The organism is Rossellomorea sp. NPDC077527 (assembly GCF_044542955.1).
GTDB lineage: Bacteria > Bacillota > Bacilli > Bacillales > Bacillaceae_B > Rossellomorea > Rossellomorea aquimaris_E.
In genome coordinates this window covers 654563-708925 of the sequence record NZ_JBITVL010000001.1, presented here as the reverse complement: position 1 = coordinate 708925, position 54363 = coordinate 654563, and the positions used below count along the sequence as shown (strand labels likewise).

The 54363-nt window shown below is 44.4% G+C and carries 72 protein-coding genes and 1 pseudogene (2 of these 73 only partly in view); 16 read left to right on the top strand and 57 right to left on the bottom strand.

Features of this window, described 5'->3' with window-relative positions; translation table 11 throughout:
• The 3 genes from ACIGG7_RS03640 to ACIGG7_RS03630 all read right to left on the bottom strand — a co-directional run.
• Positions 1–285 carry the 5' portion of an iron chaperone gene (locus tag ACIGG7_RS03640; RefSeq protein ID WP_397548853.1) on the bottom strand. 87 nt of this gene lie to the left of the window's left edge, so 285 of the gene's 372 nt are visible here — the first part of the coding sequence; its start codon is at positions 283–285; its stop codon lies beyond the left edge, outside the window.
• Between the two features lie 16 nt (positions 286–301).
• Positions 302–841, bottom strand: a complete 540-nt coding sequence (locus ACIGG7_RS03635; protein WP_224942694.1) for a GNAT family N-acetyltransferase — start codon at positions 839–841, stop codon at positions 302–304.
• Between the two features lie 103 nt (positions 842–944).
• Positions 945–2204, bottom strand: a complete 1260-nt coding sequence (locus ACIGG7_RS03630) for a neutral/alkaline non-lysosomal ceramidase N-terminal domain-containing protein (protein WP_224942692.1) — start codon at positions 2202–2204, stop codon at positions 945–947.
• A 531-nt stretch (positions 2205–2735) separates the two neighbouring features.
• Between ACIGG7_RS03630 and ACIGG7_RS03625 the strand changes: the two genes are divergently transcribed.
• The 3 genes from ACIGG7_RS03625 (at position 2736) to ACIGG7_RS03615 (ending at position 4167) form a co-directional block, all read left to right on the top strand.
• Positions 2736–3059: an ArsR/SmtB family transcription factor gene (locus ACIGG7_RS03625; RefSeq protein WP_224942690.1), complete on the top strand. Its 324-nt coding sequence runs from the start codon at positions 2736–2738 to the stop codon at positions 3057–3059.
• 70 nt (positions 3060–3129) lie between these two features.
• A complete protein-coding gene (locus ACIGG7_RS03620; protein WP_397548852.1) occupies positions 3130–3279 on the top strand; it encodes a hypothetical protein in 150 nt (49 codons plus the stop codon).
• 21 nt (positions 3280–3300) lie between these two features.
• On the top strand, positions 3301–4167 hold the full coding sequence (locus ACIGG7_RS03615) for a permease (protein ID WP_397548851.1): 867 nt from the start codon (positions 3301–3303) through the stop codon (positions 4165–4167).
• Between the two features lie 47 nt (positions 4168–4214).
• Here ACIGG7_RS03615 and ACIGG7_RS03610 read toward each other — a convergent pair whose 3' ends face one another.
• The 7 genes from ACIGG7_RS03610 to ACIGG7_RS03580 all read right to left on the bottom strand — a co-directional run bounded on the left by ACIGG7_RS03610 (position 4215) and on the right by ACIGG7_RS03580 (position 9255).
• Positions 4215–4490, bottom strand: coding sequence for an iron-sulfur cluster assembly accessory protein (locus ACIGG7_RS03610; RefSeq protein WP_224942684.1), 276 nt, complete (start codon positions 4488–4490; stop codon positions 4215–4217).
• 12 nt (positions 4491–4502) lie between these two features.
• On the bottom strand, positions 4503–4928 hold the full coding sequence (locus ACIGG7_RS03605; RefSeq protein ID WP_397548850.1) for a protein-tyrosine phosphatase family protein: 426 nt from the start codon (positions 4926–4928) through the stop codon (positions 4503–4505).
• Positions 4929–4941: 13 nt separating this feature from the next.
• On the bottom strand, positions 4942–6714 hold the full coding sequence (arsA, locus tag ACIGG7_RS03600; RefSeq protein WP_397548849.1) for an arsenical pump-driving ATPase: 1773 nt from the start codon (positions 6712–6714) through the stop codon (positions 4942–4944).
• Between the two features lie 15 nt (positions 6715–6729).
• On the bottom strand, positions 6730–7095 hold the full coding sequence (gene arsD, locus ACIGG7_RS03595; RefSeq protein WP_224942680.1) for an arsenite efflux transporter metallochaperone ArsD: 366 nt from the start codon (positions 7093–7095) through the stop codon (positions 6730–6732).
• 73 nt (positions 7096–7168) lie between these two features.
• Entirely contained in the window at positions 7169–7588 is a 420-nt protein-coding gene (gene arsC, locus ACIGG7_RS03590) for an arsenate reductase (thioredoxin) (protein ID WP_263628201.1), read from the bottom strand.
• Positions 7589–7612: 24 nt separating this feature from the next.
• Entirely contained in the window at positions 7613–8902 is a 1290-nt protein-coding gene (locus ACIGG7_RS03585; RefSeq protein WP_397548848.1) for an arsenic transporter, read from the bottom strand.
• A gap of 20 nt (positions 8903–8922) precedes the next feature.
• Positions 8923–9255 (bottom strand): ArsR/SmtB family transcription factor, encoded by a 333-nt coding sequence (locus ACIGG7_RS03580; RefSeq protein ID WP_224942665.1) that lies wholly within the window; start codon positions 9253–9255, stop codon positions 8923–8925.
• A 98-nt stretch (positions 9256–9353) separates the two neighbouring features.
• On the opposite strand from ACIGG7_RS03580, the gene ACIGG7_RS03575 reads away from it, so the two are divergent.
• Positions 9354–9854, top strand: coding sequence for a GNAT family N-acetyltransferase (locus ACIGG7_RS03575; protein ID WP_397548847.1), 501 nt, complete (start codon positions 9354–9356; stop codon positions 9852–9854).
• Between the two features lie 74 nt (positions 9855–9928).
• On the opposite strand, the gene ACIGG7_RS03570 is transcribed toward ACIGG7_RS03575, so the two are convergent.
• The 11 genes from ACIGG7_RS03570 to ACIGG7_RS03520 all read right to left on the bottom strand — a co-directional run bounded on the left by ACIGG7_RS03570 (position 9929) and on the right by ACIGG7_RS03520 (position 15824).
• Positions 9929–10402 (bottom strand): DinB family protein, encoded by a 474-nt coding sequence (locus ACIGG7_RS03570; protein WP_397548846.1) that lies wholly within the window; start codon positions 10400–10402, stop codon positions 9929–9931.
• Between the two features lie 51 nt (positions 10403–10453).
• Entirely contained in the window at positions 10454–10918 is a 465-nt protein-coding gene (locus ACIGG7_RS03565) for an NUDIX hydrolase (protein WP_397548845.1), read from the bottom strand.
• A gap of 13 nt (positions 10919–10931) precedes the next feature.
• Positions 10932–11498 (bottom strand): histidine phosphatase family protein, encoded by a 567-nt coding sequence (locus ACIGG7_RS03560; RefSeq protein ID WP_397548844.1) that lies wholly within the window; start codon positions 11496–11498, stop codon positions 10932–10934.
• A gap of 284 nt (positions 11499–11782) precedes the next feature.
• Entirely contained in the window at positions 11783–12208 is a 426-nt protein-coding gene (locus ACIGG7_RS03555; RefSeq protein ID WP_397548843.1) for a YhfM domain-containing protein, read from the bottom strand.
• Complete coding sequence (locus ACIGG7_RS03550) at positions 12202–12453, bottom strand: hypothetical protein (protein WP_397548842.1); 252 nt, start codon at positions 12451–12453, stop codon at positions 12202–12204. The genes ACIGG7_RS03555 and ACIGG7_RS03550 overlap by 7 nt, the downstream gene beginning before the upstream one ends.
• Entirely contained in the window at positions 12450–12935 is a 486-nt protein-coding gene (locus ACIGG7_RS03545; RefSeq protein ID WP_397548841.1) for a GyrI-like domain-containing protein, read from the bottom strand. The genes ACIGG7_RS03550 and ACIGG7_RS03545 overlap by 4 nt, the downstream gene beginning before the upstream one ends.
• Before the next feature lie 12 nt (positions 12936–12947).
• Positions 12948–13730 (bottom strand): phosphotransferase, encoded by a 783-nt coding sequence (locus ACIGG7_RS03540; protein WP_397548840.1) that lies wholly within the window; start codon positions 13728–13730, stop codon positions 12948–12950.
• 280 nt (positions 13731–14010) lie between these two features.
• Positions 14011–14286 carry a YesK family protein gene (locus tag ACIGG7_RS03535; RefSeq protein ID WP_397548839.1) on the bottom strand — a complete coding sequence of 92 codons (276 nt, stop codon included), beginning with the start codon at positions 14284–14286 and terminating at the stop codon, positions 14011–14013.
• A 206-nt stretch (positions 14287–14492) separates the two neighbouring features.
• On the bottom strand, positions 14493–14753 hold the full coding sequence (locus ACIGG7_RS03530) for a SunI/YnzG family protein (protein WP_397548838.1): 261 nt from the start codon (positions 14751–14753) through the stop codon (positions 14493–14495).
• Between the two features lie 323 nt (positions 14754–15076).
• A complete protein-coding gene (locus ACIGG7_RS03525) occupies positions 15077–15481 on the bottom strand; it encodes an HIT family protein (RefSeq protein ID WP_397548837.1) in 405 nt (134 codons plus the stop codon).
• Positions 15482–15494: 13 nt separating this feature from the next.
• On the bottom strand, positions 15495–15824 hold the full coding sequence (locus ACIGG7_RS03520) for an HIT domain-containing protein (RefSeq protein ID WP_397548836.1): 330 nt from the start codon (positions 15822–15824) through the stop codon (positions 15495–15497).
• Positions 15825–16064: 240 nt separating this feature from the next.
• On the opposite strand from ACIGG7_RS03520, the gene ACIGG7_RS03515 reads away from it, so the two are divergent.
• The 3 genes from ACIGG7_RS03515 to ACIGG7_RS03505 are packed head-to-tail and all read left to right on the top strand — an operon-like array spanning position 16065 to position 19848.
• Positions 16065–18164 (top strand): BglG family transcription antiterminator, encoded by a 2100-nt coding sequence (locus tag ACIGG7_RS03515; protein WP_397548835.1) that lies wholly within the window; start codon positions 16065–16067, stop codon positions 18162–18164.
• A gap of 19 nt (positions 18165–18183) precedes the next feature.
• Positions 18184–18450 carry a PTS sugar transporter subunit IIB gene (locus ACIGG7_RS03510; protein ID WP_224942648.1) on the top strand — a complete coding sequence of 89 codons (267 nt, stop codon included), beginning with the start codon at positions 18184–18186 and terminating at the stop codon, positions 18448–18450.
• A gap of 30 nt (positions 18451–18480) precedes the next feature.
• Positions 18481–19848, top strand: a complete 1368-nt coding sequence (locus ACIGG7_RS03505) for a PTS ascorbate transporter subunit IIC (protein WP_397548834.1) — start codon at positions 18481–18483, stop codon at positions 19846–19848.
• Between the two features lie 83 nt (positions 19849–19931).
• Here the strand turns inward: ACIGG7_RS03505 and ACIGG7_RS03500 are convergent, their stop codons facing one another.
• The 7 genes from ACIGG7_RS03500 to ACIGG7_RS03470 all read right to left on the bottom strand — a co-directional run bounded on the left by ACIGG7_RS03500 (position 19932) and on the right by ACIGG7_RS03470 (position 25181).
• Positions 19932–20672 (bottom strand): phosphotransferase family protein, encoded by a 741-nt coding sequence (locus ACIGG7_RS03500; RefSeq protein ID WP_397548833.1) that lies wholly within the window; start codon positions 20670–20672, stop codon positions 19932–19934.
• A complete protein-coding gene (spoIIP, locus tag ACIGG7_RS03495) occupies positions 20669–21583 on the bottom strand; it encodes a stage II sporulation protein P (protein WP_397548832.1) in 915 nt (304 codons plus the stop codon). The genes ACIGG7_RS03500 and spoIIP overlap by 4 nt, the downstream gene beginning before the upstream one ends.
• The gene (locus tag ACIGG7_RS03490) at positions 21573–22112 is read right to left on the bottom strand and encodes an RNA polymerase sigma factor (RefSeq protein WP_397548831.1); all 540 of its coding nucleotides are present in this window, start codon (positions 22110–22112) and stop codon (positions 21573–21575) included. The genes spoIIP and ACIGG7_RS03490 overlap by 11 nt, the downstream gene beginning before the upstream one ends.
• 121 nt (positions 22113–22233) lie before the next feature.
• Positions 22234–22485: a hypothetical protein gene (locus ACIGG7_RS03485; protein ID WP_397548830.1), complete on the bottom strand. Its 252-nt coding sequence runs from the start codon at positions 22483–22485 to the stop codon at positions 22234–22236.
• A 51-nt stretch (positions 22486–22536) separates the two neighbouring features.
• Entirely contained in the window at positions 22537–22806 is a 270-nt protein-coding gene (locus ACIGG7_RS03480) for a hypothetical protein (protein WP_397548829.1), read from the bottom strand.
• 394 nt (positions 22807–23200) lie between these two features.
• Complete coding sequence (locus ACIGG7_RS03475; RefSeq protein ID WP_397548828.1) at positions 23201–23812, bottom strand: HD domain-containing protein; 612 nt, start codon at positions 23810–23812, stop codon at positions 23201–23203.
• Between the two features lie 166 nt (positions 23813–23978).
• Positions 23979–25181, bottom strand: a complete 1203-nt coding sequence (locus ACIGG7_RS03470) for an MFS transporter (protein ID WP_397548827.1) — start codon at positions 25179–25181, stop codon at positions 23979–23981.
• Between the two features lie 382 nt (positions 25182–25563).
• On the opposite strand from ACIGG7_RS03470, the gene ACIGG7_RS03465 reads away from it, so the two are divergent.
• Positions 25564–25704 carry a hypothetical protein gene (locus tag ACIGG7_RS03465; RefSeq protein WP_224942619.1) on the top strand — a complete coding sequence of 47 codons (141 nt, stop codon included), beginning with the start codon at positions 25564–25566 and terminating at the stop codon, positions 25702–25704.
• 108 nt (positions 25705–25812) lie between these two features.
• A complete protein-coding gene (locus tag ACIGG7_RS03460) occupies positions 25813–26346 on the top strand; it encodes a hypothetical protein (RefSeq protein ID WP_397548826.1) in 534 nt (177 codons plus the stop codon).
• Between the two features lie 223 nt (positions 26347–26569).
• On the opposite strand, the gene ACIGG7_RS03455 is transcribed toward ACIGG7_RS03460, so the two are convergent.
• Positions 26570–28099, bottom strand: a complete 1530-nt coding sequence (locus tag ACIGG7_RS03455; protein WP_397548825.1) for a glycosyltransferase — start codon at positions 28097–28099, stop codon at positions 26570–26572.
• A gap of 219 nt (positions 28100–28318) precedes the next feature.
• Here ACIGG7_RS03455 and ACIGG7_RS03450 point away from each other — a divergent pair, with 219 nt between their 5' ends.
• The 3 genes from ACIGG7_RS03450 to ACIGG7_RS03440 are packed head-to-tail and all read left to right on the top strand — an operon-like array spanning position 28319 to position 30952.
• A complete protein-coding gene (locus tag ACIGG7_RS03450; protein WP_397548824.1) occupies positions 28319–29434 on the top strand; it encodes an aminotransferase class I/II-fold pyridoxal phosphate-dependent enzyme in 1116 nt (371 codons plus the stop codon).
• Positions 29425–30066, top strand: coding sequence for an acetyltransferase (locus tag ACIGG7_RS03445; RefSeq protein ID WP_397548823.1), 642 nt, complete (start codon positions 29425–29427; stop codon positions 30064–30066). Before ACIGG7_RS03450 ends, ACIGG7_RS03445 begins: the two co-directional genes overlap by 10 nt.
• Before the next feature lie 19 nt (positions 30067–30085).
• Complete coding sequence (locus tag ACIGG7_RS03440; protein ID WP_397548822.1) at positions 30086–30952, top strand: glycosyltransferase family 2 protein; 867 nt, start codon at positions 30086–30088, stop codon at positions 30950–30952.
• Here ACIGG7_RS03440 and rfbD read toward each other — a convergent pair.
• From rfbD to ACIGG7_RS03405, 7 genes are all read right to left on the bottom strand, one after another.
• Positions 30947–31795 carry a dTDP-4-dehydrorhamnose reductase gene (gene rfbD, locus ACIGG7_RS03435; protein WP_397548821.1) on the bottom strand — a complete coding sequence of 283 codons (849 nt, stop codon included), beginning with the start codon at positions 31793–31795 and terminating at the stop codon, positions 30947–30949. The genes ACIGG7_RS03440 and rfbD overlap by 6 nt on opposite strands.
• 16 nt (positions 31796–31811) lie before the next feature.
• Positions 31812–32777: a dTDP-glucose 4,6-dehydratase gene (gene rfbB / locus ACIGG7_RS03430; protein ID WP_397548820.1), complete on the bottom strand. Its 966-nt coding sequence runs from the start codon at positions 32775–32777 to the stop codon at positions 31812–31814.
• Positions 32778–32782: 5 nt separating this feature from the next.
• Entirely contained in the window at positions 32783–33340 is a 558-nt protein-coding gene (gene rfbC, locus ACIGG7_RS03425; RefSeq protein WP_397548819.1) for a dTDP-4-dehydrorhamnose 3,5-epimerase, read from the bottom strand.
• A complete protein-coding gene (gene rfbA / locus ACIGG7_RS03420; protein WP_397548818.1) occupies positions 33327–34223 on the bottom strand; it encodes a glucose-1-phosphate thymidylyltransferase RfbA in 897 nt (298 codons plus the stop codon). The genes rfbC and rfbA overlap by 14 nt, the downstream gene beginning before the upstream one ends.
• Before the next feature lie 145 nt (positions 34224–34368).
• Positions 34369–34734 carry a hypothetical protein gene (locus tag ACIGG7_RS03415; RefSeq protein WP_397549100.1) on the bottom strand — a complete coding sequence of 122 codons (366 nt, stop codon included), beginning with the start codon at positions 34732–34734 and terminating at the stop codon, positions 34369–34371.
• Entirely contained in the window at positions 34674–36857 is a 2184-nt protein-coding gene (locus ACIGG7_RS03410; RefSeq protein WP_483880678.1) for a hypothetical protein, read from the bottom strand. The genes ACIGG7_RS03415 and ACIGG7_RS03410 overlap by 61 nt, the downstream gene beginning before the upstream one ends.
• A 625-nt stretch (positions 36858–37482) precedes the next feature.
• Entirely contained in the window at positions 37483–37662 is a 180-nt protein-coding gene (locus ACIGG7_RS03405) for a hypothetical protein (RefSeq protein ID WP_397548817.1), read from the bottom strand.
• Positions 37663–37767: 105 nt separating this feature from the next.
• On the opposite strand from ACIGG7_RS03405, the gene ACIGG7_RS03400 reads away from it, so the two are divergent.
• A complete protein-coding gene (locus ACIGG7_RS03400) occupies positions 37768–38301 on the top strand; it encodes a GNAT family N-acetyltransferase (protein ID WP_397548816.1) in 534 nt (177 codons plus the stop codon).
• Positions 38302–38315: 14 nt separating this feature from the next.
• Here the strand turns inward: ACIGG7_RS03400 and ACIGG7_RS03395 are convergent, their stop codons facing one another.
• From ACIGG7_RS03395 to ACIGG7_RS03375, 5 genes are all read right to left on the bottom strand, one after another.
• A complete protein-coding gene (locus ACIGG7_RS03395; protein ID WP_397548815.1) occupies positions 38316–38531 on the bottom strand; it encodes a hypothetical protein in 216 nt (71 codons plus the stop codon).
• Between the two features lie 5 nt (positions 38532–38536).
• Positions 38537–39091 carry a TVP38/TMEM64 family protein gene (locus tag ACIGG7_RS03390; protein WP_397548814.1) on the bottom strand — a complete coding sequence of 185 codons (555 nt, stop codon included), beginning with the start codon at positions 39089–39091 and terminating at the stop codon, positions 38537–38539.
• A gap of 153 nt (positions 39092–39244) precedes the next feature.
• On the bottom strand, positions 39245–39757 hold the full coding sequence (locus ACIGG7_RS03385) for a hypothetical protein (protein WP_397548813.1): 513 nt from the start codon (positions 39755–39757) through the stop codon (positions 39245–39247).
• Between the two features lie 115 nt (positions 39758–39872).
• The gene (locus ACIGG7_RS03380; protein ID WP_397548812.1) at positions 39873–40526 is read right to left on the bottom strand and encodes a hypothetical protein; all 654 of its coding nucleotides are present in this window, start codon (positions 40524–40526) and stop codon (positions 39873–39875) included.
• 81 nt (positions 40527–40607) lie between these two features.
• Positions 40608–40808 carry a hypothetical protein gene (locus ACIGG7_RS03375; protein WP_397549088.1) on the bottom strand — a complete coding sequence of 67 codons (201 nt, stop codon included), beginning with the start codon at positions 40806–40808 and terminating at the stop codon, positions 40608–40610.
• Between the two features lie 398 nt (positions 40809–41206).
• On the opposite strand from ACIGG7_RS03375, the gene ACIGG7_RS03370 reads away from it, so the two are divergent.
• A complete protein-coding gene (locus ACIGG7_RS03370; protein ID WP_397548811.1) occupies positions 41207–41401 on the top strand; it encodes a hypothetical protein in 195 nt (64 codons plus the stop codon).
• 42 nt (positions 41402–41443) lie between these two features.
• Here the strand turns inward: ACIGG7_RS03370 and ACIGG7_RS03365 are convergent, their stop codons facing one another.
• The 7 genes and pseudogenes from ACIGG7_RS03365 to ACIGG7_RS03335 form a co-directional block, all read right to left on the bottom strand.
• Positions 41444–42082 carry a hypothetical protein gene (locus ACIGG7_RS03365; RefSeq protein WP_397548810.1) on the bottom strand — a complete coding sequence of 213 codons (639 nt, stop codon included), beginning with the start codon at positions 42080–42082 and terminating at the stop codon, positions 41444–41446.
• Positions 42075–42614: a sigma-70 family RNA polymerase sigma factor gene (locus ACIGG7_RS03360; RefSeq protein WP_397548809.1), complete on the bottom strand. Its 540-nt coding sequence runs from the start codon at positions 42612–42614 to the stop codon at positions 42075–42077. The genes ACIGG7_RS03365 and ACIGG7_RS03360 overlap by 8 nt, the downstream gene beginning before the upstream one ends.
• A 149-nt stretch (positions 42615–42763) precedes the next feature.
• Entirely contained in the window at positions 42764–43417 is a 654-nt protein-coding gene (locus ACIGG7_RS03355; RefSeq protein ID WP_397548808.1) for a lysoplasmalogenase, read from the bottom strand.
• Between the two features lie 278 nt (positions 43418–43695).
• Complete coding sequence (locus tag ACIGG7_RS03350) at positions 43696–44466, bottom strand: DUF1129 family protein (protein ID WP_397548807.1); 771 nt, start codon at positions 44464–44466, stop codon at positions 43696–43698.
• Positions 44467–44468: 2 nt separating this feature from the next.
• Positions 44469–44792 carry a PadR family transcriptional regulator gene (locus tag ACIGG7_RS03345; protein WP_397548806.1) on the bottom strand — a complete coding sequence of 108 codons (324 nt, stop codon included), beginning with the start codon at positions 44790–44792 and terminating at the stop codon, positions 44469–44471.
• A gap of 181 nt (positions 44793–44973) precedes the next feature.
• Positions 44974–45393, bottom strand: coding sequence for a hypothetical protein (locus ACIGG7_RS03340; RefSeq protein WP_397548805.1), 420 nt, complete (start codon positions 45391–45393; stop codon positions 44974–44976).
• Between the two features lies 1 nt (position 45394).
• A pseudogene (locus ACIGG7_RS03335) lies at positions 45395–45578 on the bottom strand (helix-turn-helix transcriptional regulator).
• A 156-nt stretch (positions 45579–45734) separates the two neighbouring features.
• On the opposite strand from ACIGG7_RS03335, the gene ACIGG7_RS03330 reads away from it, so the two are divergent.
• Positions 45735–46487, top strand: a complete 753-nt coding sequence (locus tag ACIGG7_RS03330; RefSeq protein WP_397548804.1) for an NUDIX hydrolase — start codon at positions 45735–45737, stop codon at positions 46485–46487.
• A gap of 31 nt (positions 46488–46518) precedes the next feature.
• On the opposite strand, the gene ACIGG7_RS03325 is transcribed toward ACIGG7_RS03330, so the two are convergent.
• The 3 genes from ACIGG7_RS03325 to ACIGG7_RS03315 form a co-directional block, all read right to left on the bottom strand.
• The gene (locus tag ACIGG7_RS03325; protein WP_224942597.1) at positions 46519–47067 is read right to left on the bottom strand and encodes a DUF6143 family protein; all 549 of its coding nucleotides are present in this window, start codon (positions 47065–47067) and stop codon (positions 46519–46521) included.
• Positions 47068–47189: 122 nt separating this feature from the next.
• Entirely contained in the window at positions 47190–47486 is a 297-nt protein-coding gene (locus ACIGG7_RS03320; protein ID WP_397548803.1) for a hypothetical protein, read from the bottom strand.
• 29 nt (positions 47487–47515) lie between these two features.
• Entirely contained in the window at positions 47516–48154 is a 639-nt protein-coding gene (locus ACIGG7_RS03315; RefSeq protein WP_397548802.1) for a C40 family peptidase, read from the bottom strand.
• Between the two features lie 83 nt (positions 48155–48237).
• Between ACIGG7_RS03315 and ACIGG7_RS03310 the strand changes: the two genes are divergently transcribed.
• Positions 48238–50352, top strand: a complete 2115-nt coding sequence (locus ACIGG7_RS03310) for a diguanylate cyclase (protein WP_397548801.1) — start codon at positions 48238–48240, stop codon at positions 50350–50352.
• A gap of 45 nt (positions 50353–50397) precedes the next feature.
• On the opposite strand, the gene pepT is transcribed toward ACIGG7_RS03310, so the two are convergent.
• From pepT to ACIGG7_RS03280, 6 genes are all read right to left on the bottom strand, one after another.
• Positions 50398–51633 carry a peptidase T gene (pepT, locus tag ACIGG7_RS03305; RefSeq protein ID WP_397548800.1) on the bottom strand — a complete coding sequence of 412 codons (1236 nt, stop codon included), beginning with the start codon at positions 51631–51633 and terminating at the stop codon, positions 50398–50400.
• 340 nt (positions 51634–51973) lie between these two features.
• Positions 51974–52645 (bottom strand): 5'-methylthioadenosine/S-adenosylhomocysteine nucleosidase family protein, encoded by a 672-nt coding sequence (locus ACIGG7_RS03300; RefSeq protein ID WP_397548799.1) that lies wholly within the window; start codon positions 52643–52645, stop codon positions 51974–51976.
• 269 nt (positions 52646–52914) lie between these two features.
• Complete coding sequence (locus ACIGG7_RS03295) at positions 52915–53322, bottom strand: YbaN family protein (RefSeq protein WP_224942589.1); 408 nt, start codon at positions 53320–53322, stop codon at positions 52915–52917.
• A 109-nt stretch (positions 53323–53431) separates the two neighbouring features.
• The gene (locus ACIGG7_RS03290; protein WP_397548798.1) at positions 53432–53689 is read right to left on the bottom strand and encodes a hypothetical protein; all 258 of its coding nucleotides are present in this window, start codon (positions 53687–53689) and stop codon (positions 53432–53434) included.
• A 61-nt stretch (positions 53690–53750) separates the two neighbouring features.
• On the bottom strand, positions 53751–54053 hold the full coding sequence (locus ACIGG7_RS03285) for a hypothetical protein (RefSeq protein ID WP_397548797.1): 303 nt from the start codon (positions 54051–54053) through the stop codon (positions 53751–53753).
• A gap of 16 nt (positions 54054–54069) precedes the next feature.
• On the bottom strand, positions 54070–54363 hold the 3' end of the coding sequence (locus ACIGG7_RS03280; RefSeq protein ID WP_397548796.1) for an efflux RND transporter permease subunit. Its footprint extends 2727 nt past the window's final position; 294 of the gene's 3021 nt are visible here — the last part of the coding sequence; its start codon lies beyond the right edge, outside the window; it ends in the stop codon at positions 54070–54072.

The following is a 54363-nucleotide window of genomic DNA, read 5'->3' as shown; positions in this document are numbered from 1 at the left end:
TTTCCACGGCATGCGGAACAATCCTTTCGTGGCACTGTACCCGGCTACTTTAATGCGATCGGCAAAATGCACCATCGTGACTTCTTCAGGCGCGACACTCACATGTTGCTTCGCAGTCGAGACCCCAATGATAAAGGTGCCGTGATCTGTAAACATCGGCGTATTCCACTTGATCGCGGGTTCCAATTGTGGGAAAGTCGATGCCACCCATGTCAGGATTTCCTCCATTCTGTTGCGGTGATCTGGGTGATCGATTCCGTTTAAATAACTTGAGAAGACGTCCATGTTGTTTCCTCCTTCATTATGCTTTTCTTCGTAATACGGTTATAAAACCGTCCAATATGTCATGGGAAATGGTAAATCCTTTTCGCTGGTAAAAAGCCAATGCCTCCTCATTCCCATTCGAGGTGAAGACAAAATAATCCTCGACATCCTCAAACGTGTTCAACCACTCCATAGACATAGTGTATAATTTCGATCCGATGCCGAATTGCCGATAGCCTTCTTTTATGTAAAATTGCGAAAGACAACCTACGTTCTCTTTCTGGACAGATGACAGGTCGAAGAACGTGGCAAAATCATTCGAATAGGCTTCCTTCGGTGAGATATTGGTATACACATAGGCAATAATTTCGTTATTTCTTTCCGGATCTTTCACGACCACAAGATAATTATGTATGGCACTTTTAATCGACGGCAGCATCCTCGTATCGAAGTTCATGCTGTCAAATCGTTCAGGTGCAATGGATGCCTTCGATTTCTGAAAAGCCATCAGCTCATTGCAAAGATCCCGGCAAAGTTCTGCCTGTGCTTCCGGGATCACTTCGTATTGTAATTCCACTGTTTAATCGCTCCTTTTCACGACTCTATTATCTCACTATATAAGAATTCTTTGTAAGCAATGGAATTCCTTTATTCGATGGACGATTTCAATAGGACTATCATCATTTTAACCGTTCCACTACCGTATCAATCACTCTTTGATTCGTTTCCTCTGCCGGCGGCATCCAAAGTTGAGTGATCGGTCCGTAGACCACGGGATTTAGTTCGACTTCGTATCCCCCAAATGGATAGGCCTCCTTTGTAGGTAAATATCCCAGATAGCCATTGGTATAGCCTCCAAAGAAGGCTATAGGGTTATCCAGTTTCTCCTGGATGATCAGGGCTGATTCTGAAAAGGGCTCCATAGGGATACCGGAAAAGGATCCTTCGTTTATCTGGAATGATTGAATTTCTAACTCGATCGTGATTTGTCTGTCGTGCTGTTCATATTTTTCCAGCACCCGTTCAAGCCATCTGCTTGTGTTAACACCCCATTGCTCCTGAGCGTTGGAAGCCATTTTATAAATTCCGTCTGGTTTTGGTATCTCGATTAAACGCATCGGCAGCAAGGTTGAAGTCGTTTTCAACCTGGAAATTCCCTTATATGTGAGGGATGGGATCATGGTTAATACACTTCCGCTTAATGCATATGCCATTTGCTTTAATGCTGCTTGTGATCCCCGGTATGTTGCATTGATATTCCCTGCCGCTCCCTGGACGATGATGACGGGGCAAGCAAGGATTCCTTCAAGAATCCCCCTTGTCACTCCCGGGTAATCCCCTGATAGACAATCACTATCCGATTTTAGAACATTGGGGTGTGCTGTACAGAAAACGATGGCCCCTAATAGCGTATGGTCATTCTGATGCCGGATGGCCAGAATCCCGATTCGCTTGTCCACTGGCCCCTGTTCATTCGTCCCCATCATCACTTTTCCTTCTGATGTTTCTTCTCTTCGGTTCACTCCGATTTCTCCGAGCGTGACGTTCCATCCGACTTCTGCCAGGCGTCTATTTTCATGAGCCTTGACGGCAGACATCACGGTATTTTCCATGAGAAGCCGTTTATATGACTGTACGATTTCATCTGAGCTCGCAGTGGCTGGACCCGAATGGGTATGAGTAAAGACGACGGTTATGTTTTCAAAGGGGATATCCAGTTCAGCGGCAATCCGCTCGCGAATCTTTGTAGTATCTTCTATCAGCATACCGATGTTATCGATACTGATAAAGACCGTTTTGTCCGTATCGGTTTCAAACACAAAGGCGGTGGAATAGATGCGTTCTTCGATCGACTTTATGCCACCTGGTCTGTGATATCCGATAAAGTCGATTCCTAAAGGGGGCGTTATGTCTGTCTTGTAAACTCCTGCTTTGCTCAAATGGTCCATCTCCTGTAAACAAGTATTCTAATAATAACATCCTAAATTACTATCAATTATTTCAAAATATTTTATCTTCCTCAAACATTTTCCACATATCAAATAATATTTCCCATTTCAACATAAAAAAAGATAAGGGTACCTTTCCCTTATCCATATCTATTGTATACTAGCAGCATGGTGTTTCAGTGATTTCATCAGCACTACAACAGCTCTCATCTTCCACTTCTTTTATTTCAATCTGGCAACAATCTTGAGAATTGTTTTTCTTGTTCCCTACTAATATCTTTATGAAATTCATCTCATCCAACCCCTTTTAATTAATCAAATTATTTTGATTTATACCGTAAGTATATGTTCCATTTTCTAGAAATGCAACTATTAAATCAAAAAAAATTGATTTTATGAACACCGGCTTCCTCCACCGCATAGTATACATCAAAATTATTTGATTTAATGCTTGACACATAAAAATAATGGATATAAGATGACTACATCAAGAAAAATTGATTGAGAAACGAGGATCCAGTGATGACAAACGATATTCCATTACAAGACGTATCGGGCACAAAGATATTTGAAACCTACGAACAGAAATTCAAAGCCATTGCCGATCAAAAAAGGCTTCAGATCATGAACATTTTGACTATGAAAGGCGAAATGTGCGTATGCGACCTGGCTCCATTAATGGAAATGAAGCAGTCCAAATTATCCTACCACTTAAAGATCCTTCTAGACGCAAACATTGTAAAAAAAGAAACAAAAGGAACTTGGAGTTATTACAGCTTGAATCAGGATGAGATCAACCACCTGCTTTCAGCCGAATTATGCTGCCTGTTCAGGCCTTCCTGTTAAAATTTTCGATTATAAATCAATTTTTTTTGATTAATTAATCAAATTATATTGATTAAAAGGAGAGAAACATATGCTGAATTTTCACAAAGAAGAAATGACCTTAAAATTAAAAAGAACGGAGATGCAGGAATTCGTCGCCCTATACCAAACGAAACCACCAGCTCCGATCATCAACCAAAAAGAACCAATATGCTGCAGCCCTTGCTGCCCGGCCGTTTAATTCTGAAAGGGGACGATCAATGTGTGGGGAGAAACATTTAGAAGTTTTCTAGAAATTGCACTGGAATTAACGGTTTTGTTTGTGGTCATTTCATTTGCCATCAGTTTATTACAAGGATTCATCCCTTATGAAAAAATTGAGAAGATGATTTCAGGGAAGAACAAAGCATGGGGTGTTTCTGCTGCCATTGTGTTTGCGTTTATCACGCCCTTTTGTTCCTGTTCGACGATTCCTGTTGTCGTGAACATGCTGAAAAAGAAAATGCCATTCGGGATTGTCATGATTTTCTTATTCGCTTCTCCTGTCTTGGATCCGACGATCCTCACGATCATGGGAGTGGTTCTTGGGTGGAAAGTGGCGCTCATTTATACCGTGGTGACAACCATCTTCTCCATAAGCATCGGTTTCCTATTGGAAGCATTCGGTTTTGAGAAATACGTCAAGAACGTCATGATGACTGGATTCAAAGAGGAAGTGAAGAGTTTCTCTTTAAAAGGAGCCTGGATGGAAACTGCTGATCTAATGAGAAGTGTCTATCCTTATCTCATCATCGGTGCTGCAATTGGTGCTGTCATCCATGGACTCGTACCAACGGAGTGGATTTCTGGATTCTTCGGAAGGGAGCATTGGTGGCTCATCCCGATTGCCGCCATCATCGGGGTTCCTTTGTATATCCGACTTTCGAGCATGATACCCATTTCACAGATATTGATTATGAAAGGAATGGCACTTGGTCCTGTCATGGCGATGATGATCAGTTCAGCCGGGGCCAGTCTTCCTGAAGTGATCCTCCTTAAATCCATCTTTAGAAAACAACTGGTCATTACCTTTGTACTATCGGTTATCACCATGTCTACCGTGTCCGGTTTTATCTTCTATTGGGTTTAATGGGTTTAAAAAAGGCAGCTGCATAAAAGCAGCTGCCTTTCCATTCATTAGCAACACTGATTGGCCCCGATCAGGACTAAGCCTTCTCCTTGAGGAGTGGTTTCGACATCAATCGTTAACGCTTCGGTTCCCTGCATGGATGAATCGATGGCAACTCGGATCCCGTTAATGCTTTCGATATGATCAGTTGGTTCTGGATCGTCCATTGATACTGAAATTTGGGGACCGCAGCACCCTGCTACAGAAGATAAACGGATCCCTTCTGCTCCTTGTTCTCTTAACACTTCAGATAACACTTGTTTTGCTTGATCCGTAATGTTCATATACGTTCCCTCCTATTTTTGCGGGTAAAGCTTTCGTAAAGATTCCATCATTTCAGGTTTGACATTGATCTTTGGTCGTGCCTGTTTAGCTATGGTTTCCGCTTCCTCCAACGTCTTTGCTTGATCAAGTTCGAGGAGCGTACCGACAGCGACTGTACCCGTACGGTTGCTGCCTCCCTGACAGTGGAAGTAGATGTTCTTGCCTTCGTTATACGCAGCTACTACCTGGTCAATGGATGCTTTAATCGATTGATCTTGATCTCCTTCGTTGTCCACGATTGGGCTATGGATCCGTGTATATGCTGCATCAGGATTTGAAGCTTCTGCACGCAAATCGAAGACAAGATCAATCTGTTCCTTTTTCGTTGCTTCTTCTGCATCATCCGCTCCACCCATAAAGATGCGGTCCTTGATTAATTCATGATAGTTTTTCGTCATGTTGGTACCTCCACTAGTTTATGATAAAATCCTTCAACTTGTTATATCCTATCTTTTCTTCTTCCATCCATGGGATCGTAGCTGTTCTTTCTGCAAACTGTTCTTGTACTTTCACGATCCACTCTTTCTCAGCATGGGCTTTCCCCTTTAATATAGGATCATTCGATTGTGCGTATAACAGGCTCTGGTTAATGACCCACCATGTAGGAGTAATGCTTGCGCGCTTAAGATCATCCTGCAGGCGAGAGGCTTCCAGTACTGGCGTGGCTTCTGGCAGTGTCACAATAACGACAGCCGTTTCCTTTTCATTTCGTAAGGTTGGCAACAGCTCTTTCACGCTTGATGGGACATCGCCTGTCGATTTCTCAATTTCCTTACTGTATGATTCTGCCGCATCCAATAACAGGAGCGTGTGTCCAGTCGGGGCTGTGTCGATGACCACAATCTCATTCTCTGAACGTGACACCACTTCACTAAATGCACGGAAGACGGCAATTTCTTCGGTACAAGGAGAATTCAAATCTTCTTCCAGATAAGCAAGCCCATCCTCATCCAAACCCTCTTTCGCCTTATTTAAAACCTCACTCTTATACGTTTCCACTTCTGCTTTGGGATCAATGCTGCTGATCGTCAATCGTTCATTTACTTGCTCCTGTTGAAATTGATAGTGGATATGAGCAGCGGGATCCGTCGTCGTTAAGTGGACGCGATGCCCCTTTTCAACGAGACCTACAGCAATCGCAGAAGCTACGGTCGTTTTCCCGACTCCTCCCTTCCCCATTGTGAAAATCAAAGAAGTTTCATTACGGGAAAAGTCCTCAATCAGATCGTTCAGCTTTTCTGTTTCAATCGGAACATCTTGATCTTGAACGACACTTGCAGGCATGGTGTTTGACTGGAATAAATAGCGCAGACTTTCAATCCCTGTCAATGAATACGAAACAAACGGCAGTGAATAACTCGTCAGTTGCTTCAAGGTTTGAGGCATCTCTTTCAATGCTTGTTGCTGCTTGTGATAGAATGCAAGTGAGATCGAATCATCATCCACTTTACTGGTTAAAAGCCCGTTTACGAGAAGAATCTGATTGTCTAACCCGATTTCCCTTAATTCCACGGATGCCCTGCTCGCTTCCAAAAGAGAGGGTCCATCCGCTCTTGCAACAAGCAATAAAGTCGTTTGGTTCTCATCGGATAATACCGCCACTGTTTTGGCATAAAGGGCTTTTTTCTCAGCTAATCCGGCAAGTGGACCTAAGCAGGATGCTCCGTGAGTACTTTCTTCCAGAAACCCATTCCAAGCCGTCGGAAGCTGCAATAATCGGAGCGTATGCCCGGTCGGAGCTGTATCAAACAGAATGTGATCGTATTCTTCTATGATCTCCGGATTGGAAAGATGGCCAGAGAACTCATCAAACGCAGCAATCTCTACTGTGCAGGCTCCAGACAATTGTTCCTCCATGGTCGAAACAACAGACTCCGGGAAGACTCCCCTGTAAGGACCGACCACTTTTTCCCGGTACGCACGTGCAGATTCTTCAGGGTCAATGTTGCTAATAAATAAACGGTCGATTCCTGGAACAGGAGTGGGCGTGTTGGAACATTCTATTTGAAACACATCCTGAAGATTTGACGCTGGATCGGTGCTAATAAGCAAGACCTTTTTACCTAGATCGGCAAGGGCGATGGCCGTTGCACTCGCTGTGGACGTCTTTCCGACGCCGCCCTTTCCTGTGATAAAAAGAAAGGGAGTATGCACCACTTGCTGAGGGACATAAGTTCGAAACATATGGCTCATCCTTTCTTATTTCCCTGATTTTAAATCAAGGGAAAGTCGGACTTTCGGCTTCTTCGTTAACTCTTCCGGTGAGAGGTTGAACCATTCTGCTAATTCTTCGTTGGTAGGATAAATCCCTGTCTTCACGACTTCTCCATCCACAAATACAAGTGGTAAAGAATCCGGACCCTTCTCCTTTAGGATTTTGCTGATAACTGGATTCTCCGCAAACTTTTCAGGTTCGTTGGTCAACTGATAACGGGATACATCATATCCTTTTTGCTCAAGGGAATACACAGCAGATGCAATCCTTGTCAATTCGGGATCGACACTTGGTCCGCATACCCCTGTTGAACAACACATCGCTGGATCGAAAATCTCCATTTTACTCATCGTATCACTCCTCTTTTTATAAAAACTCCAGAAAAAGAAAGCCAAGAGAACAGGTCTCTTGGCTATATGTTTTTTATTCACCGGTCTCGGCAAAACGGTGGATTCTCTCGCCCACCTCATCACGAACGCGTTGGAAGAAGGCCCATTTCTCTTCTTCTGTTCCTTCCGCCTTCGCAGGGTCATCGAATCCCCAATGTACGCGTTTCACATGAGGAGGTGTCACCGGACATTTATCTGCTGCATCTCCGCAAAGTGTGACGACTAAATCAGCATTATTCAAAATGTCAGGATCGATGATATCGGACGTTTGATTCGTGATGTCGATATCGACTTCTTTCATTGCTTTTACCGCATTGGGATTTAATCCGTGTGCCTCGATTCCTGCACTGTATACGTTCCACTCGTCACCTAAATGTTGTTTCGCCCAGCCTTCTGCCATTTGGCTACGGCATGAATTACCTGTACATAGGAAGTAGATGGTTTTCTTTGACATGTTGAATCTCTCCTTTAATCGTTGTTAGATGATTAATAACCATATATATAGCCCGACCAGTGTGATAAAAAGCGTTGGAATGGTCAGGGTGATCCCTGTTTTAAAATACGTCCCCCAGGAGATTTTCACTCCTTTTAATGAAAGAACGTGTAGCCATAATAATGTGGCCAATGATCCAATCGGGGTGATCTTCGGTCCTAGATCGGAACCGATCACGTTGGCATAGATCAACGCTTCGCGCGTGACACCTGTCGTATCCGTACCGGCAATCGCCAAGGCATCGATCATCACCGTCGGCATATTGTTCATAATGGACGAAAGAATCGCCGCGATGAATCCCATTCCGACCGTTGCTGCGAATAATCCTTGATCCGCTGTCATCTGGATGACATCCGCCAGTACATTCGTCAGCCCTACGTTACGAAGGCCATACACGACCACGTACATGCCGATGGAGAAGAACACGATGGCCCATGGAGCCCCTTTGATAACGGTTTTCGTATTAACGGCTGGACTTCTTCTGGCCATGAACAAGAAGAAGATAGCAATGATCCCTGCAATGATCGATACCGGAATGCCAATGAATTCACTGGCAAAGTAGCCGACAAGCAGGACTCCGAGCACCAACCAGGAAAGGCGGAACATCTTGATATCCTGTATGGCATCCACCGGTTTCTTCAACTGGGAGACATCATAATTCTTCGGGATGCTCTTCCGGAAGAAGAGATAAAGAACCAAAATGCTGGCGATTAATGAAAACAGATTAGGAACGATCATCCGGGAAGCAAACTCCACAAAGCCGATTCCGAAGAAGTCAGCGGATACAATGTTCACCAGGTTACTGACCACTAAAGGAAGGGAAGTTGTATCGGCGATGAATCCGCTAGCGATGATGAATGGGAACACAAGCTTCTCACTGAAATTCAGGTTCCGGACCATCGCCAGGACGATCGGGGTCAGGATAAGTGCCGCCCCGTCGTTAGCGAAAAGAGCCGCCACCACTGCTCCTAAGAGTGACACGTACACGAACATCCTCACACCGTTTCCTTTTGCCGCTCTTGCCATATGCAAGGCAGCCCATTCAAAAAATCCGATCTCATCCAGGATGAGAGAAATAATAATAACGGCAATGAATGCTAATGTCGCATTCCAGACGATGCCCGTTACATCCACCACATCGCTGAAATCGACAACCCCTACGATCAGGGCAAGTACCGCCCCGCCGATGGCTGACCATCCGATGGAAAGTCCCTTTGGCTGCCAAATGACGAACACAAGGGTGATGAGAAAAATCACAGATGCTAAAATAGTCATAATTCCGTTTTTACCTCCTATTAATCACATGAAATGCGTAAGCCCTGCTCCTCCAATTCCTTCAACTTGAAGTCCTGATTCGGCAGGTGGTCCAGGAGGCTTTGGATCATTGGATAGTATTCACTCTCACGATTAAGGGAGTAAATGATCCATTGACCACGACGCTTCTCCCTCACGATCCCCACATCCTTTAATTTACGGACGTGTTGACTGATGGCAGGCTGACTTGCTTTGAAGATTTCCACAAATTCACACACACAACAGTCATTCGTATCTAATATTTTGATCATCGTTAAGCGGGTCTTATCCCCCAGTAGCTTTAAAATCGTTGCAGTTTTGTCTATATCAGCCATCCTCTCACCTCCATATATTAATGTATGCTTATATAATAGTTCACTTATATATAGATGACAAGACATTTTTGTATTATTCTAAGAAAAAGGGGGCTTACATGCAAATGGGATATGTAGATAAGATGAAAAAGGATGACTGGCATCAAGTAGCCGACATCTATCAAGAAGGAATCGCGACGGGAAATGCAACTTTTCAAAAGGACGTCCCTTCCTGGGAAGAGTGGGATGGCAGCCATATAAAAGTAAGTCGCATCGTTGCCCGTGAAAATAATTCCCTATTAGGCTGGGCTGCCCTGAGTCCTGTCTCTAGCAGATGTGTATACAGTGGGGTAGCTGAGGTGAGTGTGTACGTTTCAAATCAGTATAACGGTAAGGGAATCGGCAGTCTTCTTCTCGATGCATTAATTGAGATTAGTGAGCAAAACGGGTACTGGACCCTTCAATCGGGGATATTCCCTGAGAATGTTGCAAGCATCAAACTGCATGAGAAACACGGCTTTCGCATCGTCGGCCGCAGGGAAAAAATCGGGAAGATGGATGGGGTGTGGAGGGATACGGTTTTGATGGAGAGGAGGAGTAAAAGAGTTGGAATCGAATGAGAAAACGGGGCCTGAGCCCCGGTATCCTTTCGGAAGAATACACAAAAAAATTAAGAGGTCTACCGCTGGAACAATCAAGATCCAATCAAATCCGTATCTGGAGGGGTGTACCCCAGCTGCCTGCCTATTTTCACGATCTGCCCTTTATGATGAAATTCGTGCGTCACTGTATGTGTAAACAGCCACAAAGCGGATATCTCTGTACTGTCACCTTCCCCAAAGGATACTTGAATGGTCTTGTCCCAATTCCCTTGAAACTTATTTAGGAATTCATGTACAACATCATCTGTTTTTTGGAAAATTTCACGCATCTCCTTTACGTTGATGGCAGTTTCCGCCGTAATCTTTGGAAGTGTTTGACCAAGTCCTCTACTCCCAAGCCATACTCGGTAGCAATCCGCCACATGGACATGGAGGCTGCGAATGGAATCCCCGCCAAACGATTCCAGTTCTCTTACATAATCGGATTGTGACATTGATTCACAGTATCGGAATAACACCTCTCTAGTACTTCTGATCCACGCGTATTGATTTACGAAAACATCCATTTTCTTAATCTCCTAACATGGTTTTTTGCTGACTTCCCTATTCTTTTCAACTCAGTCCCCCACCTTCAAATAACGGGGAGCTTCCTGCTTAACAAAATGTTTTTCAATAAACGATAGAACTTCATCATTCCCCGGAAGCGACACAGTATCGACGGCTTCTTGAAATGACAACCATCTATACTCACTATGTTCTTCATTTAGTGTCACATCCTGATCAGATGCTACGAACCCAACGAACACTGGTGCTATGTATATGTAATTCCCTTCAATGGAATAGATCTTATCGAAGGTATTGGCAGAGTATAAAGAAATATCCGAGATTCCTGTCTCTTCCTTCACCTCTCTATACGCGGCTTCTGTGGCTGTTTCCCCTTCTTCTATAGCACCACCGATATAGCACCACACATCTTTCAAAACCGCCTTCGCTCTCTTCACTAGTAATACTCTGTATTGATTTTCAACTTCTTTTAATAAAACGACGGCTGTACCGGTACATCTGATTGGAACTTCCATCATTGATTCCCTCCATTTAAGACCATAACCGCTGAACCCCCACACATTCCAGACCATTGAATTCCATCCTGTAAATATCAGGCTTCGACGTACTATATAGAAAATCCAAATCAAATCGTGTGTCGTAAAAGCCCATCATCAACGTCATAACGGCTCCGTGTGTACCAATCACGACGTTCTTTCCTTCGTATGTATCCAAGAGCGTATTCAATACAGCGACTGCTCTATTTTGACATTCAGCATTGGATTCTGCGCCTTTTAGTGCGTAATTCGGATCCTGGAACGATTTCTCAAGAAGCGGACCAAGCTCCTGATCGGATATCCGGGTATTTCCTGCTGAAAACACCCGTTCCTTCAGGTCTTCCTCGATAACCACCGGTTTCCCGATATGACGACTTACGCCTTCAACCGTTTGAACGGAACGCAGGTATGGACTTGACACCACCGCGTCGATCTCTATTGTTTTCAATAAGTCGGTTATTCTCCGGGCGTCTGCCATTCCTTTTTCCGTTAGAGCACGCGTTCGTTCATCGCCTGCTTTCGGTGAATCACCGTGTCTTACCATGTACATGTGTGTGCTCATTATGTGGTTCCCTCCAAATTCCAAAGCACCCTTCTTTTCAGTTCCTAGTATTAATTGTAGTCAAATCGTTTTGTTTTTCATGTTGATTCCTTTCTTTTTGACAAATCGTAATGATACGACATGTGTGTTATTGAAAGTATCTACACACATGATAATCGTACCGGTTTCCTCCACTTTCATGCCGGATAGAGACTAATCATGCCGATTCCAGATTAATCGTGCGCAAATAAAGAAATTCATGCCGGATCACACATTAGCATTCCGGTTTGTCGAATAAGAACCTCTCATTCTCCTAAACGTTCCCCTGTCAAAATCTCAAACAAACGGGCAGACTCTTTCTTAGGAAGCTGCGCATATTCATGATCTCCCTGCATGACTTCAAGCTCATCTTTCTTCGGGCTGACCCACACGCTGTGAAGCACTGCCTTCGCATCGATTTCAGGGTTTTTATATTCATAGATAAATCGATAATCCGCGGGACGGATGAAGTCCACTTGTGCTTCTTTCCAATGGGTATTCGAAAGAATCTCTCTTACCTCTTCGACTTGATTTGTGTCTGTGACCTTTTTAAACTCTTCATACATATTTTCATCGCCCACCTGCTTCTCGACGACAATATTCTGCTGTTCACTGTCCACTTGTTTTGAACATGCCGTTACGATAAAGACAGCGAGAATGCATAATACAGCTACGAATCGACGCCTCAACATATGGCGCTCCCCAAATTTTTAATTTCACCATTTTTATTCACACTATCTATCCCCCGCTCACATTTGTCTTCGGTTTCCCATGCCACAATGTATTTATTCCATTCCTTTGTGACGGAGACAATTTCAACAGTGCCTCCATGGTGCTCTATTATGATGTTACTCGCCTGTTCTTCTGTCAGGTGATTTTCACTGCTTTGACAGCCGGTCAATAAAAGGGAAGCGAATATGAAGCTACTTTTATTCATTCCCCTTTCTCCCCGGACAAAATGGCGTCGCATAATTCCACCTGGACATAGGAAGGCTTATAAGGCTGGTTTTCCTTTTGGTAGATTTCGAGATTCCAGCTTTGAGTGGAACGGGTATAGCCATGGTCGCTGATCCATTGATGCAGCCTCTCGTAGCTGTTTCTGATCTGATCATTCGGCCCCTGATGAAGGATGGTGGCATATCGGTGCGGAGGAATCGTCAAGTTCGTCATACCTGCAGGGATGTCACCGAATTCACTTACCTGAAGTCCAATCCAGTACCCGTCTTCTTCAGGTGAAGATTCTTCGACGACAAATACGCCAATCTGCTGAAGGGGATCTAGTAAGTTCTGGATTTCTTCTGCTCTTTCTTTTAACCTCAAAGCAGCTTTCGGAATTTCTGTCACATATTCTTCTCCAGAACAGAGAATCCTGAATCCGACGAGTTTCACTTCTCCTACGTCTTTCACGACATTACTCATGGTTTTCGCCTCCTATACCCAATCTTTAAGATGATCCTGAATAAATCCGATATCCTTCTGATAATGCTCTACATGCCCCTCTTTCACCATCTTTTGAAAAGCAGCGTCGCCTTCTCCCGCTTTACGATGGATGGTCGTACATATCGCCTTCAGTCGGAGCAGAACCATCTGGATATCATCCATTCCAACATCAATACCGTACGATTCAAAGAACAGCTTCACTCTCTGCTTGACTCGTTCGGCATCCCTTGCCGGGTCGTAATAAACGGCCTCCCCCGATTCAGAATAATGCACCCGGCTCAGGGGAACGCAGGTATAGAGGGTATAGGCGATGTCCCACCGCCTTGGACCTGGACCCGCTACGTCAAAGTCGATGATCCCGACCGGACGTTTTTCGTTAAAAATGATGTTGTATATAGCAAAGTCATTATGACAGAGTACCTCAAACGGCTGCGGTGTGAGATCAATCGGCTCCCAGTCTTCGCTCACTGGAAAATCACTCACGGCATCATGATACAGGCGGAGCATCTTCGCGATCCCAGAAAGCGATTCATCTGACCACATGTATTCCTTTAACGGATAATTCCCTGCTTCTCCTTCGATAAAGGAAAGAATCTCCCTGTTTTTATCATCGATTCCGAGAAACGCTGGTGCATGGGGAAATCCTTTCACTTCTAAATGCTTTAAGAGCATGTGGATTTTGGCGCTTTCGGGTTTTATCTCCCGACGGACCGTATCTCCAGAACGATAGACGGTTGAGACGTTCCCTCCGGTTAATTTTTCTTCGTGTGACATGTGGACTTCCACCTTTCATCTAAACAACTACCTGTTTTCATTTCCAATGACATTATTTCGTTACGAGCAAAAATAAACCTTAATAATTCCAATTATTTCAAACACCCAACCATTTAACAATCCCCGACTCAAAAAAATGACCCCTCTCATTTTCCTAGGGTCACATTTCATTGGCAAGATCAGCCACAATCATTATTTTTCCTATTAAAAAATTAAGTTCTAGAATCAGTCATTGTAGCCACTTGAGTTACAAATGAAGGTGATTTTTTTCAAAACCATTTCATCCATTCAGGCTTTTCTTCTTGATGAACGGACTTATTGCCGTACCAATTGAAAGGCCAAGAAACGCAGAAATAGAATAAAATCCAATTGCCATTCCATCCCAGCCGCCGACAATGAATATACTATAGAGGATCAGTCCGAGACTCATTACTCCTAACAGAGCGGCTAAACTAAATACGATGCGATTCCTAGTATACCTGGCCATTACTACAATCAGACATATTGACATAATAAAAAGCAATATGATGGGCAGCCAACCACCTAAATAGAGCACTTTGCCACCTCCAGTAACAATCGTGATTTCAATTTAATCAAGAACTACTGGTGGTTAAACCACCAAAGTAAAAAGATGATTACTGCAACGATAAAAACAAGTAGAGCACCTATATATTTTCTTTCCGTTTTTTTATGTCTGGAGTTAGCGGCGAATATCCCGCCAGCCAATGCGATAAAAATAGCGGTCCACATCCAGAAACTCATCTAACTCGCTTTCATGAATGAGAGAATCTTCTCTTTCATGCCGCCATTACTTGTATAGATTATATACGTCTCTGAGCGTGTCTTGATTACCACTCTGTCAGTGTGCCCATATGGAAATCCAATCCTCATGGCCGTCTTTTCCTCACCACTATATGTATCATCTTTTGTCACGTCTTTGATTTCAGAAAAAGGGATATCGATTTGACTGAACTGCCATTTGATCCGTAAGTTCTCGCCAATCCTTGATACTTTCACTTCCATCTTCATCACTCCCGTCTGTATATCCATATGTACGTTTGTTGGGATGGAAAGTTTCAATTATTTCCAATTATGTTTATCTATAGTGTTCTGAAGATTTTTTGACAAACGGCTTATAAACCCTGGTTTAGGGATCATAAATCAACATTCAGGCTCATAAATGTTCGGGAGGGATCATATATTTCAGACCCGGCTCATAAGTTGCGAAAACCGGATCATATCCGCGCTTGAATGAAAGCAGGAACGCTCAAAATTTCCGGTATTGCTCGTCTCCCTGTCAATACGGAACGGTTTTGAAAGAAAACCTTCAAAAACAGACTCTTCTTTCACCGTTTGTCTCTTCTATTTTCGGGTTGCTTCAGCCAATACCTCACCCCTTTTCCTGCCAGCGGTTCGTCATTGTACCTCGGGATGACGTGCAGGTGGCTGTGGAAAATAAACTGATTGGACACCTCACCGACATTCCATCCAAGCGTATAGCCATCTGGAGAATATTCCTTATCCAGGTAAGCCTTTGCTTTCTGCAGCAGATCATATGTATCGTTCCATTCTTCCTCCGTCAACTCGAATGCGTTTGCGTGATGATTCTTCGGGACGATCACGCCGGATCCTTCCAGTACTCCCTGGTGCTTGTTATGCTGCAGGAAATAGCAGGATTCGTTTTCAAATACAATGTTTTGATCCTGGTCCTGTTCTGGATGGCAGAATGGACAGGTCTTCATATAGTTCATGTGTATTCTCCTTTCACCTCAGCGCCTTACCAGAAACAATATGCCAGTGCAGATGCTTCGAGTCCTGATACTCCCCCATATTCGTGATGACTTTACAGGCCCCATGCTCTTTCGTGACATCACGCGCCACCTTTTTGATGACTCCCATCAGCTCAAGCAATAATTCATCATCCTCTTCATCCAACGTAAGGAGTGAAGGAATATGCTCCTTCGGAATCGCCACGATATGGACGGGATAAAACGGCCGGGTATGATGGTAGGCGAGGACATTGTCTGTCTCCATCACTTCTTCTACTTCCGTCCTTCCACTTAACACCTCATCACAATAAAAATCACTCGTCATAAGAGTACCTCCCTTATTTTCCTCTTCCAATTATTTCAAACCTCTGTTTCTATGACAATCCCAACTTCCCTATCTGATGCTCTTTTATCCATGTGTTCATTTTTGCAAAAATACCCCTTACAAACTCTACACACTGAAACCCCTTTCATTACTAGTTAAATGCCCATATACTAGACTCATAAGATGATCATCTACGAAACAAGAATATAAATATGCAAAATTAACTAGAGGAGGATCCTCATGGTATTGGATAAAAGACGTGCACACTTATTATCCATCATTCAACATTCGCCTGACCCGATCCCGACAAAGAATCTGGTTGCGAAAATGAATTTGTCTCAACGGACTATTTACTACGACCTTGATCAGATCAACAACTGGCTGAGGACGGAAGGACTGGAACCGATCGAGAGTCAGCATGGGAAAGGGTTGTTTTTGCCCCCTGACTCGAAGTCGAAGCTGATGGTTTCGAAGGATCAGAGTTTTGAAGATTGGCAGTATCAACTGTCCAAGGAGGAACGAGAAGTCCTGATCAAAGCGTCCATTCTATTGGAAGAACAAGAGGCTTCGATGGAGCGGTTCATGGATTTGACCAGTATGAGCCGGGGGACGATCGCGAAGGTGATTAAAGATATCAAGAAGGAATTTCGCGAAGCTGGTCTGGACCTCTTTTACAAGAAGGGATCGGGTTACCGGCTGAGTGGTCCTGAGGAAGCAAAGCGAACGATGCTTTCTACTATCCTTGCGACCATCTTCTCACATCAGGAATGGCAGAATGTCCGGAATGAGGTTCATCGGATGATTCAGCCGGAAGCTGATACATGGTCACACGAAACGGAGCAAAGGCGTCTGGTGAGGGAAATTCTTTATGAAGCGGAACAGGAATTGGGATTGACGCTGACGGATGAGATGGTGGAGATCCTGTCTCTTCAGATCCTGATGATCATGAAGCGGATTGAACTGCGCAAGTATATCTCGGTTCCGAAAGCGGAAAAAGAGGTTTTGAAGCAGACAGAAGCTTACAGGGCCGCCCTCCATATCACCAATAAGCTTGACGTCGCTTTTCCAGATGACGAGGTTTGCTTCATCACGATGAACCTGCTCGGGTCCAAGGTCCAGCAGGATAATTTCAACCGCTATACGGAGCAGGAAATGTCCGGGCTGAAAGAAGTCGTTCAACGGATGATCCATGATTTCCAGCTTTACTCCTGTGTCGTTTTCGATGACAAAAAAGGGCTTGAGGAAAACCTGATCTCCCATATTAAACCGACGTTTTACAGGCTCAAGTACGGGCTCACAATTGCGAATGATTTGTCTGACAGCATTCAAACAACGTACCCGGACATCTTTCATCTCACGAAACGTGTAATGAGGCATCTGGAACTGTATGTGGGAAAATCCGTACCGGATGAAGAAGCTGCTTATATTACCCTCCACTTCGGGGGATGGTTGACGAAAGAGAAGAAAAAGGTCGAGACGAAGTTCAAAGCCCTCATCGTGTGTGAAAACGGGATCGGGACTTCGAATATGCTCCGGACCCAGCTCGAGAACCTGATCGCGGGGCTGAATGTGATCACGACCCTCTCCATGAGGGAATATCGAACGAACGAGTACGAAGCGGATATTATTTTTTCCACCAATTATATAAAAGAAAAAGACATCCCCGTCATCCACGTTCCTGCCATCCTGACGAATCTTGAAAAGGAACGGGTCATGCAGCGGATGAACGAGCTTTTCGACTCGAAGCCGACCGAAAAGAACCGGACTGATCTTCTGATGGACGTGATCAAACGTCACGCGACCATTCATGAAGAAAACGCACTGAAGAAAGAACTGGTCCAGCTTTTAGAACAAACTACTCCCACGATAAAGGAGCTTAGAAAGCCTATGCTTAATGAATTACTGACTGAACAGACGATACAGCTGAAAGATCGTGTCACAAGCTGGGAGGAAGCCATCAGGGTGGCGAGCGAGCCCCTTGTCGATCAGCAATCGATCCGACCGGACTATGTGGAGGCCATGATTACGAACGTGAAGGAATTGGGTCCTTACATCGTCATCGCACCAAATATCGCCATCCCCCATGCCCGTCCGGAGACTGGTGTCGAACAGCTGGGAATGAGCTTCCTGAGACTAGAGGAACCTGTTTATTTTTCCGAAAAAGAAAAGCATCGCGCCCAACTCATCATTGTGCTGGCAGCGATTGATAATCAAACGCACTTGAAGGCACTTGCACAGCTTACGGAATTATTATCAACTGAAAGCAACGTGGAACGGTTGATCGCAGCAAAGGATCAAGAAACCGTCATCGAATTAATCAATCAAACAGTAGAAGTATAAATCTGAGGAGGAAATTAAAATGAAAAAAGTATTAGTCGTATGTGGAAATGGATTAGGAAGCAGCATGATCGTAGAGATGAACGTAAAAGCAGCACTGAAGGATATGGGGAAAGAAGCGGAAGTATCCCACACGGATCTGACTACAGCGAAGACAGAACAAGCGGATCTATTCCTAGGTTCAGAAGATATCGTCGAAAGCCTGGAAGACGGTAAGAAGAATGTCGTGAAATTAAAGAATCTGATGGATAAGAACGAGCTTCGTACAGCACTGGAACAAAATATCTAGACCACTATGAGTTAGAAAGGAGCGATACACATGATTGATATCATTATGAAGGATATACTCGGTACGCCTGCGATCCTTGTCGGTCTATTCGCCTTAATCGGGCTCCTCATCCAGCGTAAGAACTCGGGGGATGTCGTGTCCGGAACCCTGAAAACGGTCATGGGCTTCGTCATCCTCGGGGCGGGTGCGAATGTACTCGTGCAATCCTTAGGACAATTCAGCAGCATGTTCAATCACGCATTCGAAGTCGACGGCGTCATCCCGAATAACGAAGCCATTGTAGCTCTGGCTCAGGAAAGCTTCGGTACGGAAACGGCGATGATCATGCTATTCGGTATGGTAGTCAATATCGTCATTGCACGATTCAGTCCTTTTAAATACATCTTTTTAACCGGACACCATACCATGTTCATGGCCTGCATGATCGCGGTTATCTTGACGACCGGAGGATTTACGGGAGTTCCGTTGATCGTTCTAGGTTCTATTATACTTGGAGCTCTCATGGTCCTGTCACCTGCGATGCTTCAGCCTTTCACTCGCAAAGTTACCGGTTCAGACGACTTTGCCGTTGGTCACTTTGGATCGATTGGGTATTTGGTTTCCGCGATGGTCGGGAAAGCCGTTGGGAAAGGAAGCAAATCGACGGAAGAAATCAAAGTGCCAAAGTCACTCGGATTCCTGCGTGACACATCTGTCTCCGTTTCTCTGACGATGGTCATCCTGTTCTTCGTCGTAGCAGGCGCAGCAGGTCCTGCCTTCGTGGAAGGAGAACTAAGCGGAGGACAAAACTTCCTGGTATTCGCCTTTATGCAAGGGATCACATTTGCCGTTGGTGTGTACATCATCTTAGCAGGGGTACGCATGCTCCTTGGTGAAATCGTACCGGCATTCAAAGGAATCGCGGACAAAGTCGTCCCGAATGCCAAACCGGCCCTTGATTGCCCAGCCATCTTCCCTTTTGCAGGGAATGCCGTTATCATCGGATTTCTATTCAGCTTCATCGCTGGACTCGTCAGCATGTTATTTTTACCTTTACTAGGATTGAAAGTCATCGTTCCGGGACTTGTCCCCCACTTCTTCACAGGAGCAGCAGCGGGAGTATTCGGTAATGCCACAGGCGGACGTCGCGGTGCAGTCATCGGTTCCATGGCGAACGGAGTCATGATCAGCTTCCTGCCTGCCCTCTTGTTACCGGTACTAAGTTCACTCGGATTCCAGGGAACCACGTTTGGAGATGCAGACTTCGGTTTAGTCGGCATCGTGCTTGGCAACCTTGTGAACCTGATCGAATCCAATATGATGGTATTCGTATCGATCATCGTTCTTCTCGCCGTACTGTTCTTTATCAGCTTTAAGTCTAAAGGGACTGGGGAGAAGGATGAGACGGAAGTAGCATAAGATGGATTCAGCCACCCATTCTGTTGTGGGTGGCTGTTTTTTTGTCGTTTACGAGCCATGTGGACAGGTAGCTTGGCTTTTTATCAAATCTGATGCACAATCTCCAATAGCCGCTTTGGATTTTTAGACGAAACCCTCTCCGACAATCTGGCCGCAGCGATTATGGGTGCCCATTGGAAAATTTCATCTTTAGACAAACCGCTTTTCTCACAATAGAGACGCATATACATATCAGCCAGTTCCACTGAAACCTGGGAATACAGGAGATATGTGCGATATACGTCAGCCCGTCTATCCCCTGCACTGGAATCAACCCAGTCGATGATGGTGACGTTATCCTCTGACAGAATTAAGTTGTATAAATGGAAATCCCCGTGACAAAGATTTGCTTCAAAGGTCATGGAATCTAGTTTATTCATTAAAATGGACTTTAGGTCATTACTCAATTCAGGTGTAGATTGAATTTGGCGACGCAGTTTTTCGGACATCGGTTCATTCGAATGAGCCTTGATCTGATGAATTCCCATCTGAATATCCACTGACATGCCCATATAGTACTCCGCTTTTCCCATGTTGGCTGTGAGTAAATTCCCTATCGTCCTTCCTTCTATGTGCTCCATGATAATGACCTGTTTCCCATCTATGTTTGTGACATCATAGATTTCCGGCACAGGCAGTCCGCATGAATGGGCATACTGTTGCTTTTTCGCTTCTTTCATGGATTCATCGTCTGGTAATGAGTCATTAAAGACCTTGTGAATTTTATTGTTATAGAGATAGACGTTGGCTGTGTTTCCGGTTGCGGTTGGGGTGCCTAGGTTCATTGTGATGCCTGCTTCATTATGTCTTCGATTACTTCTGCAAGCACCTCTATCGTACGATATTCTTCTTCGATGCTGTTTTCTACTCCTCCGACATTCATCAGTACCGATTGGTTCAGTAAATCTTGGTTGTAGGTACTCTGTTCATTCTGTTTATCTTTGAATTTCACCAAGACTCCGGTCGATAAACCAGGAAGTTTTTTTTCTACTTTTTCATTAAGCTGCTTGGCGAATCTCAAATTCTCTTCGAAATTACTGCTGGATTTAGAAACAATGAACATCATTCTTGCATACCCTTTATTGTTAACGTCAAGGGTTGTTTCAGGTTTCTTTCTTGAATCCCTATGGATGTCCAATGCCATTTCAATATTCTTATGATCTTTCAGAGCCTCTTTGAATTGCTCTCTGGATACCAAATAGGACTTATCAAATGACCATTTCCTTTTGTCTAATACGTCACTGACACTCTTTTGTTCATGTATGACATTGACGCCTTTTTCATTTAATAATTGCTGAAGCCGCTCCCCTACGAGTGTAATATTCGTGGAATCATCGAATGCTTGAGATGATTGATTTGCAGAAATTTCAGGTATGAACGATTCTTTATCATGTGAATGGTAGATGTAAATAGAAGGTTCTTCTTGCTCCGCAGTCAGTGAAAATGGCTCTGTCATAAACGATGCAAGATTATGTTTCACCGTAACAGTACCGTCAAAAAAGAATAACCATGATGCAAGAATGGCACATAAAGTTATTCCCAGTGATGTGAGGATCCTGCTTTTATATTGTAACCTGCTGCGCTTTTGTCTTGCTGCTTTCTTCAACACTTGCCCAGTGGCAGAGACAAACTCCTTCCCGGGTTCTAAAGGATACGATTCTTTGATAAGTCGGATGATTTCCTTTTCATCTTGCATGACGTAATACCTCCTCCGCCTCAACGTTCAGCTTCTTTTTCAGCTCTTTTAAAGCCCTGTGGTAACTTACCTTTACCTTAGATTGACTGCACTGAAGAATGTCGGAGGTTTCTTTTACTGATAATTCATTGATCCCCCTAAGAATGACGATGGATCTGTATTCAGGTTTCAATCTTGCAATGGCATCATGTACCTTTGCCTGCAATTCTTTTTCTTCGAGTTCCTCGATTGGCTGTCTTCCAGGTGCAACCAACCTTTTAAAGAAACCCTCCTTAAAGATAGATACAAATTTCTTTTTACGATAATGATCAATGGCAACGTGTTTAGCAATAGAGAGAATCCACGTTTTAATGGACGATTGATGATTATAGCGGGAAAAATGGTGGAGAACTCGGATAAAAACCTCCTGCGTTAAATCTTCGGCATCGTTCCGGTTTCCCGAGAAACAAATCAGGAATTTGTATACGTCCAAATAATGTTCCTGATAGAGCTTTGATATGGTGACCTCAAGTTCCTCTGCATCAACCAATCTTCTCCCCCCTTTTTGTGTTCATTGATTAATCGAATGAATGCATGAAAAGGTTACACTTTTTATATAAAAATAAAAGAACTTCTCTGCGCAAGAAGTTCCTCCCTTTTGGTGTATATGCTCACGGCTTATTCCAAAAAAACGTCGTCACCACAAACGGAAGAAGCAGCCCGACCACTAATAGGAGACCATTTCCAAACATGCCGATCTTTCTATGGATTGTTTTTTCTCCGAACAAGCCTGCCAGAAAACCTACGAGTGCCGTGATGACTGAAGGCAGTAAGAAAGTGTCCTTGCCTAATAGGGCTAATACGTAGAATACAAGACCGATTATAAAGATGAAGAATGAAGCTATGCTGAATACTTTTTTCATTAAAACCCTCCCCCTCTAATCTACATATGTTGTATTTTTCCTAAACATTCTTTATCCGGACAGCAATACGATATTCAATAGAAAAGAGCAAATCAATCCCGAGACCGCTGCCACCAATCCGTCCAATGCAATTGCGGTCAAGCTCATGCCACCCCATCCGCCTATTGCCAGACTTATGATCCAACATGCGGAGGTTAAAAGAACCAGCATAAAGAAAAGTTTTACATTGAAATAAGAAGGAACTCTGCCGTACAATTGTAAAGCCTGTAAAACACATGCAACAACCGCCCCGATGAGTATCAACGCCAATGTGTCAAACATGATGGTGCATGCCTCCCCTTCATTTCCTATGTGTGCTTCCTCCGACCGACTCTCATGTATCCCCACTCATCAATTCCAATTATTTCAAATTAATCGTTGTTTCACAATCTTTTTTTCTTCTCCTATGAGAACTCTTTTACGAAGATTTTTCGACAACTGGATTATATTTTTTATACGCGGACTATAAAATTGATGTCCCGTCCATAAGTGTTCGAAGGTGGACTATAAATTTCAAATCCGGATTATAATCAGGGAGAACCGGATCATATATCGGGTAGCGAGGAGATTCATGACGTTCAGCTAGTGGACTCTTCTCAAAAATAAGTCTGTCCCAGCTCAATATGACCTTTTCATGTTACAAATCGGTCAATAATCGGTTACATTTCTACTCTTCTCAGACTTTTAATATCTCCGTATCAATCCCTGCCTCCTTCAGCTTCATGTCCGCCTCTTCCTCGATCATGTCTTTGAACATCTGCAATGTTCGATCAAACTCCACATGCTTATCCATCATAAAACTCATTCGATGTTCAATATCAAGCCACGTAGAAATGTCCGCTTCATTATGCTGAATTTGGGCTTCCAATTTATCCAGCGCATTGGCGACTTTAGCTTCATACGTTTCTTTCTCTTCAAATTCATACCACAGTTCGTAAAGCTCTTCTCCTAAACCATTCCCCAGCATATCTCGTATTCTCTCAATGGACTTCCTCTCATTGAGCACCTTTTGTTCCTTCACTTCTGAGTCATTCATCGTATCAAATGCCGGAATGTCCCCAGCTTCTGCTTCTACGAGATCGTGGATGATGATCATTTTCAATAATTTCGCCGAATCCACTTTCTCAGTTAAAAATGGCTCTATCAGCATGGCCATCAGGGACACCCTCCACGTATGCTCTGCGACGCTTTCCTGCCTACCGTTTGAGAGCCAGCTGTGCCTCATTTCGTATTTCAGCTTTTCTCCCAGTTTAATGAGTTCTAATATGTTTAAAAGGTCTCTCTTCATGTGTGCTCCTCCGTCTTTAACAATCTGCGTTTAAGCGATCTGATCTGCCCCCGGTGGTTGATTTCATCATGCATATCCCTCCCTGACAGGTTTATCATACCATTATTTCCCTTTTAATTAACATCATAAAAAAGCTCCCCATCCAAAAAGATGAGAAGCTTATCTCTTATGTCCGCCCCTTCATTTTCACCCTCTGACCAACCAAATACCCACCTGCCAGCACAAAGAAAATGACCAACAGCCAGGCAAATCCATCCGTAAATCCTGTCCGTTCAACAGCATAGCCGAAGAGCGGAAAGCTGATCATGATGACAAAACTCTCCATCAGACCGATTAGAGAAAGAAAAGTAGACCGGATATTGCTTTTCAAAAAGCTTTGCACGAACGAACTGAAGATCGGTTCGAACAGGCTCAGAAGCTGTGCAAGGATCAGAAACGACAGGAGAATCGCCCAGTCTGTTGCAAAAATAAAGAGGACGAAAAACACTAGAAAAAGTCCTAATCCGTAATACAGGATGTTGAAGAATTTGAATCGCTCCTCCACCTTGTACGCAATCTTTGCCATGACGACGCCGAGGAGTCCTTCAATCGTGAAGACGGCTCCGACGACGATGGATGAATAGCCAAGTGTCACGAAGTATTCCTGTCCGTAAAATACCATAATGACCATGACGGCACTTGCCAGGATAAAGAGGACGACCGGTGCGTGAATGACCCCGTTATTTCTCCACACACTGACCCCGAGCCGGAATTGATGGACCCACTTGCTGTACCAACGTCCGCTGATTTCCTCGGTCTTCTCCCGCTCAGGTTCTTTCATGAAGAGAAGGGGGATGACCGCCAGGACGTGGGTGAAGATCGTGGACCCGTACACCCATTCCCAGCTGACTTCAGCCATGAAACCTCCGAGGAATTTCGCCAGGCTCAGGGATAACAGGGAAATCGCCGTCATGCTGCCGATGACCCGCGTATAATCCTTCTCCCGTTTATCATTTTTCAATGTGTCATAAGCAAATGCCTGCTCGGCTCCTGAATGAAGGGTTACCATGAGTCCCATTGACAAAAACGCCAGAGTGAACATGGAAAACGTGCCGCTTAACAGCATGAACAATCCGTAAAGCATGCTGAACACATTCCCAATCAAGAGACTGACCTTCCTTCCATACAAATCAGCGATCATCCCAGTTGGAACCTCGAATAACACAATGGCCAAATGGAGCAGGGACTCAAGAATCCCAATCTCACCCAATGTCATCCCCTTGTCGCCAAGATAGATGACCCATAGCGCTCTGTCGAAAAACAGCTGGGCAAAAAAGAGATAAAAGTATAGTAAATAGATATTGTTCTTTGTTTTCAATATGTTCATCATTTCATTTCGTCCTCTCGTTTAGAAAGCAAAGACGGCTGTACCCGCCTGAGCTGAATAAAAGTAAAAAAAGCCATAGGGAATCATCTCCCATGGCTCTCGCTATTAATAGGAAATCATACACTTGTTCACATTATGAAAAATCAGCTAAAAAAGGACAGACGTGTCCCGAGGACGGCTGAAATTCCAATAATAGACATCATTAATACACGATATTTTTTGATGTCTACAGTGAACGTATGCATGATATTCCCTCCTTTATTAGTTAAGAATCATTTTCATTATATCTCTCTTCCTTTTTCTGGACAAGATAAACTTTTATCGCTTCAACATATCTCCCGCATGCCTGTTCATACTAAGAACAAACTGGGAGGTGATTTTCTTTATGAAACAGACGAATAAATCTGAAATGAAAGCCTTGCCGTCTGGGACCGACCCTCAACAAGTGAAAAAACAAATACAAAAAGATGTAGCAAATGGCCAGGGAGCCATGACTTCCCGTGAAGCAGGAGCCATGCGTGACTAATGACAGAGGAGGCGGTTCATACCGCCTTCTGCTTGTTCAATGAGGTATGGGTTGAAGGTAGAATGTCCGATTCACATGTTTTATAATGGAATGAAGGAGGTGAGAAAATTGGAAAAGCAGATCCTTGAAATACTTCTAGATTTACAAGGTGAGATGAAAGAAGTCCGTAGCGATATGAAAGAGTTTCGAAGTGAGTTGCAAAAGACTCAAGCTGATGTAGGTACCATTCGCTCAGATCTAAAAGAAACCCAAGATGACGTTCGTATTATTCGTTCAGACCTGAAAGAAACCCAAGATGATGTCCGTATTATTCGTTCTGATCTAAAAGAAACTCAAGATGATGTCCGTATTATTCGTTCGGATCTGAAAGAAACCCAAGATGATGTCCGTATTATTCGTTCGGATCTGAAAGAATCCCAAGATGACGTTCGTACTATTCGTTCCGATTTAAAAACGACCCAAGACGATGTAAAGGAAATCAAGGGAACGGTCAATCGTATTGAAGGATCACAAACCGAAGGTGTCATTGCTTTATTAAAAATGACGAAACAGAATACAGAATCTGAATTTCACTATTTGAATACAAGACTGACAGATATCGATAAACGTGTCTTCAATCTTGAGAACCGGGTGGAACGATAAGTTTCGAAATGAAATAAGAGACATCACCATTCAATATGTCCACCCTCATTTCCTTCATGACTCCAGATTCCATAAAAAAACTCCACTTTTTAAAATAGCTCTACTCTTACGTTCAAACCTTTATCTTACTCCACTTCCCAACCATCTTTGAAAGCCACTGACACAGCACCCTGATAAATCATCCAAAACAGGAACTTTACCATATCTTCAAAAATCGCTACCCCTACGGCATAACCACAATCTTCTCTTTGCAAGTAGAACAGTATTTAGCATACGAAATACATGTTTCTACAGAGTCAACAGGTTCCATCGGCCACCACTTAATGGATCCCATCGGTGCCAGGGACGCATAGGTTTCCACTTCAGTCGGGATGCGCCCCACCACGACAACTTCTTGATTCCGGAACCGGGTTTCGCTGCCCTTTTTGAGGGTCTTGATCAACTGGGTGGAATCGTAGTCCTTACAAGAGTATGGAATGGGAAAAAGGATTGACACCCTCGACTCGTCTTCATGGATGATATGGGCCGTCTCTTTTCCTTTATCATCTTCTTTCCTTTCCCAAACGCGCTTGTAGGGAATTTCCTCTATAAGATTCTTTTCCCGCAATCGTTGAACGATTCGCTCATGATAATAACGATGGAGCTGTTTGACCAGAATCTGAATTTGCTGATTCCGGGTAAAGGTCGAATTGCTGCCGTGTTCATTTCGATATTGGATGTACAATAACTCGGGAATGGCTACAAAAGTCGTGGTCAGGAATGTACGGACGAGGAGATCATAATCGTCTGCTACCATCAGTTCTTCCCGATGTCCCCCCACCAAGTGATAGCACTCTCTCGTCCACGCACGCGGATGATTCGGCAAGCCGACCAGATGCCTGATGGTGCTCCCATTGATGGCTGAGTGCTTATTAACATTCTGCCACCGGTTCATAGCATGGACCCACACTCGATAATAGATACTGTATCCGTACCCTGAATCCCAACCGTACCAATGAGCCCGCTTGCTTGTATCATAGACTTCCGTACAGTCACCATAGGCAAATCCACAATCTGGATTGTCAATGAATGCAGTCACGATTTTCTGCAGACAGTCTGGTGTCAATTCATCATCGTGATCGATTTCCACAAGAATCTCTCCGGTGCATAGACCCGCTGCATACCTTTTCACTGCTCCAATGTAACCGCTCCGTGAATCCTGGCGGTAACATCTCACACGAGGATCCTCGAGCGACTTTAGATCTTTATGATATGTGGCATCATCGTCGCCGGAATCATCCACGATCACCCATTCCCAATTAGTATAAGTTTGATTAAGGAGCGAGCGATAGGGACGCTTGATTTTCCCCCCTGATCGATAGGCTGCAGTGAATACGGACACCAAGGGCAGGTCTGTCGTAAAGCGGCTGGGTGGGACCCCTTTCGTGACTGGCATGGGATCGGTCCGTTTCAACCAGCAGTAGAACAACTGGTCAGGCTCGATTTCATCTGTGGTGGAATAATGAAGCCAGCGCCTCCTCTCAATGACGGAAAGTGCATTCACCCCTTTGAACTCTTTCCAGTCTGGTCCGAGTGTGACATATACACGGGGATGTTTGGGCTGAATCTCCGGAAATGGATCGACCGGTCCCAATACCTTCACCGAGATTCCTCTTTCCTTTAGCCTCTGAATCATTCCCCCTACCTTCTCATCTTTATTTTGTTTCGAAATCACTAGATAGGCAGTCAATATTGGCATATCACTTAACAGCATAATCACTCTCCTTTCATTGAAATAAAACGGCTATGGTTGGAAGATATGATGAACCTTTTTCTTCACCGCTTCCATACAGTCAGGTAGCTTTCTGATGGGCGGGGATTCGACGGCAATACTTCTTTCTCCATCACAGGCGAACGTGATCTTTATTCAAAGTCTATTCTCCCTTCCCTCAAAATATATTGAATAGGGAAAGGAGTTGAACGTTCCTATCCTATGATGAATATTCCCTTTTTACGACCTCATTTAGTGACCCAGGAAGATCTTTTTCCATACTTGAGAGAGATTGACGCTTCCAGACAATATAGCAATTTCGGACCGCTCAATGCACGTCTTGAAAAAGAGATCCTGGACGATTACTTTGACGGAGATGGAGCGGTCACCACTGTCAGCAACGCGACCATCGGATTGATATTGGCCCTTTCAAGATGCAGACGTCCTCATGGAAAGTATGTACTGATGCCAAGCTTCACCTTTTCAGCCACCCCTTTATCGGCGTTATGGTGTGGACTGGAACCGTACTTTGTCGATGTAAATAAGGACGATTGGTGCATGGATACAGAAATGGTCGGTGAATTACTTTCCACCTTGGGAGATCAAGTGGCGGCCGTGATGCCGTATGCCACATTCGGAACTAATCTGGATCTTACGTATTATGCCTCTTTACATGATTCAGGGATACCGGTCATTGTAGATGCGGCAGCGAGCTTCGGTGTGAATGGACAATACGGACATTTCGGAAAAGGGTTTCCTGGAACTGTGGTATTTAGCTTCCATGCAACAAAATCATTTGGTGTGGGAGAAGGCGGTCTCATCTATTCAAGGGATGAAGGATCCATTTCAGACATCAGACAAACGGAAAATTTCGGATTCACCACAGGAAGAGAAACTGCTTTTAAAGGACTGAACGGCAAAATGTCTGAATATCATGCGGCTATCGGGCTTGCCACGTTACAGGCCTATCCGCGTAAGATAGGTGAACGTCAAAAAGTCTACCAATGGTATGTTGAAGCCTTGAAGGATAAGCGGCTTTTATCACAGGGGTGGGAACTTCAAGCGGCAAAGGGCCGGATTCCCTATCAATTCATGCCCGTCTTATGCCCACCTGAAAAGAAAAACCATGAAATCATCGAGGTCCTGAATCAAGATCAAATCGAAGCCCGCACCTATTTCTCACCTCCCTGCCATCAGCATCCCCTGTTTTCAAACCATAAGCGAACGACCATGCGCTACACGGACCATATTTCAAGAAGAATTGTCAGCCTTCCCTTGTGGGAGGAAATGACGGAGCCGTTTGTGGAACGAATTGTAACAAGGATGGCTTGCTCATAGGACCGCTTGTCATATGGGGATGCGGCGGTCATGCACGGGAGGTTCTTCATCTATGCGAGCAAATAGGAGTACGTGTCATCGGATTTCTTGATGAGCGACCAGAGTATAAGGGAAAAGTCGTGGACGGCCTCCCTGTTCTCGGTGATCTCCAAGATATTCTGCATCTCAAGGATCAGGTGAGGATAGTATGCGCCGGAGTAGGTGATCCTTTTTTAAAGAAACATTTCGTTGAAAAAACGACACTCCTCGGCTTTCAGCCAGCGGATTCTTTGATTCACCCTTCCATATATTTGTCCAATCGGAATACAATCGGTAAAGGAACGATCATTTGTGAAGGAACGATCCTGACGACGAACGTTCAGGTCGGTAACTTCGTGATTCTGAATAGGGGTGTCATCCTGAGTCATGATGATATCATTCACGATTATGCAACGGTTGCCCCAGGTGCAAGCATAGCAGGAAATGTAACGGTGGGAGAAGGAGCAACAATCGGGATCGGGAGTTCAATCCGGGAAAAGGTATCCATAGGAGCCTGGTCGATGATCGGAGGCGGTTCATTTGTGAAAGGAAACGTCCCTCCCTATACGCTGTATGGCGGGGTCCCCGCCATATTTAAGAAAAACTGGCCATAACGAAGAATGAGGTGATAAGATGGATCGACCGTTGGTGAGCGTCGTCATTCCCGCATACAATCGGCCTGGCACATTGAAAATTGCTTTAGAGAGTGTCCTCTCCCAATCGTATCCGGCGATCGAGGTGATCATTTGTGATGACAGTTCGAACGATGATGTAAAGGAAATGGTTCAGCCCTATTTAAAGAAGCACCCCTTCATCACCTATGTAAAGAACGAGCAGAATCTGTTCTTGAAAAACTGGCATAAATGCTTTGATCTGGCTAAGGGGGAATACATCAATTATCTGATGGACGATGATGTATTTCACCGTGACAAAATAAAGAAAATGATCTATTTCTTTGAATCATTTGAAGGGATTTCCCTTGTGACCTCTTTCAGGCAAACCATTAATGAAGCAGGGGATCCCATCGCCCCCTTAACCGCTACGAAACGCTTATTCAAAGAATCAAGGATCATGGATGGCAGGGTATTTGGGGACATGGCTCTGACACAATGCTTGAATATTGTCGGAGAGCCTACGACGGTTCTATTCAGAAAAAGCGATCTTGATGAGCCTTTTGGCGTTTATAAGGGGAAACAATATTCCCTGCTGAACGATCTCGCTTCCTGGCTTGGGCTTCTTTCCAAAGGGAAGGCAGCTTACTTGAAGGATGCCTTGAGCTACTTCAGGATCCATCCGTCCCAAAACAATCAGACTCTTGGTGAAAAGACGTTCAGCCAGTGGCTGGACCTGATCATCGCGTCAAGGGAAGGTGGCTTTTTAAAAGCAGATGAAGATTTTCAAAAAGCCCTTCTCCGCTATCGGGAAAGGGTGCAACATCGTCCCGCTTTCAAGGACGATCTCAAACGGATCGCTGATACATTGAACCAACTGAGGTCATGATGGATTCTGAGCTAAATATCTCCTCAAACCGTCTTTCCAATGAGGCATCGGTCCAAAATGATTGATCCTGAGCCCCATGTGATCCAGCACTGAGAAGGCTGGCCTCTTAGCAGTCCTTTTAAATTGTTCTGACGTACACGGTTTGAGGTCGACTTCCATACCGCGCTGGATGAACAGTTCTTCCGCGAATTCATACCAGCTGCAGTAGCCTGAGTTGCTTATATGGTATGTTCCATATTTGGAGGTGCCGATGAGCCCGACAATGGACGATGAAAGATCCACGGTATACGTCGGGCTCCCCCTTTGATCATCCACAACGGAAAGGGTTTCTCTCTCTCTTGCAAGCTTCAGCATTGTCTCGACAAAATTCGGACCTTTTTGACCGAACAACCAGGATGTTCGCACGATAAAATACCGTGAATGCACTTCCTTCACGATCCTTTCACCTGCTAACTTTGATTCCCCGTATACATTGATTGGTGATGGACGGGAAAATTCATGATAGGGTACCCCTGATTCCCCATCAAATACATAATCGGTGCTAATGTACACAAAAGGTACTCCCAAACGTTCTGCAGCCGTTGCCACATAGCGGGTGCCCCAAGCATTGACCAGAAAGGCCCGGTCGGCATTCTTTTCCGCTGCATCCACCTTTGTGTATGCAGCACAGTGGATGATGACATCCGGATGTGCGTTCAAGATGACTTCTTCCACTTTGACTTGATTCGTCACATCCATCTCAGCTTTATTTTTCCCCATCACTTTATACCCGCGGCTCTTCAAAAGCCGACAAAGGTCCGTCCCTAACTGCCCTTCGGCTCCTGTGACAAGCACCTTCTTCACAGAGAATCTCCTCCTTTCATTCCGTTCTCTTTCCCCACCATTCTTCGTTCGATTGATACCAGGTAATCGTCTCCAGAAGACCTATTTCAAACGAATGGGACGGACTCCACCCCAGTTCCCTTTGAATTTTTCCAGAATCAATGCTATAGCGAAAATCATGACCCGGCCGGTCGGCAGTAAACGTGATAAGATCCCGTGACTTCCCGAGAGCATCCACAATACTATGCACAATCTCGAGATTGGTTCGCTCATTGTGTCCTCCGATATTATAAACTTCACCGGGCTTTCCTTTTTGAATAACGGCATCGATGGCGGAACAATGATCCCTGACATGCAGCCAATCACGGATATTCTCTCCATTTCCGTAAACCGGCAGCTCCTTCTCTTGAAGGGCCTGTAGGATCATACGGGGAATAAGTTTCTCCGGAAATTGAAACGGACCATAATTATTGGAACAACGGGTGATATTCACATTCAGACCGAATGTTTCGTAATAAGCACGGACAAGACAGTCTGCACCTGCCTTACTGGCTGAATATGGACTGTTCGGCTTCAGAGGACTCTCTTCTGTGAATGCCCCAGAGCGTCCCAACGATCCATACACTTCGTCCGTGGAAATTTGGATAAACCGAATCCCATGTTCCTTGGCGATATCCAACAAACATTGGGTTCCCATCACATTCGTCCGGACGAATTCCGCAGAGCTTCGGATACTCCGGTCCACGTGGGATTCTGCGGCAAAATGGACAATCAGCTCCACATGATGCTTTCTTATCACATCGTCCATCAATTCATGATGCGTCACATCCCCCTTCACAAAGGAATAATGCTCACTCCCTTGGATATCCTTCACATTCTTCAAATTACCGGCATACGACAAAACATCCACATTCACTATGGGCTGCTTCGGGTACTTCTCGATCATGTAGCGGATAAAGTGGCTTCCAATGAATCCCGCCCCGCCTGTCACCAGTATCGTCATATACGTTACTCCTTTATTGAAAAATCAAATTCCGCCTGTTCCAACGAAGGCAGTGCAAAATCCTTATCGGATAATACCGGAGACGCTACCGGCCAATCGATGGACAGTTTCTCGTCATCCCATTTGATCCCTCTGTCCAAAGAAGGATCATAATACTCATCGACTTTGTACAAAACCGTTGTGTTTGGAGAAAGTGTACAAAATCCATGAGCCATCCCTTTCGGCACAAGTAGCTGGCGATTACTCTCTGAATCCAATACGAAACCAAGCCAGTGGCCATATGTGGTTGAATCTCGGCGCAGATCTACTACCACATCATAGATGGAACCGGTGACCACTCTCACAAGCTTGCTCTGAGCCTTCGGATTCAATTGATAATGCAACCCCCTTAAGACACCTTTCTCCTTGGAAAAGGAGTGATTATCCTGTTTGAACTCTTGAGGGAGCCCCAGGCTTTTCAGCCATTGTTTATGAAAGGTTTCCATGAAAAATCCCCGATGATCTGTATGAATTCTTGGCTCAAGAATCCACACCCCCTCTATTTCCGTTTCACGTATCTTCATGTTCCACCTCGAATCGCCTTTTCTTGACCAACTCTTTTAAATACTTACCATAATCGCTTTTCACAAGAGTATCTGCAAGAGTGTTCATTTGTGCTTCAGAGATATACCTCTTCCGGTAAGCAATCTCTTCAATGCACCCCAATTTTATCTGCTGTGTTTCTTCTATTGTCTTGACAAACTGTGATGCCCTGAACAGAGACTGCGGGGTACCAGCATCAATCCAGGCATCGGTCGATCCAAGCAATTGCACGGATAGTTCACCTTCCGAGAGATAGGCTTGATTGATATCCGTAATCTCAAGCTCCCCCCGTTTGGAAGGCTTCAGACTTTTAGCTATGTCCACCACCCGGTGATTGTAGAAATAAAGCCCCGGCACCGCGTAATGAGATGAGGGATTCACTGGTTTCTCTTGAATCGAGAGCACCTTCCCTTTCTTAGAGAAGGTCACCACCCCAAACCGCTCAGGGTCGTTCACATAACAGCCGAATATTGTAGCCCCACTCTCTTGTTTTACAGCTTTCATCATTTTCTTTTCGAAAGTATACCCGTAAAAAAGATTATCCCCGAGAATCAGTGCAACCCGATCTCCTTCTATGAAATCCTCGCCGATTAGAAACGCCTGAGCAATCCCTTCCGGCGCAGACTGAACCCTATATTCGATGCTGATCCCGAGATGGGAGCCGTTCCCCAGCAAATCTTTATAACGCGAGACATCCTCCTTGGTTGAGATGACCAGGACTTCCCTGATTCCCGCAATCATCAAAGTCGACAAGGGATAATAGATCATTGGCTTATCATAAATCGGCAATAAATGCTTAGAAACCGATCTCGTCAAGGGAAATAACCGGGTTCCGCTGCCTCCTGCTAAGATGATGCCTTTCAATTCCATCCCTCCCTGAACAAATACATCTTTCATTTTTAGTCTATGAGTCAAAAAATGAATTGGTACTACTCTGAAGAGGAAGTGCTCCGTCTGATCACAAAAAAAATAGCCGTACCGCAGTACGACTATTTCTTTCATTCCACTTCTAGGATAGTAAAATCGTGATGGCCACACCGGTGGTCAGGTTTGAAGCAGTATAATCGATCCTAACAGACAATAGGTCACATTCATTGACTGCGACACTTGCAGGTGCAAAATCGCAGCAATCCGGATCATTAACGGTTACAGTCGCTGCGGTATCGGAAGGAGTAAGATCACATGTAGTACTTCTCACAACCGTAGCTGTGACAGACCCTATTGCGTTATCGCGCGTGTGTAAAGCGATTCCTGTAATCGTAGCGTTCTGAGGTACCACTACTGTACTTCGGGAATATACACCTGAAGTGGTACTCAACCCGACATAGTTTCCGTTTGAAACGTTCTGCGAAGTGGCAAGGAAAATGGCTGACATTCCACCTGAAGGACCTGACGGCCCCTGTGGACCTTGCTCGCCTTGCGGGCCCCCTTCAGGACCTTGTTCTCCTTGTGTACCTTGAGGACCTTGTTCTCCTTGAGGGCCTTGTTCTCCTTGAGGACCCTGTTCACCTTGTGGGCCTTGCTCGCCTTGTGGGCCTTGTTCACCCTGAGGTCCTTGTTCGCCTTGTGGACCTTGCTCTCCTTGAGGGCCTTGTTCTCCTTGAGGTCCTTGTTCGCCTTGTGGACCCTGCTCTCCTTGAGGGCCTTGTTCTCCTTGTGGACCTTGATCTCCTTGAGGACCTTGATCTCCTTGTGGGCCTTGCTCTCCTTGAGGACCTTGCTCGCCTTGTGGGCCTTGTTCACCCTGAGGTCCTTGTTCGCCTTGTGGACCTTGATCTCCTTGAGGGCCTTGTTCTCCTTGAGGTCCTTGTTCTCCTTGAGGTCCTTGTTCGCCTTGTGGACCTTGTTCTCCTTGTGGACCTTGTTCTCCTTGAGGACCTTGCTCTCCTTGAGGACCTTGATCTCCTTGTGGGCCTTGCTCTCCTTGTGGGCCTTGTTCACCCTGTGGACCTTGTTCACCTTGTGGACCTTGTTCACCTTGTGGACCTTGCTCTCCTTGAGGACCTTGATCTCCTTGTGGGCCTTGTTCACCCTGTGGACCTTGTTCACCTTGTGGACCTTGTTCACCTTGTGGACCTTGTTCACCTTGTGGACCTTGTTCTCCTTGGGGGCCTTGTTCTCCTTGGGTGCCTTGTTCTCCTTGGGTGCCTTGTTCTCCTTGTGGACCCTGTTCTCCTTGAGGACCTTGATCTCCTTGTGGGCCTTGTTCACCCTGTGGACCTTGTTCGCCTTGAGGACCTTGTTCGCCTTGAGGACCTTGCTCGCCTTGAGGCCCTTGCTCGCCTTGTGGCCCTTGCTCGCCTTGAGGACCTTGGTCTCCTTGAGGTCCTTGTTCGCCTTGTGGACCTTGTTCTCCTTGTGGACCTTGCTCTCCTTGAGGACCTTGCTCGCCTTGTGGGCCTTGCTCTCCTTGCTCTCCTTGTGAACCTTGCTCGCCTTGTGGCCCTTGCTCGCCTTGTGGACCTTGGTCTCCTTGAGGACCTTGCTCGCCTTGAGGCCCTTGCTCTCCTTGTGGACCTTGTTCGCCTTGAGGCCCTTGTTCGCCTTGTGGACCCTGTTCACCTTGTGGACCTTGTTCGCCTTGGGGACCTTGTTCTCCTTGGGGACCCTGCTCGCCTTGTGGGCCTTGTTCTCCCTGAGGTCCTTGTTCGCCTTGTGGACCTTGCTCTCCTTGTGGACCTTGCTCTCCTTGTGAACCTTGTTCACCCTGTGGACCTTGTTCACCCTGTGGACCTTGTTCACCTTGTGGACCTTGCTCTCCTTGAGGACCTTGCTCTCCTTGAGGACCTTGCTCGCCTTGTGGGCCTTGTTCACCCTGAGGTCCTTGTTCGCCTTGTGGACCTTGCTCTCCTTGAGGGCCTTGTTCTCCTTGAGGTCCTTGTTCTCCTTGAGGTCCTTGTTCGCCTTGTGGACCTTGTTCACCTTGAGGACCTTGCTCGCCTTGAGGACCTTGCTCGCCTTGAGGACCTTGCTCGCCTTGAGGACCTTGTTCACCTTGAGGACCCTGTTCACCTTGAGGACCTTGTTCTCCTTGGGGACCTTGGTCTCCTTGTGGGCCTTGCTCTCCTTGAGGACCTTGTTCGCCTTGAGGACCTTGTTCGCCTTGAGGACCTTGCTCGCCTTGAGGACCTTGTTCGCCTTGAGGACCCTGTTCACCTTGTGGACCTTGTTCTCCTTGAGGACCTTGTTCTCCTTGAGGACCCTGTTCACCTTGGGGACCTTGCTCGCCTTGTGGACCCTGCTCGCCTTGAGGACCTTGTTCCCCTTGAGGACCTTGTTCTCCCTGTGGACCTTGTTCTCCTTGAGGACCCTGTTCACCTTGGGGACCTTGCTCGCCTTGGGGACCCTGTTCTCCTTGGGGACCTTGTTCGCCTTGTGGCCCTTGCTCGCCCTGTGGCCCTTGCTCGCCTTGTGGGCCTTGCTCGCCTTGTGGGCCTTGTTCTCCTTGAGGACCCTGTTCACCTTGTGGACCTTGTTCTCCTTGAGGACCCTGTACACCTTGTGGGCCTTGCGGACCTTGAGAACCCTGTTCTCCCCCAGCTGGCCCTTGAGGACCCTGTTCTCCGTTTATCCCCTGAGGTCCTTGTGGTCCCTGAGGACCTGGAGGACATTTATATGGATAGAAAGAGCAGCTTTCAGGCGGTTCATATAAATCTTTAAAATAGTCATCTAGTGAATAATTCTGTCTTCCTAACTTCAATTTCTTCTGATTGTTCTTCTTGTTCAATTTCCTCTCCTCCGGGAAAAAAATCTTAAACAGATGCTGGTCTCGAAAAAAAACACTAATAAAATGTACGATCTAGAGCGATTGAATAGTTTATTAACCTGTATTCGGCATCTAATTCTTTCAATCTACAACTGACAGTCATAGGTTGAAAACAAACTGCACTATTTAACAATATCTATATATGTATATATTTTTTGGAGGAGGTTGGACACAACGTATATCATGGGTTTGCAAAAAAAGGGGTACAGTGGGACAACGAAAAAGGGTACAAATCCCTTTGAAAATGGATTAGTACCCTACTTTTTTCTATGAAATAAACTGAAGAAAGCACCCACTATTTCATGGACTTTCATCAACACTTATTAGTCAAATCCCTTTATCCTACATGGCCCTCGATCAATCCGTTTTCCTTCTCTTATATGGTACCTTTGCCCATTCCCATAACAGGATGAATAAGAACATTACTAAACAGATTGCCATATTTTCAATCCATCTGATATCCCCGTTTTTAACCCATTGATAGAGTGTCTTTACAACGAAATAGATAAGGGGGAATCGAATACTTTCTTTAAACATTTTAAAGGACTCCTTTTTTTCAATAGTTCTCTATAATCTGGCATTGACTTCCATTTTACTACTCTTTAAAATGAGTGAAACCCCATTTTATAAAGGAGAATTCAAATGCACATTCACAAAAGACCAGAACAGCCTGAAGACTATCTTCAAATAGAGGAAGTGGTAAAAAGCGCTTTTTCACAAGAAAAACTCAGCGACCAAACAGAGCACCTTCTCATACACCGTATAAGGAAGTCAGACGCCTACATACCTGATTTGTCCCTCGTCGCCACCGATCAAAATAACCAGCCAATCGGCCATCTCCTCCTATCCAAAGTGACCATTGTCCATCAGGGTCAAGAGGTAGATTCACTTGCCCTCGCCCCTGTTTCGGTTGCACCGGAGCATCAGAAAAAAGGAATCGGGAGCCAACTGATCACTGAAGCCTTGACTCGAGCGAAGGAGATGGGGTATCAATCCGTGATTGTCTTGGGGCATGAACACTACTATCCTAAGTTCGGTTTCAAACCGGCTAGCTCATGGAATATCCGTGCTCCATTCGACGTGCCCGATCATGTATTCATGGCAACGGAATTGACGGAGAACGCTCTTCATGATGTACAAGGAGTCGTTCACTATTCTGAGGCATTCTCTTCATAAAGGCTGTTCCGGAGCTACAACCTTCCTTCTCTCATCCATTTAAAAATGGTATAACTGCCGTGGACGGAGACCGCCAATAACAGAATCACAGCCACCAACCAGATGCCCAGTCGGTTGATTTCTTGCAAACCTTCAAAGTAGAAGGTGATAAAAAGAGCAACCCCTACAAACATGAGGTAACAAAATACATTCGGAATGAGCCAAATCAGCCTTCGTTTTGTGAGTTTCAATATGTTCACTCCTTTGCAGATTTCTTTCTGCTCAAAACAAGCCAAATGATGAAAAGTAAAAACACACTCAAAATGAATTTCCCTTTCCAATTCCACACCAGCACCTGCTGAATCGAATACGCTTCAATGACAAGTGCCGGTATTTTTCCTATTGTGCTGGCAACGGAATAATTGATCATCCCTGCTTTACTGATGGCAGCCGCTAAGGTCACGATCCCAGATGGAATGAAAGGAAAGATCCTGAGGAAGAGGATGAGGCAGAAGGCTTCTACTCCCCTCGAGTTTTGTAAGCGCGCCAGTAACTTACTGTTTATTTCCTTCTTTTTAAGGAAAGTCTTAATTCCTTTACGATATAAAATAAAGCTGACGATCGCACCCACCGCTTCTCCCGCAATGGAAACGGCCAGACCTTTTTCAAATCCGAAAAACGTGATGTTGACAGCGGTAATCGCGACGCTAGGCAGGACACCGAGGACACTGATGATGATATTGAGTAAAATACTAAGTGCGATGGCATAAACGCCTAAAGAGTTGAACCATTCTAAGAGGTGTGTTTCCAAGTTGTTTCGCCCCTGACATATTTCATAGTAGTCGCCATTTTATTTTTGTTTTCCCAAAAGGAAACCAGGACCATACATCATTCCTTGCTTCCATTCGTCATGATCCACCCTGTATACTTTCGGCATAATTCAATTGTTTCTTCCAAAAATGTTTTAAAGGTATCCGGCAACCACTAAACTCCTTAAGTAATGAAGGAAACATTCATTTTCCACTGTACACTCACCGGGATCGATTCCTACAAAAACATTCAACTCATGAAAGAGTTTTTCACTCATGCCTTGAAGGGTAAAGCCAGTAATGTATGTATGATCCATGCTTTCTAAGATAACATTAATTCTTTGGCCATATTGTATATCCGTCCACATTTTTTCTACGGTGGTTTGTTTCTCATCTTGATCGGACGAATTCATCAATTCAAAGAAGTCGATTTTTTCAATAGCTGTAAATACCCTTTGTAAGACATTCTCATCTGTGATGACATAATATTTAATTGCATGAATGCGAGATTCTTGATCTATATCTGCATCAGACACACTCTCTTCCACTGCAAGGTATTTCTCTTTTAATATCCCATCCACTTGGTTCAGTGAAAATTGGTGAGGGATGTTTTTCTTTTTATAGTTTTCAACCATTTGTTCTACAAATGGAGTTATAAATGACTTCATACACCTTCTCCTCCGGGTATAAAACTACGGTGGAAGGATTGTGAAGTACCTCCACCTGTTCTTTCAATTCGGATAACCTTCAGTCTCACCTTACAAGATACCTTTCTTACACCTACTACATAACCCGTTCCTCATCCCCATCCATAATTTTAAAATGAACCTCCATCGAGCCTCCCCCAGTTATATGATTGGGAATACCTGATAAGTCTAGTAGTTCCTTCAGTCTGACCGATTTTTTACGATTGGGTTCGATCGTGATTTTATAAGGACCGCCCTCATTCATGAGTGATGTCAATCGAAAATCCTCTTCTGGAAAAAATGTATCCAGGAATTCAACCTCGAAGGTCACCGGGTCTCCGCTATGATTGGTGATCAGGAGGTTGCATTCTCCATTCACTAAATCGTTACTTTCCTCTTCGAAGTCGCACGTTCCCTTTCCATCATAGGAAATGGCGGCAATTCCATTTGCTAATGTTTCCTGGTACAACGTAACTAGCCCCAAGGGTAGCAATGAATAAGCAAATAACACGATGATCACTGTCCGTACATGATATTTTGAAATCCCCTTCACCAGTAAAACGATGGCGAAGATAAATAAGAATGAGCCGATGATGGCGAGCACATTGTATCCATCTTGATCGCTGATGGGAAAAGACATGAACGTCATGCGATTAAAAATCATTTGATGATTGGGATACGGGAAATATAGAGACATGCATATAATCAATATCACGGCTGAGGCAATGAGCGCTTTTTTATTTTGGACCATTTTTCCATCTTCCTTTTCTATTAACTTATGTTAAATCGTAGTTGGCGGGAGAAGCGAATTTCCGATTTAATTAGAGAGTACTTAATCATTTATATTTTTCTTTATGTCAAAGATACTGATCGTTCCACAAGTCAATACGCCTAATCCTAAAACAATTGTGAGAATCCAATTCTCTCCCCAACTTGTAATCGTAGTGAATAAACAACTGATTGCAATAACCAAACTGCCATATTTCGCACTCCATTTGGCAGGTTTGGAAGATTCATTATTAGCCAAGAACATCCACTTCCTTTTCACAAAGAATATAGCCCCGCTTCTTCCCATTAGAATTAGGAAAACCATTTCCTCAGAACCTTTAACACTACCAATTATTTCAAAAAAACACATTTTAGACAATGCTTACATTAATCATGCCGGATTCATATTTTTCGTGCCGAAATCCTGCTTTTCGTGCGGGATTTCCCATTATCATGCCAGCTTGTCGAATATGATTGTTTCCTCCTTCCTCGATCCGCCCTTTTATTAAAATATTAATATCTCAACAGGTTTGCTTAAGATATCCCGATCTTTACCGGTGATTTTTCTATTACAAACCTATATGTGAAGAAACAGAATTCAGAAGATTTATAGTATGATAGGCATAGATTAATGGTATTCTCTAACAAAAGGAGTTGTAGACATTGGCTGAAATGGATGTTGGAACGAAAGTCATTGAAGGCGGTGGCCAAGGTGGCGTCACCTGGAAGGAAGCCTCAAGAAGTACTTCAGGCAGTTATACGATCGTCTTATATAAAAGCGCAAATGGCGGGAGTCAGTGGAAAAAGGTCACCTATGATCAAAGTGGAAAGATCGTGAAAGTGGTCTACGGACCCTAACCGTAAAAGGATGATGGTGCAGGAAACCATCATCCTTTTTCATTAACGGAAGGACTCCGCCATCTGTATCATGTCGTCTTTCGTTAGTGTGATACCGGACCGTGCCGGCATGTATTGCATATCATACATGACCTCGCCCTCTATCCATGTCAGCATACTCACCTTTAAGGGATCCTCTGATTCAGTATAGCTTCCTTTAGAAGAACCAACGTTCACCGGCTCCTGTGATAAGGTCAAATCAGTCCCAGGTTCAAGGAGTTGAAAGGACATCGTGACCGTCTGTTTTTCTGGCCCCATGAGGGTGACGGTTTGTATGTTTCCATATGGACCTTCTGACGTTTTCGTGCTGACATTTTTCACTTCGAAAGGAACCTTGGTGATGAACTTAAACTCTTTCCCGAGAAACTCCGGGCGATCGCTTGCTTCATATAACGGTGCGCTCGCATTGTTCCCGAAGATGCCCAGCTGTGTTCCACCAAAGTAGACAAAGATGGATAGACAAGCAGCGAAAAAGAGCATAGACATGATAGGGGCAAAAATCGGTTTTTTAGGTCCAGAAAACGATTTGGCTTGTTTAGAATGGATTTCATGTAAGATATTCTCTCTCATCTTATCGGTAAACCCCCGGCCTTTGAAGGTTTCTTCTTTCATCAGTCTATGTAAAGATTTCAGTTCATCCATTCTTATACACCTCGCTTCGTTTAATCGTGGAACCGAGCAGGGACTTGCCTCTTGCCAGTCGGGTCTTCACCGTATTCGTGTTGATGTCAAGGCTCGCACCGATCTCAGATAACTTCATCTCTTCGAAATAATATAAGAAGATAACCTCCCGATATTTAACGGGCAGGGACAAGACGCTTTGGATCAGCTCAGAATTTTGCTCATTTTTGATCACGGTCTGCTCCGGTGCCCCCATTTTTCCCTTCACCATATCGTTGATCTTATTAGAGATACTGATCATCCTTGTGTCCCACCGTCTTAAATGGTCCTTACAGTGGTTGATGGCGACGGAGATGATCCATGTCTTCAGGGAAGAATCCTCCCTGAAGGTATCCATCTTTTGATAAAACTTGATGAAGATCTCCTGTGTCAGATCCTCGGCGAGGCTATGTTCCTTTACATAGGAAAAGACAACATAATAGACATCATTTCCATAGTTCGTCATGGCTTCTTCAAGTAGTTGGTCTTTCTCGAATTTTGTCCGCTTTTCCATTTTCGAAAGTTCACCTGCTTTATATTAGACGTAGCTCAAATGAATAAAGTTTGATTTTTACAATTTTATCCAAAACAAAAACCTGTCGAGAATCCTCGGGCAGGCTTTCATCAGGCAGTGCCGCTATCATTATCACAAAAAATTCCAGTTTAGACAATCCTTTCTTTTATTTGCTGAAAAGATGAAAGACTGCCCGCAATCAAGAACTGTGCGGAGTAGTAGGTTGTCATGATCAGAACATCCGAAATCGGAATGTTTGATACGAACATATTCCATGACAGGATGGTGTCTGATAAAACAAACAAAAGACTGCCTGCAATGGCCCACTTGTTTCCGGTCATGATCGCCGATAGAGCCATCAGGGAAATGACGAGCATGTAGGCAATGACCGGGATGACGAGTGGATCGTTCCCACCCGCCAGTAGAGATGAAATCAATTGCCAGCCTATGATGAAAGAGTACAGGGCGATCGGAACTGCCGCTCTAATACTCCACTTCTTCATACGGGATTGCTTCATAAAGCCTGTTACGTAGAAAACATGCCCGACTAGAAAAGCTCCAAGTCCGGCAATAAATGAAACGGCAATGAACGCATCCCCCAGCATGCAAAAGCACAGACCAATGAGAATAAGACGCATGGACAGAGGCGGTTTGGCCGGTAGTTGCCGGAATGCGTAGACAATGATGAGAATCATCGGGATTAGCTTAAAGATGATTTTTACAGCAACGGGCTCTTGAGGAATGATGAATATATAGATGGCTGACATTATCGCGATGAGAATGGGTAATAACCCTTTTTTCATGAATCGTCACATCCTGTGGAGAGATTTTTTCTTCTTTTAATATATATACTCGTTTGGTGTGAGGAATTCCTTCTGGGGGCATGGGGAACCGCGGGGACAGGTCTCTTGGCTTTATGGAAAAGGCTTTTCTCCAATGAATCATGCTGGGATTTTGAATAATCATGCGGGATTTCAGGTAATCGTGCGTGTTTCATACTATTCGTGCCGGCATGTCGGATTTTCTTTTTTCGCAACAACCAAAAGGACGATGCCATCAAGCATCGCCCTATCAACCTTCATTACATCACCGGCCTTGACTGCTTCTCCTTTTTCTTCTCCCTCATGAAAAGAAAAACAAAATATCCACCCACAAACAAAGGAATAGCAATTCCGGTCAAGATGAGTTTTGTTTTTTCAGAAAAGGAACTATGCTGAATAACCATTTCTGGTACATTAAGAAGGATTGCCAGAATGAACAGAATCCAGGTTTTCGACCAAATGGACACCCCTAGGATGACAGAGATCGCAAGAATCAGAGCAAAGATTCTCCAACTTCCTCCAAATGCTAATGTTGGAACCTCCATGACTTGGCTAAGTAATAGCAATCCAATAAAAATCAGAGTGGGGACTCCACCAAGAATATAATAGAACGTCCACTCTCTTCTCTTTGAAATCTGGTGACTGGATACGTATTTTAAGAGTGCTGCCGTGCAGAATAAAAATCCAATCATGACCAGGGGATAACCGATCAATACAAATAGTGAATATTCCAGGTCACCTTTTAAAGCATCACCAAGCAGGATAAAGGACAGAGCACCGAGCAATACCATTACGATATATTTAAAGATACTTTTATGATCAATAGGCATCTCGTCAGAAATTTGTCCCATATATTGATTGGGTGTCAAACCGGTCACATCTTCGACACTCTTGCCCCTCTTTTCTGCCTGAACTAAGTGGTCTTCTAATTCTCCAACAATCTCGTCGACTTCTTTTTCATTTTTGCCGCTTGAGATCAGGTAGATTCTCAGATTCCCGAGAAAGTCTTCACTTTTTTTAGATAACTGCATCCTTATTCCTCCCCCAATAGTTGATTTACGCTCATCGAGACTTCTTTCCACCTATGTTTGAAATCCTCCAACTCCTCTTCCCCTTTTTGAGTGATGTAATAATATTTCCGTTTCGGTCCCCCGGAAGGCATTTCTTTCTGCTGAGTGGTCACAAGACCCTCTTTTTTCATGCGAAGCAGTAAAGGGTATATGCTTCCTTCTTTCACCATCTTGAATCCGTTGGCCGCGAGCTTCTCCATCATTTCATACCCATACACTTCGCCTTTTGAAATGATGGAAAGCAGGCATCCTTCCAGAATCCCTTTTAATAATTGACTGGACGACACAATCGTTCCCCCTTCGCAGTAGGCTATTCCACTATATTGCAATACAATATAGTTACCCAAAAAAATATCTATACGCAAACTAGGTTGCAATACAATATAGATACACTTTAGCAGATACTGGAATTTTACGCAAGAACGAAATCAAATAAGGTCCGTCCCTCACTGAGGGACGGACCTTTTCCTATTCGGTGTTCCTTTTTTTCCTGATAGAATACACATAGATTGCGGGAATCACCCCGCATATCAGCGTAACCCCTCCGACGATAATGCCATCTGTCATATTCTCCCCTTCTGGTATAGTGGTAATAACACCTAACAAAACAGATAGAATCGTAACGACCATGATGGCAATCAACAAGCTCTTTTTAGGAGGGTGTCTTTCTTCTTCATGATTAACACTGATGTTCATGGACAAATAAGCTGAAACAATGGTTGTCATAATAAAAAGAAACCAAAGAGGATTATCTGTCATCCCGCTAAGCCCTGATGTGATAAAGTCATAAGCAAGAATACCGATGATTCCTACGTTCTGAAACAAGAATAGCACTCTTATATTTTTTAAGTTTTGTAGTATGAGTCGTTCGTCTGTGATTTTCTTCAAACTACTTATCCCCCTTTTCAATCCAAAACACGTCATCCAGCGTCTTCCCAACGGCATAACATATTTCCAGACACAACAAGTTCAATGAAGGAATGTAAGTTCCCTTCTCAATCAAACTGATCGTTTGCCAGCTGCAGCTGAGTTGAATTTTTTTCAACATGGGAAACCTTCACTTTGTTTTCCATATTCATCCAACAATTCTAAAGATAATGGTACCATATATATGTCATTATGCAATATATATATTTCAATTCTCTTAGACCAAGGTCATTTGTCCCACTCTCAACTGTTAAAATATGTTAAACTAAACTCTACCAATCCTGAAAAGAGGTGCGACATATTTGAACACAGTCCAGATTAAAAAAATCCCCTCAAACGTGACCTTATCGGTTGCGGATGACCCTTTCTTTCTTCCGGAATCTCTTCAACAATCCATCGATTCGTATTGGGCAGCTCTTCATTCAGAAGGAAAAGAATTCCTCAGGGGTGAAGTCTATTCCATAAAAAGGATGAGCGAAACAGAAAATGAGCTGCAGGTTACTCTACATAAAACGGACTATGCCCATTTTTTATATTCAAAGAATCGTAACATACCAGACTCCTATAAATGCCGTGTCATTGTGGCGAACGGTGTACTCGTGACGAAGGATAATGTTTTTATGCTGGGGGAGATGAATGATTGGACCTCTACCCCGGGACGCATCCAATTTGTTGCTGGAGGAATCGATGAGCAGGATATCCACAGTAGTCGAATAGATATTTCCGCGACGCTTAAGCGTGAAGTAGGGGAAGAAGTCGGCATTGACTTGGATGACCCTGATGTAGTTTCAAACATAGAACCCCGCTATATCGTGAATTGGGGGAACATTGCCCTCGTCTATATCATCCGGTTACAGATTGCTTCAGTGGAATTCATGAGTCGGTATGAGAATTTCGAACAGTCTTTAAAAGAGAAGGGTATGAATCCGGAGTTTGCGTCGATTGTCCAGTTGCCTGCAGACCGGGAATCGGTTGCTGAGTTTCTGAGGAGAGACCGGAGACCAAGGTCGGACTTTCTGAAAGCGGTTTTGGAGAAAGAAACGGGTCTATCATGAGGAGAGCCAAGGATTCCTTGGCTCTTTACCTTCATCGACAATCGTCCGTCCCAGCTTTTTCAAACCAACCGAACGCGACTTCCGATTGGATGATTTCATCAGCTGGGGATACTAGATTCAGCAGAAAGGATCCGCCAGGTGGAAAGATGAATTTCCCATCCTCATCACTGGCTAACGTACTTTGAGGCGGGACGATCCGCCTGAAGGCGTTGACCCCTTTCCGCGGTGTCCCTTGGATATCGTCAGCATAGGCGATTTTGACTTCGGGCTTTGGAAGCGGGGAAAGGGCCGTATTGGCGGGTGTCACATTCTTTGAGATCCTCGGCTTTCCGGGAGGAATAGGATTGAACCAGATCTCCGCTTCAAACGGTTGATCAGAATGATTGGTGATGGTAAAGGCATTGACGAATAAATGCACATTCGAGTGTTCCGGATTCAGCAAACCACCCCACGCATTTTTTCCTCTTCCGAAGCACAAATGCTCTGTTTGGCCGACAAAATATCTTCCCTCCATAGATTGATACAATGTATTGGGAATACTGACGGTCTTACTCAGTCGATCGTTCATGAACCATTGCATGTGACAAATCACTCCTTTCTAGAGTTTATGAGGGAAGAAAGGAAGTTGCGAATAGATAAAAAAGACTCCACAGAGTCTTTTTTTCACATGAGTTTGATAATCCCTTCAAGATTTGCTACAAATCACGTCGATTCCTTCAGGGTACAAACTTCATAAGCAATAAATCCAACTAACAAGCCGATTCCCGCACCTACGCTAACTGTAAAAAGGAGAGATGTAGAAAATAGAATGCTAATGATCACACCGAAAGCACTGCCAAAAATCATCCCTACCGGTATTAAACTATCTAACAAATCCTGTGCAGCTTTCGAGGTTGTTTGAGCTGAAGTATCCTGGCTATGCTTGCGATGAAGTCTTTGAATCACCCATACTGCAACGGCTCCAATAAGGACCAAAGGCACAATCGCCATAGTGAGCATATCAATCCCCCTCTCCCATTTCATTCAGCTCAAAGCGTTACATCCGCTGCTTCAACCTTGATCAATACCTCATCTCCCAACGTGCATTCCAGCAGTTTCATCTTTCCTTTTGAAGAAAAATCCGACGGCATCAGTCCATTTAACGGCATAGTAAAAGAAGCAATTCCTAATTGCTGATACGTTTCGCCGATCAACTTACTGCATGTGTAGTCCTTCTTCTTTGAAGGAATGGAGAAGATTCTTCCTTCGACTACCTCTTCAATCATGTTCCACTCCGATGGGTTCGGAATTCCATGGACTTCTTTCATGTAGCTGATCAATTTTTGTTCATCAAGGGGTCTACCGAGAGTCAGGCTTCTCAGGGCATATGCTGGTGGATGGTATGGTACGACATCCTGCCCGTAGGTTTTCAGTCGGTCGAGCAGTTTCACAATCTTCGGGCCGGTCAGGTGGTCATGCATGACCTCGTCTTCTAAATTCGTTAAGGCAGTGGATTCCCAGAAGAAGACCTCTCCTTTAGGATCTGGCCGGAAAACCATTCCGACGTGTGACCACATACTGTGCTCCAATGTTTCAACCATTTTACTGATTTGATATTGTCCGCTGAATAGGACAAGGTCCCCTGTCTTTAGGGCAGGATAAAGTTCATCAAAGGTTTGAGAATTCATTCTTTTTTCTCCTTTTTTAAATTTTCTCATAAAGAGTATGTGCTATAATCATACAGTATTAACTAAATTTAGGAGCCTATTTTATGAAAAAATTCGCCATCCTGCTTTTCATAACCTTTGCGTTCACAGTGTTATTCGGACCAAATACACTTGCTCTAACAGCAGATAAAGTCGTCATTCCGGATTCCCTTCAAGAATTGGATCTCTCCGATCAACTAGATGTCTATTTCGATCAGAATCATCTGAACGCCAAACAAATTTTGAGCAAAACCGATGAATTTATTCCCTTATCAACATCGAATCCTTCGGGGGATATTTCGGATACCGTTTACTGGCTGCGAGTAAATCTAGAAAATGATTCCGAACGGCAGCGAAATCTTCTCCTTGAAATAAAGAAACCTCACCTTAGCTCGGTTACGTTGTACACCCTAAAGAACGAAAGGCTTCAGAAAGAAGAGACGATCGGCTATCGTTATCCCTTTGACCAGAGAGACTATAAACATCGTAATCTTGTATTCTCACTGGATCTTCAGCCGAACGCGTCCACAGCCTATTTTATGAAAATCGAGACGGATAGTTTCTTTCAGGCTCCCGTGTCCCTGTGGGATCCGATTGCGTTTTCTGAAGCCAATTATATGAATCAATCGATTCACGGGATTTTCTACGGGATCATGCTGGCCATGATTCTGTATAATACATTCTTGTTCCTTTCCCTTAAAGAAAAAAGTTATCTTTATTACATATTGTTCGTTTCGGGATTTACGATGATGCAGGCTGTCTGGGATGGGTTTGCCTTTCAGTTTATCTGGGGGGACTTTCCGTGGTGGGCGCTGAGATCCAATTCTTTTTTCATCATTTGGACGTCTCTGTTTGCCCTTCTTTTCGCCAAGCATTTTTTGCAGCTGAGAGAGCATGCGCCGCGCCTTCATCGGGTGGTCACCATCTTCAATCAGGTTTGCGCTATAAGTTTAGTTCTTCCTTTCTTCGTCAACATCGGGACCATGACCATGATCAGCACGGGCATGGCGACGATTTTTGTCCTATTCCTGATTGCCATTGCCTGGACGGTCAGATTGAAGACAAGGGAAGCAAGGTTCTATCTCACCGCCTGGTCCCTTCTTTTTATAGGCGTGCTTCTGAACATACTGGCAGCGTATCAGCTCGTTCCGTTGACGGACTTGACGCTTTTTGCCCCTAAGTTCGGGGCCGTCGTTGAAGTATTGGTCCTTTCCCTCGGTCTCGCGGACAGAATCAAGAGGATGAGGAAAGAGAAAGAGTATGAGACGAAGAAGTATTATGTCCATACACTGCTTCAAAACGCCGTAAAACAGATGGCAGATATGGACGATCTGGCCTCCCTCTCAAAGCAGGGACTACACTGCTTGATGGATGTCACCCATTTTGAAAAGGGCTTTTATTTATCAAAGGATGAGGAGAGGTGGAATGTGCTATCGAAAGTGGATGTGCCTGAAGAAATGGAAGACTTCCTCCTGGAGCAATACGATTCGTGGAAAAATGGGAAGAACGGGATCCTTGATGGCTCTACGTTCACCGTCCCTATCTCTTCTAGCACGCATTCTGGACAATTTGTCATCTGGAGCACCCAGGAAGAAGTTGACTTATCGATCATGGAAAGTTTCCTTCCGGCGTTCATTGATCAGTTCACTACTCTCGTCGTTCAAAAAGAGGACGTGGAGATGCTTCGGAAATCGGCCATGCATGATCACTTAACCAAGCTGTTAAACCGGAAGTACTTTTTGAAGAAAGCCAATGAGATCTATGAAGAATCTGATTCCGCTTCCTTATTACTCATTGACATCGATCACTTCAAGAGGATCAATGATACGTATGGGCACCTCATCGGCGATCGGGCCATTGTGTTTGCCGCAGACCTCATCAAAAGAGTCTTTAAAAAGTTCGGGGTGGTTGGACGATTCGGCGGAGAAGAATTTATCGTGTTCCTGGATAAAACCGGAGAAAGCCAGGCACTCGACTGGGCAAATCACTTACTCGAAGCATTTCGAGAAGAAGGGTTGCTCCTTGAGGATGGCAGATCCATCTACCTAACCGTCAGTATCGGATTCTGCAGCAGTCAGGCTTTCAGTTATCTCACCGTTGATGAAATGATTCAACTGGCAGATGAACAACTTTATCATGCGAAACGAAACGGCCGGGACCAAGTAGCGGCCGGTTCTTGAGAAGTGCCCTGTGGACAACACTTTGTCCACAGGGCACCATTTCATTTATTCCGCTTTTTCTTCAAACAACCGGACAATCTCAATGATCACCTTTGTCGCTTTTTCCATATTATCAACGGAAGCAAACTCGTAACGGCTATGGTAGTTTTCGCCGCCAGTGAAGATATTTGGTGTCGGCAGCCCCATAAAGGATAGGGTGGATCCATCCGTGCCTCCGCGAATCGGTTTAATATCCGGTGTGATGTCGAGGTTTTCCATTGCCTGCTTGGCTAACTCAACGATTTCGAACACGGGCTCTATTTTCTCCCGCATATTGTAATATTGATCGTTGATGTCGAGCTGAATGCACCCCTGTCCGTAGATGGACTGCAGGTCTTTGACGATCTCCTCTAACTTCATTTTTCTTTCATTGAAGTTTTCCCCATCGAAATCACGGATCAAATAATGCATGGTTGTCTGTTCAACGTCTCCTTGAATCGAAGTAAGATGAAAGAATCCGTCGTACCCATCTGTCGATTCAGGCGCCTCTCCGACCGGGAGTCGGCTGTTCAGTTCCATGGCGATCTTGGCGGCGTTCACCATTTTGTCTTTCGCTGTCCCGGGGTGAACGTTTCGGCCGAAGATCTTGATGTTCGCTTCTGCGGCATTAAAGCTTTCATATTCCAATTCACCCAGTGGTCCACCGTCCACCGTGTAGGCGAACTCGGCATTGAACCGCTCTACATTGAACTTATGGGCACCCTTCCCTGTTTCTTCATCCGGCGTGAAGCCCACTCGAATCGGCCCGTGCTTCACTTCAGGATGTTCGTTTAAATAAGCCATCGCTGTCATGATTTCTGCGATTCCGGCTTTATTATCCGCTCCGAGCAGGGTCGTTCCATCGGTTGTCATGAGGGTATGTCCCTTATATCCGGTCAGCTGAGGAAAATCCTTCACAGACAGCACAATCCCCTGCCCCTTATGTAACACGATGTCGTTCCCATCGTAATTCTCTACGAGCTGGGGCTTCACATTTTCCCCCGTGAAGTCTTCTGATGTATCCACATGGGCAAGAAATCCAATGGCTGGGACCTGTTTTTCAGTATTGGCCGGTGAAGTCGCCATCACATAGCCGTACTCATCAATCAAAACATCCGTCATTCCGATTTCCTTTAGTTCCTCCACCAGCATATTGGCAAGTACAAGCTGACCAGGCGTTGAAGGCGTTTCCTCCACGCCGTCTTTTGACTCTGTATACACTTTCACATATCTTGTTAATCGATCGATTAGTTCCTGTTTCATCGTGATTCCCCCTTTCTTTTTATATTATCAGATTCGTGCCACGGGGACAGGTTCCTTGGCTCTTTTTTGTTCACGAAGGGCGAGAAGGAATCATGCCGGTTTGGAGGACAATCATGTGGGATATGAAAGAATCGTGCGAGTTTCAGAATAATCATACCGGAATACCCGTTATCATGCGACTTTTGACCATAATCGTGCCGACTTTTCGAATAAAAATAAACTCGTCTCACCGTAAGTAGTTCGGTTGTGGAATAGAAACCGAAGTTCACAAGGTTAATGGAATTCACACAGAAAAACGCAGAGGTTTTAGCATCCTCTGCGTTTTTATCATATAATGTATTTAAATAAATCTTTCTAAATATTTGCCAAAAATTTTGTTCATTACTTTGGGTGTGTTTTCTAAATAAACATTGATTTGTTCATTGTTTGATTCGAATTTATCAGAGTTTCTTTCATCTGTTGGAAAATCAGATATTCCTTTAATAATTATACATTCAACATCATTCTTCTTACAGATATAAGCGATGGCACCCGCTTCTGTATCGGCTATGGTTATGTCGTTTTCTTTCAGTTCTAAATAGTCCTTCCACATCACGACTGCTTTATCAGCGGTGCCAATTGTTCCGGTATGAAAATCATTCCCATATTTTGATAGATCAATATCAACTATGAAAGATTGTTTAATAAGAGGCTCAACTTCTTTAACTGTGCAATCATATTGAACGGCTTTTTCGGGTACCAAAATATCCAAATTACTGAACGTATCATTGATTCCTGCACAGGTTCCAGCAACGATTACTTTCGTTAAATGAAATGTAGAAATCATATACTGAGTCCCACCAACACCATTTACTTTTCTTACACCTGTACTATAAAAAACAAGTTCGGTATCATTCAATGTTCTCATGAAATACTCGCCATAAGGATAACCGAAACGTTCATGATCTTTTACGTCGAAATAGTCCAATGCCGCTTCATATTCCCACTTCGTTGCTATGCTTATTCCTATCATCGATTTATCATCCTACACTCTTGAATTTTTTCACGAACCTGCCTCGTTCACCGACGGGTTCTTATGTCACACGAAAAAAATAATTCTCCATTTCCTTTTCAGAAAGGATCATCCTTCTGGAGAAGTCCTGTGTTCTCACAACATACTCCTTAATGCCGATATATTCAGATTCCACGACCAAATAGAATCGGGTCCCTTTTTTCACGCCTCTGAAATCACGTTTGAGCTGATACTTCTTCATCTTGATGAAAGCCAGTGACCCCGAGCGATCACTGGCTCTCCTCCACTTGATACGGCTCCGGCTGGATCGTCTTGATTTTCTTGATAAAATAATAATGTTTATACAAAGCGAGTCCAATGAGAATGATCCGGACAGCGAGAATGTCTACGTAAAGGACGGAAAGCAGGATAAAGAAATCCGCTGTGATGTTGATTCTGATTTTTTCTTTTAAGGTCATTCCCTTTTTCTCAAGGAATGCGACGACGTATTTTTTATAAATGGTGGTGTTTTGGAACCATGCTTCCATACGTTTCGAGCTCTTCGCAAAGCAGTAGGCCGACAACAGGTAAAACGGTCCACCCGGCAGAACGGGTAGTACCGTGCCGGCAATCCCGAACACTAACGCTATGAACCCAAGCACCATAAACAGGATGCTCTTCATCTTTTTCCATGTCATGATTCATCTCTCCTACCCTCGCCGTTTTTCTACCTTTCATTGTACTATAAATATAGCATGAAGGTCCTTCTGCTTGTTTAGGAGATTAATGTTAATGATGAATCCTGCCTTAATCCCCGCCGTCATCTCCCCCATCATCATCTCCGTGATCACCTGAATCCCCGTGTCCGTCATCAAAATAATCATTGATGGAATCGACGATGCTTTTCTTCTGTCCCGTGTCTTCATCCAGCGTCGAATGATGAAGAAAGCTCTCTAAAGAAATAACTTTAACCGCCTGTTGTTTGTATTTATTCATGAGATAGATACAAATCAATCCGATGGTAATGATAAACATGATAAGAGCCAGTATGACTTCTTTACTCATATGGGAACATCCCCTTTCTTTCTCTAAGGATATGAAAGAATGGGAGACGGCATGACATCCTTCACTCTTTGTCTAATGACAAAGGTATAAACGTGTGAAAGACGCCAATAAACTTTAGCTCTTTTCCTCTAAATTCCGTCTTAAATGTTTTAAAAAGAAGATAGTCGTTTACTTCTGTATGGTTTTCAACCATTTGCTCACCGAATAATGAGATCCCCATTGTCATCAACGGCGACTCTCCCTCCATGCGGTCGCTTACGTTCTCCAACAGCCAGTCCGTATATTGGTCTTGAGACGGTTTGGTCACAAACATGACGGCTGATAGGATGACGAAACCGCATATTAAGATGATCCATTTTTTCACTTCATCCACCCCCCAATTAAAGCTTTCTCCATCTGCCTAGTAAGCGATAAAGCACCGGAATAAATACCAATGTCAGCAGTGTACTGGTCGTTAATCCGCCGATCACCGTGATGGCCAAGCCTTTTGAAATGACCCCGGAAGAGGAGTGGGATAAAGCTAGCGGCATCAGCGCCAGGATCGTGGCGAGTGCGGTCATTAAAATCGGGCGGAAGCGGGCGTTACAGGCTTCTATTAAGGACGCTTCCAGTTTCATTCCTTCTCTTCTGTTGCTTTCCACACGGTCAAGCATGACGACAGCATTCGTCACCAC

What these genes read in the sequence shown, in the direction of transcription:
- ACIGG7_RS03555 (WP_397548843.1), bottom strand. Translation starts at nt 12,208, where the DNA reads ATGTTGAGGCGTCGATTCGTAGCTGTATTATGCATTCTCGCTGTCTTT.
- ACIGG7_RS03500 (WP_397548833.1), bottom strand. Translation starts at nt 20,672, where the DNA reads ATGAACCTAGGCACCCCAACCGCAACCGGAAACACAGCCAACGTCTAT.
- ACIGG7_RS03605 (WP_397548850.1), bottom strand. Translation starts at nt 4,928, where the DNA reads ATGACGAAAAACTATCATGAATTAATCAAGGACCGCATCTTTATGGGT.
- ACIGG7_RS03350 (WP_397548807.1), bottom strand. Translation starts at nt 44,466, where the DNA reads ATGCAGTTATCTAAAAAAAGTGAAGACTTTCTCGGGAATCTGAGAATC.
- ACIGG7_RS03400 (WP_397548816.1), top strand. Translation starts at nt 37,768, where the DNA reads ATGCACATTCACAAAAGACCAGAACAGCCTGAAGACTATCTTCAAATA.
- ACIGG7_RS03505 (WP_397548834.1), top strand. Translation starts at nt 18,481, where the DNA reads ATGATTGATATCATTATGAAGGATATACTCGGTACGCCTGCGATCCTT.
- ACIGG7_RS03620 (WP_397548852.1), top strand. Translation starts at nt 3,130, where the DNA reads ATGCTGAATTTTCACAAAGAAGAAATGACCTTAAAATTAAAAAGAACG.
- ACIGG7_RS03515 (WP_397548835.1), top strand. Translation starts at nt 16,065, where the DNA reads ATGGTATTGGATAAAAGACGTGCACACTTATTATCCATCATTCAACAT.
- ACIGG7_RS03355 (WP_397548808.1), bottom strand. Translation starts at nt 43,417, where the DNA reads ATGAAAAAAGGGTTATTACCCATTCTCATCGCGATAATGTCAGCCATC.
- ACIGG7_RS03550 (WP_397548842.1), bottom strand. Translation starts at nt 12,453, where the DNA reads ATGAATAAAAGTAGCTTCATATTCGCTTCCCTTTTATTGACCGGCTGT.
- ACIGG7_RS03295 (WP_224942589.1), bottom strand. Translation starts at nt 53,322, where the DNA reads ATGACATGGAAAAAGATGAAGAGCATCCTGTTTATGGTGCTTGGGTTC.
- ACIGG7_RS03465 (WP_224942619.1), top strand. Translation starts at nt 25,564, where the DNA reads ATGAAACAGACGAATAAATCTGAAATGAAAGCCTTGCCGTCTGGGACC.
- ACIGG7_RS03560 (WP_397548844.1), bottom strand. Translation starts at nt 11,498, where the DNA reads ATGAGCACACACATGTACATGGTAAGACACGGTGATTCACCGAAAGCA.
- ACIGG7_RS03475 (WP_397548828.1), bottom strand. Translation starts at nt 23,812, where the DNA reads ATGAAGAGAGACCTTTTAAACATATTAGAACTCATTAAACTGGGAGAA.
- ACIGG7_RS03310 (WP_397548801.1), top strand. Translation starts at nt 48,238, where the DNA reads ATGAAAAAATTCGCCATCCTGCTTTTCATAACCTTTGCGTTCACAGTG.
- ACIGG7_RS03540 (WP_397548840.1), bottom strand. Translation starts at nt 13,730, where the DNA reads ATGTCACACGAAGAAAAATTAACCGGAGGGAACGTCTCAACCGTCTAT.
- ACIGG7_RS03470 (WP_397548827.1), bottom strand. Translation starts at nt 25,181, where the DNA reads ATGATGAACATATTGAAAACAAAGAACAATATCTATTTACTATACTTT.
- ACIGG7_RS03480 (WP_397548829.1), bottom strand. Translation starts at nt 22,806, where the DNA reads ATGTTTGACACATTGGCGTTGATACTCATCGGGGCGGTTGTTGCATGT.
- ACIGG7_RS03545 (WP_397548841.1), bottom strand. Translation starts at nt 12,935, where the DNA reads ATGAGTAATGTCGTGAAAGACGTAGGAGAAGTGAAACTCGTCGGATTC.
- pepT (WP_397548800.1), bottom strand. Translation starts at nt 51,633, where the DNA reads ATGAAACAGGAACTAATCGATCGATTAACAAGATATGTGAAAGTGTAT.
- ACIGG7_RS03585 (WP_397548848.1), bottom strand. Translation starts at nt 8,902, where the DNA reads ATGACTATTTTAGCATCTGTGATTTTTCTCATCACCCTTGTGTTCGTC.
- arsC (WP_263628201.1), bottom strand. Translation starts at nt 7,588, where the DNA reads ATGTCAAAGAAAACCATCTACTTCCTATGTACAGGTAATTCATGCCGT.
- ACIGG7_RS03450 (WP_397548824.1), top strand. Translation starts at nt 28,319, where the DNA reads ATGATGAATATTCCCTTTTTACGACCTCATTTAGTGACCCAGGAAGAT.
- ACIGG7_RS03415 (WP_397549100.1), bottom strand. Translation starts at nt 34,734, where the DNA reads ATGTCAGCCATTTTCCTTGCCACTTCGCAGAACGTTTCAAACGGAAAC.
- ACIGG7_RS03570 (WP_397548846.1), bottom strand. Translation starts at nt 10,402, where the DNA reads ATGGATGTTTTCGTAAATCAATACGCGTGGATCAGAAGTACTAGAGAG.
- ACIGG7_RS03405 (WP_397548817.1), bottom strand. Translation starts at nt 37,662, where the DNA reads ATGTTTAAAGAAAGTATTCGATTCCCCCTTATCTATTTCGTTGTAAAG.
- ACIGG7_RS03320 (WP_397548803.1), bottom strand. Translation starts at nt 47,486, where the DNA reads ATGCTCACTATGGCGATTGTGCCTTTGGTCCTTATTGGAGCCGTTGCA.
- ACIGG7_RS03375 (WP_397549088.1), bottom strand. Translation starts at nt 40,808, where the DNA reads ATGTTCTTGGCTAATAATGAATCTTCCAAACCTGCCAAATGGAGTGCG.
- rfbB (WP_397548820.1), bottom strand. Translation starts at nt 32,777, where the DNA reads ATGACGATACTGGTGACAGGCGGGGCGGGATTCATTGGAAGCCACTTT.
- ACIGG7_RS03525 (WP_397548837.1), bottom strand. Translation starts at nt 15,481, where the DNA reads ATGAACTATATGAAGACCTGTCCATTCTGCCATCCAGAACAGGACCAG.
- spoIIP (WP_397548832.1), bottom strand. Translation starts at nt 21,583, where the DNA reads ATGCAAGATGAAAAGGAAATCATCCGACTTATCAAAGAATCGTATCCT.
- ACIGG7_RS03325 (WP_224942597.1), bottom strand. Translation starts at nt 47,067, where the DNA reads ATGCAATGGTTCATGAACGATCGACTGAGTAAGACCGTCAGTATTCCC.
- ACIGG7_RS03565 (WP_397548845.1), bottom strand. Translation starts at nt 10,918, where the DNA reads ATGATGGAAGTTCCAATCAGATGTACCGGTACAGCCGTCGTTTTATTA.
- ACIGG7_RS03365 (WP_397548810.1), bottom strand. Translation starts at nt 42,082, where the DNA reads ATGGATGAACTGAAATCTTTACATAGACTGATGAAAGAAGAAACCTTC.
- arsA (WP_397548849.1), bottom strand. Translation starts at nt 6,714, where the DNA reads ATGTTTCGAACTTATGTCCCTCAGCAAGTGGTGCATACTCCCTTTCTT.
- ACIGG7_RS03380 (WP_397548812.1), bottom strand. Translation starts at nt 40,526, where the DNA reads ATGGTCCAAAATAAAAAAGCGCTCATTGCCTCAGCCGTGATATTGATT.
- ACIGG7_RS03385 (WP_397548813.1), bottom strand. Translation starts at nt 39,757, where the DNA reads ATGAAGTCATTTATAACTCCATTTGTAGAACAAATGGTTGAAAACTAT.
- ACIGG7_RS03610 (WP_224942684.1), bottom strand. Translation starts at nt 4,490, where the DNA reads ATGAACATTACGGATCAAGCAAAACAAGTGTTATCTGAAGTGTTAAGA.
- ACIGG7_RS03485 (WP_397548830.1), bottom strand. Translation starts at nt 22,485, where the DNA reads ATGAAAAAAGTATTCAGCATAGCTTCATTCTTCATCTTTATAATCGGT.
- rfbC (WP_397548819.1), bottom strand. Translation starts at nt 33,340, where the DNA reads ATGAAGATACGTGAAACGGAAATAGAGGGGGTGTGGATTCTTGAGCCA.
- ACIGG7_RS03575 (WP_397548847.1), top strand. Translation starts at nt 9,354, where the DNA reads ATGCAAATGGGATATGTAGATAAGATGAAAAAGGATGACTGGCATCAA.
- arsD (WP_224942680.1), bottom strand. Translation starts at nt 7,095, where the DNA reads ATGAGTAAAATGGAGATTTTCGATCCAGCGATGTGTTGTTCAACAGGG.
- ACIGG7_RS03520 (WP_397548836.1), bottom strand. Translation starts at nt 15,824, where the DNA reads ATGACGAGTGATTTTTATTGTGATGAGGTGTTAAGTGGAAGGACGGAA.
- ACIGG7_RS03530 (WP_397548838.1), bottom strand. Translation starts at nt 14,753, where the DNA reads ATGGAAGTGAAAGTATCAAGGATTGGCGAGAACTTACGGATCAAATGG.
- ACIGG7_RS03625 (WP_224942690.1), top strand. Translation starts at nt 2,736, where the DNA reads ATGACAAACGATATTCCATTACAAGACGTATCGGGCACAAAGATATTT.
- ACIGG7_RS03455 (WP_397548825.1), bottom strand. Translation starts at nt 28,099, where the DNA reads ATGCTGTTAAGTGATATGCCAATATTGACTGCCTATCTAGTGATTTCG.
- ACIGG7_RS03510 (WP_224942648.1), top strand. Translation starts at nt 18,184, where the DNA reads ATGAAAAAAGTATTAGTCGTATGTGGAAATGGATTAGGAAGCAGCATG.
- ACIGG7_RS03440 (WP_397548822.1), top strand. Translation starts at nt 30,086, where the DNA reads ATGGATCGACCGTTGGTGAGCGTCGTCATTCCCGCATACAATCGGCCT.
- ACIGG7_RS03315 (WP_397548802.1), bottom strand. Translation starts at nt 48,154, where the DNA reads ATGAATTCTCAAACCTTTGATGAACTTTATCCTGCCCTAAAGACAGGG.
- ACIGG7_RS03290 (WP_397548798.1), bottom strand. Translation starts at nt 53,689, where the DNA reads ATGAGTAAAGAAGTCATACTGGCTCTTATCATGTTTATCATTACCATC.
- ACIGG7_RS03300 (WP_397548799.1), bottom strand. Translation starts at nt 52,645, where the DNA reads ATGATAGGAATAAGCATAGCAACGAAGTGGGAATATGAAGCGGCATTG.
- ACIGG7_RS03580 (WP_224942665.1), bottom strand. Translation starts at nt 9,255, where the DNA reads ATGGCTGATATAGACAAAACTGCAACGATTTTAAAGCTACTGGGGGAT.
- ACIGG7_RS03360 (WP_397548809.1), bottom strand. Translation starts at nt 42,614, where the DNA reads ATGGAAAAGCGGACAAAATTCGAGAAAGACCAACTACTTGAAGAAGCC.